Origin of the sequence: Priestia sp. BR_2, assembly GCF_041954005.1 — a bacterium.
In the GTDB taxonomy this organism is placed as follows: Bacteria; Bacillota; Bacilli; order Paenibacillales; family Paenibacillaceae; genus Paenibacillus_AQ; species Paenibacillus_AQ lautus_A.
Window position 1 is genome coordinate 346,030 of sequence record NZ_JAVFHM010000188.1, and the last position, 57,671, is coordinate 403,700.

A 57,671-nucleotide genomic window follows, 5' to 3' on the forward strand; every position below is an offset into this window, starting at 1 on the left:
CTTGCCGTCGAAGAGGCATAAACATCGGAATTCCATAGGGATATCACATGTCATCATGTTGAAAAGGCCAACCGAAATGACCGGTTGGCCTTTTCAGTTATAGAGAAATCAGGGATCCAAATCGGGTACAGACTCTTCTAATGACGAGTACTTGCTTTTAGTTTTGATTTCGGGAATAAATAGGGAGAAATTTATGTTCTTTCATGATAAGATACACAAGAATACAAACGACCCTCACCCATTATAATGTTTCCATTCGATGCGATAAGCGCTGTTTGAAGCATAATATTTCAAATAAATCTCTAGAGGAACGTTTATTGACGGCATAGGAGAATCTACATGAGAGACATGACGCAAGGAAGTCCGATCAAGCTGATTATCATGTTTACCATCCCGCTTTTGATCGGTAATATTTTTCAACAATTTTACAACATGGCGGACACCCTTATCGTGGGACGTACCATTGGCGTGAACGCACTTGCAGCCGTTGGCTCGACAGGCAGCATTTTGTTTTTTGTCATCGGCTTTGCACAAGGCTTGACGGCTGGCTTGTCTATCATAACGGCACAGCGTTTTGGAGCTAAGGATATCGCAGGCGTCCGCAAAAGCGTGGGAACGAGTATATGGATCAGTCTGGTGTTCACGGTATTCCTCACCATCGTGAGCGTTATATTTACGAGACCCGTCCTCGTCATGATGAACACCCCTGCCGAAATTTTGGATGATGCGTATTCGTATCTGATCGTCATTAACTGGGGCGTCGGCGCGGCCGTTCTGTTTAATTTGCTGGCTAACCTGCTCCGCGCTCTCGGCGACAGCCGGACGCCGCTTCTCTTCCTGGTCGTTGCAAGCATTCTGAACATCGTGCTCGACCTCTTATTCATTCTCGTATTTAAGATGGGAGTCGCCGGAGCCGGACTTGCCACGGTTGTATCGCAGCTGTTCTCCTGCCTGCTCTGTCTGATCTACATTCATAAGAAGGTCCCGCTCCTTCAATTCAAGAATGCCGACTGGTCCATCGATTGGAAATTTATTCGCCAGCATATGTGGGTAGGTTTTCCGATGGGCTTCCAAGCCTCCATTATCGCCATCGGAGCCATTATTCTGCAGATCACGCTAAACGGTCTCGGGGCATCAGCCGTTGCGGCTTATACCGCTGCACAGAAGATTGATATGCTCGCCACGCAGCCGATGAGTTCCTTCGGGATTACGATGGCGACTTTTGCCGCTCAGAACTTCGGAGCGAATCGCATAGACCGGATCAAACTGGGGGTTAAGCAGTGTATTTGGCTCTCGGGATCATTCAGCATCGCCGTGGGCCTGCTGGTTATATTCGCGGGTCCTGCCGCCGTCAGCCTTTTTGTGGGTCAAGGCCAAGAGGAATTGCTGTCGCTCAGCAGGCTGTATTTCTTATCGAACGGCAGCACCTATCTGCTTCTTTCGCTGCTCTTCATCTACCGCTTCACGCTTCAGGGGCTTGGTCAGAGCTTAATTCCCACTGTGGCGGGCATCATGGAGCTGATCATGCGGGTACTGGCTGCTATCTTCCTGACCGCGCAGATCGGCTTCCTCGGTGCAAGCCTGGCAAATCCGCTGGCTTGGCTGGGCGCCGTCATCCCGCTCGGCATCGCTTACTATCTGAGCATCAAGAGGTTGAGCACGCCGGTAAAACCCGTCTCAGTACCCGTTCAGGCGTAAGGAATGCTGCACAATCGATTTCGGAACGAATCATGACTCCAGGAACAGGGAAGCGCTGTTTCGCTGGAGTCGAGCATTCGTTCTTTTTTTTGTTGCAAAAAACATAATGTGGAAGATTCCCAATTTTGGCGCGGCGAGGTAAGATCACTATAGATTCAGTTTGCAACCGAACAGGACAGAAACGGGAGGGGTCGCATTGTATAAAGTGCTGTTAGTGGATGATGAAGCCGATGTGAGAGAAGGCCTCGTTCAGGAAATCCAATGGGAAGCCTGCGGATTCGAGATCAAGGGGACGGCGGAGAACGGAAGAGAGGCCGTGGAGGCTGCGGAGCGGTTGGAGCCGGATGTCGTTATTACCGATATCAGTATGCCCTTTCAGGATGGGCTGCAGCTGGCCTCATGGCTAAGGGAGCATCAGCCGCTGTGCAAAATCGTGATTTTGACCGGCTATGACGAATTTGATTACGCACGCCAAGCGATTACGCTCAGCGTGGATGAGTATTTGCTCAAGCCGTTCTCTGCCGAAAGCTTCATGGAGTTATTAGGCAAGATCAAGGACAAAATCGATATGGAGGTGGCGGAGCGAGAGGACATGCGCCAATTGAAGGAGCATTACCGGACAAGCCTGCCTTTGCTTCGGGAATCATTCCTGGCTTCGCTGTTAACCCGAAAACTGCCCCGGTCCATCATTGAGGAGAAAACTCGGAATTACGGCCTTCCGCTGAACGGCGCCTGTTATCTCGCCGCGGTGTTGGCTTTATATCCGGCAGCTGAGCATAAGGAGAGTGCTCCATCAAGCTCCCTGCGACATTCCGGCGATATGGACTTGATGCTGCACGCCATGCTGAACATTGCGAAAGAGCTGATGGATCCCCTTTCTTTTGGAAGCGCATTCATATATCAGGATAGCATCGTGTTCTTGATTACGAATGACGGCTGCGAGGACGAGTCATGGTTTGGCGACCTGCAGGTGGCACTGGACCGTTTGCTCAAAAGCATTCTTCACTATCTGAAGCTGCCGGTTACGATCGGCGTGGGTTCCAGGGTCCGGACACTGTCCGATCTTAAGCACTCCTACCAGGATGCGCTGCTGGCGCTGGACTACCGGCTGATTCTCGGCGCCGAGAAAGTCATCTTCATCGATGACGTGGAGAGTCCGAGGCAGGAAGGGGTCCGCCTGGACGAATTGCAGGAGCAAGCGCTGATCCGCAATCTTAAGCTCGGAACCGCGGAGGAATTAAGTGAAGCGATTACGCACATATTCGATGAGCTGATCGGAGCATCCTGCACGATTCAAGAGGTTCAGATCTATCTCCTGGAAGTCGTAACGGCCATACTTCGAACGGCTAAAGAATCCGGGATCGAGCTTGAGGAGATGTTTGGAGCGGGGTATCAGCTGCATGCCGAGATCTTCAAGTTTTCCGGACTACAGGAGGCTAAAGCTTGGCTTCAGGATGTCAGTTTGGCCATCCGCAAGCAAATCTCCAGCTCTAGGCAGCATGCCTATAAAGACATCGTGGAGAAAGCGCTCCAATACACGCGGGAGCATTACGGCGACCCGGATATATCGCTGCAGAAGCTGTGCATGCACCTGCATATCAGCACAGGCTATTTTAGCGGCGTATTCAAAAAAGAGCTCAAAATGACCTATGTGCAGTACTTAATGCAGCTGCGGATGGAAACGGCCAAGGAGCTTTTACGATCCACCGACCTGAAGGCTTTCGAAATCGCGGAGCGCGTCGGGTTTGCCGATCCGAATTATTTCAGCTTCAGCTTCAAGAAGCAGGTCGGCGTTTCGCCTAAGGAATATCGGGCACAAGCGAGGGGGTAGGGCATCGGTGAAAATCACGTATACGAAGCGATACTCGGTCCTACCGTTTGTTCAACGATGGGTTAAGCGATTCCGGGCGCACAGCATTCAATCCATCATCATGTGGTCCTTCTCGGCGTTCATTCTGCTCATTGTGATCGTGGTAGCCGTACTGCTCTTCAATAAATTCTCGCGATCGGCAGAGCAAAGCGTATTCCTGAATGCCCAGCAAATCGTGGACCAGGTTAGCTATAATCTCGAGGATTACGTGGACGGGATGGCGCAGCTGTATCGGGCGATCGAGGAAAATATGCTGGCAGACGGGCAGTGGGACGATGAACAGGTGACAAAACAGCTCGATACGATCATGCGAAGCCGAGATGACATCGTCTCCATCGCTTTGTTTAATGATCAGGGCGACATGCTGCGGAACCATCCGGCCATTCCGGTCAAGCCCAGCGCCAAGGTGACGGAACAGAGCTGGTTTCACTCGGCCATGAGAGTCTCCGACCATCTGAGCTTCTCGCTGCCCCATGTTCAGAATTTATACGACCAAACGTTTGAATGGGTCGTCACGATGAGCAAAGGCATTACGGTCGTTCATGACGGGGAGCCGATGTACGTCATTCTGCTGGTGGATATCAACTTCAAGAAGATCGACGAGCTGAGCAGCCGCATCAGTCTGGGGAAGCGCGGGTATGCGTACATCATTGACGAAGGAGCGGGAAATATCGTGTACCATCCGCAGCAGCAATTAATCTACATGGGGCTTCGGAATGAGAGCGTTGAGCGGGCGCTGACCTCTTCGGAGAGCTACATTGATGAATCGGATGGGGTCAAGCGGCTCAATACGGTCAAATCGGTCGTCAACATTGGCTGGAAAATCGTGGGCGTATCCTATTTGGATGAGATCATGACCACAAGAGAAGAGGTCAACCGTTATTTGGTCCGGGTGGTTGCCATAGTCTTGGTGCTGGCCATCGCGGTATCCCTGATTCTTTCGGCCATGCTCACCCGGCCCATCCGCCGCATGGGCCGAACGATGAAAGCCGTGGAACGGGGCGATTTCGACGTGGAGCTCCCGTTGCAGGGACCGCTTGAAGTAGTGCAGCTGTCCAGCCGTTTCAACCTGATGCTGAATAAGATCAGGCAGCTCATGAAACAGATTGTGAAGGAGCAGGAATCGAAGCGTAAATATGAGCTGGAAGCCTTGCAGGCCCAGATCAACCCTCATTTTTTGTACAATACCCTGAATTCGGTTGTTCGCATGGTAGGAATGAGCAAGAAGGAGGAGGTCATTACGATGATTACTTCCTTGTCGAAGCTGTTTCGCTTGAGCTTGAGCAAAGGGAAGACATCGATAAGCGTCCGGGAAGAGCTGGAGCACGCACGGCATTATTTGACCATACAACAGATGAGATATAAACAGAAATTCGATTTTGCGATCGAAGCGGACGAAGCCGCGCTATCCTGTTACACCCTCAAGCTGGTGCTTCAGCCCTTAATCGAGAATGCCATCGTGCACGGCATCGAGTATATGGTGGATCAGGGGCATATTCGCATAGGGGCAGCCGTAAAAGGCGAATTGTTGGAAATGACGGTTACGGATAACGGGGTTGGGATGACGCCCGAGATGGTTGAAGGAATCTTGGACGCTAAAGAGACGCCTCATAACCCGGCACAATTTATCAATACGGCCGGTTCCGGCGTGGCCGTTCGAAATGTCCATGACCGAATTCGCCTGTATTACGGCAAACGGTACGGGCTGGAATTCGAGAGCGAGCAGGAGGCGGGCACTACCGTTCGCATACGGATTCCGGTCATTCACGATATGGACGAGGAGGAACGCGAGCATGATTAGAACTATTCGGCCGCTGCGGTTACCGATTGGACCTAGGGGCTGTTTCGCTGCACTCGTCGCTGTCCTGATCCTCTTAACATCGTGTTCATCCGATACGGACCCGGATGAGGAGCCCGGGCTTCAACATATTGCCCTTGTGGCTCCCGTACACGCCGAAGAGCAGGGGGATGCGATCCGTTTAGGCGCCGAGGCGGCCGCCAAGGAATACGGATTGGCGCTCGATTATGTTTCCCTGGAGCCTAGCGACGATGAGGATGAGCAGCTGCAGGCCGCTTTGAAGATGTTGGAGAAGGGCGCCTCCGCGATCTTGATCGACCCGGCATCGGAGGCAGTGCTGCAGGAATTAGGCGATAAGGCAGCGGCAGCGGGTACCCCCGTGATTGCATTGAATGATGAACGAATGACCACAGGCATCTTATCCGCGATCGCGATCAATAATGAAGCTGCCGGACGCAAGGCGGGCGAGCAGCTGGCCGACTTGCTTGAAGGTCGGGGTACAGTGGCCATCCTGCGTTCCGACAGGGAGGACCCCGACTTGATCGCCCGCGAAGAGGGAGCCAAACGGGCATGGTCAGATATCGGCGGAATTGAAATAGCGGGTGGCGCGGCTTGCGGCAAACGCGAGGATGCATGCTGGCAGGCCGCCAAACAGCTGCTGGATCAGGGCGCCGTCGACGGAATTCTGGCACTCGATATTCAGGCTTCCTTGGGAGCGGCAAAAGAAGTCGCAAGGCGGAAGGTTCAAGGTGAGATCAAGATTGTCACCTTCGGCAGCGATCTGGAACAGCTTCAGCTTCTTCAGGATGGCGTCCTTCATAAACTCGTGGTACAGAACGGATTCAGCACGGGCTACTTGGGCGTAGAGCAGGCTGTGAAGGTCATGGACGGTTCGAGATATGATAAGCCGATCGTGCTTGAGACCAAGGTGATCGATGCCGACAATATGTTCTGGATGGATAATCAAAAGGTGCTGTTTCCATTTGTGAAGTAATTAAGGAAGTCGCGAAGCCAATCGGTAAATGATGAGAATTTTGCTAGAAATCAGCAGGATTTTGAATTCGAATATCAGGGTCATTCCGGCATAATGGCGGTAGTCAGTGAGATACGGCTTCGGAGTTCCGCAGCCAGCACTGAAATATCGAATGAATCAGGGAGGTCAACCCAAGTGAAGAAAAAATGGCTGTTTGTCCTTATGGCAGGCATGATGCTCGCCACGGCGGCATGCAACAACGGCGGGAGCAGTTCAACCGGCAGCGATAGCACGGGCGGCGACGCCGCAGGCGGCAGCACGCCTCAAGTCGGGGTGGCGATTTACAAGTTCGACGATACCTTTATGACAGGCGTTCGGAATGCGATGTCCGATGCAGCGAATGGCGTAGCCAAACTGGATATCGTGGATAGTCAAAATGCGCAGCCGACCCAGAATGAGAAAATCGATCTGTTTATCTCGAAAAAATACAGCTCCATGATTATCAACCCCGTGGACCGCACGGCAGCGGGCGTCATTATCGACAAGGCGAAAACCGCCAATACGCCGGTGGTTTTCCTGAACCGGGAGCCGATCGCGGAAGACATGAACAAATGGGATAAGGTTTATTACGTAGGGGCGAAGGCGGAGGAATCCGGCACGATCTCCGGACAGCTGATCGTCGATTATTGGAAAGCGAATCCGAAGGCAGACAAGAACGGGGACGGCAAGCTGCAGTATGTGCTGCTGCAGGGGGAGCCGGGCCATCAGGATGCCGAGCTGCGGACCAAATTCTCCGTTCAGGCGATTCAAGACGCCGGCATTGAAGTGGAAGCGCTTGCGGTGGATACCGCTATGTGGGACCGCGTGAAAGGACAGGAGAAGATGCAAACCTTCCTCGCGTCCCATGGCGACAAGATTGAAGCGGTGCTGGCCAACAATGACGATATGGCGCTCGGAGCGATTGAGGCTTTGAAAGCGGCAGGTTATTTCAGCGGCGACAAGTACATGCCGGTCGTGGGCGTCGATGCGACGGCTCCCGCCGTCCAGGCGCTGGAAGATGGCACCCTTCTCGGAACCGTGCTTAACGACGCCAAGAGCCAGGGCAAAGCTTCCGTTGCCATAGCGGCCGCGCTTTCCAAAGGGGAAACGCCGAACAAGGAGAATACCGGCTTTGATATTACCGACGGTAAATACGTGTGGATCGCCTACAAAAAAATAACGAAGGACAATATCGCCGACGCGAAATAATGGCATGGTTATAAGAAGGGGCAGCGGCTCATCGTAGCGTTGTCCCTTTATATTGGACCCTTTTGGCCCGGAAAAGCGAAGGAGGTATTCAAAGTGGCGGAATCGTATGTGCTGGAGATGCGGAATATATCGAAGGCGTTTCCAGGCGTTCAGGCATTAAGCGACGTAACGTTCAAGGTAAGACCCGGAACCGTGCATGCGCTCATGGGCGAGAACGGAGCCGGCAAATCAACGCTGATGAAATGTTTGTTCGGCATCTACAAGCCTGATGAAGGCGACATTTACTTAAACGGCGACAAGGTCGCCATCAACAGCTCCAAGGATGCATTAAATCACGGAATATCCATGATTCATCAGGAGCTTCATCCCGTGCCGCACCGCAATGTGATGGAGAATATATGGCTGGGAAGATTTCCGATGACGGGCTTCTGGCCCTTGAAATTCGTGAACGAGAAACAGATGGCAGCGGACACGCTCCGGCTGTTCCGCGAGCTTGATATCGATATTGATCCCAGAGCAAGGACAGGAGCGCTTTCTGTGTCCAAGATCCAATCGCTTGAGATTGTCAAAGCGGTCTCCTATCACTCCAAAGTGATCGTAATGGACGAACCGACCTCATCTCTGACCGGGAACGAGGTGGAGCATCTGTTCAGCATCATGAACAGGCTGCGGTCGCAGGGCGTGTCCATCGTCTACATCTCGCACAAAATGGAAGAAATTCTGCGCATATCCGATGATGTCACGATCATGCGGGACGGGAAGTACGTGGGAACCTGGCAGGCAGGAGAATTGACGACCGATTTGATCATTACCCGTATGGTGGGACGGGATTTGACGGAGCGCTATCCTGAACGGACGAACATTCCGGGCGAAACCCGGATGCAGGTCCGCCAATTAAGCTCCACTAATCCGAACTCGTTTCAGAATGTATCCTTCGAGCTGAGAAAGGGCGAGATTCTGGGCATTGGCGGCCTTGTCGGCGCTCAGCGCACGGAATTGGTTGAGGCTCTCTTCGGGCTTCGTCCGGTGGCCTCCGGAACCATATCGATTAACGGGAAACCAGTGAAGATCAAGTCGCCTTCCGATGCGAAGAAAAACAACATGGCACTGCTGACGGAGGAGCGTAGAGTCACCGGCATATTCCCGGTACTCTCGGTCTACGAGAATACGGTCATTGCCAATCTTCGAAGGTATCAGAATTGGGCGTTCCTGCTGAATGAACGCAGAGGCATCGAGGATGCGCGAACGAACGTGGAGAAGCTGAGAACCAAGACGCCGTCGGTCAATACCCAGATTCGAAATCTGTCGGGCGGGAACCAGCAGAAGGTGCTGCTGGCGAGATGGCTGCTTACGGAGCCCGAGATCCTGCTGCTGGATGAGCCGACCCGCGGGATCGATGTGGGCGCCAAGTTCGAGATTTATTCCATCATTACGCAGCTGGCGACGCAAGGGAAGAGCATCATTATGATTTCCTCCGAGATGCCCGAGCTGCTCGGAATGTCCGACCGGATCATGGTGATGAGCGAAGGGCGGATGACGGGAATTCTGGAAGGGCAGGAAGCAAGCGAAGAGGAAATCATGCGGCTGGCCGCACAGCAGCGGTCGGCCGATCCGGGAGGGGAAGTCGATGAATACGCAAGCCATCGTCAAGGTTAAAGATTATTTGGCGCAGCGCGCCATATTCGTAGTATTGATACTGCTCGTCATCGGGATTGCCGTCGCAGATCCCAACTTTCTGGCCTTTTCCACATTGCGGGATATCCTGCAGCAATCCTCGACCAGATTGATCATCGCGCTGGGAGCGGCATTCATTCTGATCACTGGCGGGGTAGACCTTTCCGCAGGTCGCGTCGTAGGCTTAACCGCGGTCGTATCGGCTTCGATGCTGCAAACGGAGGTTTATGCGAACCGCTTTTTCCCGGATTTGCCCCAGGTATCGGTTCTATTGCCGATCCTGATCGGTATCGTAGCGGGGCTTGTCGTCGGTCTAATCAATGGCTTCATTGTTGCCAAGCTGCATGTGCCGCCGTTCATAGCGACGCTCGGTACGATGGTCGGGATCTACGGCGTCAATTCCATCTATTTTGATATGGAGCCGAACCAGTCCCAGCCGATCGGCGGCTTACGACCGGATTTTACCGTGTGGGGCAGCGGCTACATCGACTTCGGCGGCGGTTACTCACTCCCTTACATCGTCATCATCGCTATCTTTGTTGCGTTCATCTGCTGGGTCATCTTCAACAAGACCCGGCTCGGCAAAAACATGTATGCCATTGGCGGCAACGTGCAAGCTGCGCATGTATCGGGGATCAATGTCGCTCGCAATCTCATCGCGATCTACGCTATTTCCGGTGCACTGTACGGCATCGCCGGCGTGCTGGAGGCTGCAAGAACCGGTGGTGCGACCAACAACTATGGCAACATGTATGAACTTGATGCGATAGCGGCATGCGTGGTCGGAGGCGTATCCACGGCTGGCGGCATCGGCACGGTGCCCGGCGTGATGGCCGGGGTTCTGATCTTCGGCGTTATCAATTACGGGTTAACCTTTATCGGCGTCAGTCCCTATTGGCAATTGATCATCAAAGGGCTTATTATCGTAGCAGCGGTAGCATTTGACATTCGCAAATACATGGCAAAAAAATAAGAGGGAATGCAGCCGCAGGAGTATATCCTGCGGCTTTTGCCATAGATTATAGAATTTATTAGTTTTCAGGGAGCCGAACAATTCAATAACCGCAAGAAAAACATCCTCTAACCGCGGTCTGTCTTCCGAGAAAGTACGTCGATCGGCGTTTTTCTTTAGATATCAGAAAGTATAAACTTCGAAGCACGGGCCTTCCTGATATCGCAAGAAAAACATCCTCTAACCGCGGTCTGTCTTCTGAGAAAGTACGTCGATCGGCGTTTTTCTTATAATCATCAACTACAGGAGGTGCTGTCATGGCCGAGAATAGAACGACATTGAATGCAGCCGTGCTGGGCTGCGGCCCCATTTCGCAGTACGGACATTTCGAAGCTTGCCGGAGGGCGCGCAATGCACGCCTTTATGCGATATGCGACGTCGCGGAGGATTTGCTGAACCGCATGGCCGAAATCCATCAGCCGGTACGAACCTACAAGGATTATGACAAGATGCTGGCAGATCCCGAGGTGGAAGCTGTCATCATTGGCATCGCGGATCAATTTCACGTGAAAGCCGCCCTTAAAGCCATCGAAGCAGGAAAACATGTTCTCGTGGAGAAGCCGCTTGGCGTCACCGTAGAAGAGTGTGAGGAAATGCAGCGGAGAGCAAGGGATTCCGGTTGTGTTGTCCAAATCGGAAACATGAAACGCTTTGATCCCGGCATCGCTTATGCTAAACGGTTTATTGAGCAAGAGATGGGGGAGATGCTCGCCCTGAAAGCATGGTACTGCGATTCCACCTACCGGTATACGGTCACCGAAAACGTGCAGCCGTTGGTGCGGCTTAGTCCTAATGCCCTGAGGCCGGAAGGTAATCCGAAGCTCGATAAGCTGCGTTATTACATGCTGACGCATGGCAGCCATCTGGTGGATACGGCCCGCTTTTTAGGGGGGGACCTGGTGAGCGTGACGGCATGGAATACGCAGAAATTCGGCGCATATAACTGGTTCGTCACGGTTCAGTTTGCATCGGGCGCTGTAGGGCATCTTGATCTTACGGTCGCCGTCCGGATGGACTGGCATGAAGGCTTTCAAATTTACGGTGAACACGGAAGCGTTGTTGGCAAGACCTACAATCCGTGGCTCTTCAAGTCAAGCGACGTCGAGGTGTTCTCCTCGCGCGACGGTTGTTATCACAGGCCGCTAGGCGAAGATGCGCATTTCTTCAAGCTGCAGGTTGAAGGCTTCGCGGATACGATTCTGGAGCAGGCGCCCATGCGAGGAGCCAACCTGGATGACGGAGTAGCAGCCATGCGCGCGATGGCGGCGATCGCCAGATCCGTTGAGAGCGGCAAGACGGTAAAGCTGGCTGAAGTATCGGGAGGCGTATGAGTGATGAAATTGGGCATATTCTCCAAGACGTTTGAGAGGCCGACACTGGAAGAAAACTTGGACGCTGTCATAGCAACCGGATTGGAGGTCATCCAGTTCAATCTTACCTGCGCCGCTCTTCCGTCGCTGCCGGAGGCCGTCGATCTGGGGACCGCGGCACATATACAAGCTGCGTGCGAGAATCGGCATCTTCATATGGCGGCCGTATCCGGGACCTTTAATATGATCCACCCCGATCAGGAGAAACGGCAGCATGACATTCTTCGGTTTCGCCATTTGGCAGCGATGTGCCATTTCATGGGGACGTCGGTCATTACCCTGTGCACAGGGACGAGGGATCCAATCGATATGTGGAGAAGACATCCGGACAACGATTCGCCGGAAGCATGGGATGATCTGCTGATCACCATGCAGGCACTGGTGAATATAGCAGAGGAATTCGGGCTCGAGCTGGCCGTTGAACCGGAGCCGGCCAATGTGATCAGCGATGCCGTTAAAGCCAGACAGCTGCTGGATACGATGCGTACTCCGCGGTTGAAGGTGGTACTGGACGCAGCGAATTTGTTCAACCCGAACGACGGAAAGGCTTTGACAGAGGTAGTAGATCAAGCGCTGTCACTGCTCGGTGAACATGTCATTATGGCTCATGCCAAGGATTATTCGACTGTAGATGGATTCCGGTACAGGGCTGCCGGATCCGGAGAACTGGATTATGAAGCATACATTCAGCTCCTGCGCGCTTATCGTTTTAACGGGCCGCTGATTCTTCATGGCTTGCATGAAAGCCAGGTGCCGCAAAGCGTCTCTTATCTGAAGTCTCTTATAAATGCCACGTGATAAAACGAAATGCATTAGTATACCATGAAGCCCAACAATCTCATGGGCTTCATGGACCATCTTGTTCATCCTCATGGAATCTTCACAAGTTTCAGTTACAATGGAGACTTATGTTACAGTTGACTTGTACTGATGAAGGATTCTATAAGGAGATACCGGAATGAAAACCATATTAATCGTGGATGATGAACCGAATATTCGAGAAGTTCTTGTATCTTATTTGAACAAAGAACGTTACTTGACGATGGAAGCGGCGAACGGTGCCGAGGCATTCGATTGCCTGCGAGGACAAGCCGTGGACCTTGTCCTATTGGACCTCATGCTGCCGGATATGGACGGTGAACGGATATGCAAGGAAATTCGAACGTTTAGCTCGGTCCCGATCGTGATGTTAACGGCTAAGGTGGCTCAGAGCAGCCGGATCGGCGGATTTGCGATCGGAGCCGATGATTACATCGTGAAGCCGTTCGACCCTCGGGAAGTCGTGGCAAGGGTCAAGGCTGTTTTGAGGCGGGGGGATGACAGCAAGCTGCTCGCGGACGTCATTGTATATGATGAAGGCGCATTGGTCATCCATTCCATGAAGCATGAGGTCACCAGCCATGGACAAATCGTGAATTTGACGCCGAGCGAATATAAACTGCTGCTGCTGTTGGCCAAATACCCGCAGCGGAACTTCTCTCGCGAGGAACTGGTTGACCGGGTATTAGGCTACGATTTTATCGGAGACATCCGCATCATCGATCAGCATATAAAGAATCTGCGTCAAAAGATTGAATCCGACCCAAAGCAGCCGAAATATATCCTCACCGTTTACGGATTCGGCTATCGCTTCGGAGGTGACGGGGCTTGAAGCATCGCCTAGACCTGAGGCTCGCCGCCATCATTATCAGCATCACGGCAGGGATCCTGATCGTGTTTACCGTGATCAACATCGTGACGAACCATTACCATATCGCGATGTACCAGCAGCAGTCCAGCGGACACAGCGGAATGGATGAGCTGAACTACCATTTGGAGCAGGCGCAGATGCAATCGATTATCTTAACCTGCCTGTTATCGATTGCCATAGCCTCCATAATAGGAATCTATGTAGCAAGAAGGATATCGGCTCCCCTCGTCCAGATGAAGCGGGCGGCAGAAATGATGACGCAAGGAGATTGGGATGTCCGCGTGGCAGCCGGAGGGTACGATGAAATTGCGGGGCTTGGTGCTTCGCTGAATGAGCTTGCAGTACAGCTGCAGAAACAGGAGCAGCTTCGCAGGAACATGACGCAGGATATCGCGCATGAGCTCCGAACGCCGCTAACCACCTTAAAGAGTCACACCCGTGCACTCGAGGACGGAGTATGGGAGCCGACTGCAGACCGTTTCCGCACCTGCTTGGATGAAATCGACCGTTTGATTCAGCTCGTCACGGAGCTGGAGGAGCTGCACGATATGGAATCCCCGGAGTTTCAGCTGTCCCGGTCCGAGCAGGATCTGAGCCATATTATGGAGAGAGCCGTCACGTTGGCGAAGGCGATGTATCATGAAAAAGAAGTGAGTTTGCAATATGCCGGCAGTTCTTCGATCGCAGTCGAGGTGGATCCAGACCGGATGCATCAGATTCTGATCAATGTGTTAAGCAATGCCTTGCACTACACCCCGTCCGGCGGTACGGTGCAAGCCGATCTCGTGGACGAAGGGGCCGATGCCCTGATTCGGATTCGGGATTCGGGACAGGGCATCTCCCAATCCGATCTGCCGTATATATTCGAAAGGCTGTATCGGGGCGATAAGTCGAGGAATCGGTTAAGCGGCGGAAGCGGAATGGGGCTGGCCATCGTCAAGCAGCTGGTTTCCGCTCATGGCGGTCACGTGTGGGCCGAAAGTGGAGATACGCATGTTGGCGGCAGCTGCTTCTATATTCGGATTCCGAAAAAGTATAAATAAACGCGACAAAAAAACCGGATCAGAAGATCCGGTTTTTCCATCCCATTAGCTTGGCTGCGCTCTCAACATAATAATAATCGCCATAGATGAGCGAGACGTTTATATTTTGTCCGGCAGGCAGATGCCCTGTGGCTTCTTTCAGTATGCCTTCATAATCCGGGTCATCCCATTCGGCGTAACGGTTCGTCAAAGAGTCGATGATACGCAAGGCGCTGCTGCGGTACAGAGCGCTTTCGGCTTGCGGGACGAGGTCCGCGATTTCAAGCAGCCCGGATGCGGCGCAGGATGCCGCGGATGTATCCCTTGGCACCGGTGCCATTGGGGATGTTTCCGTCCCGTCATGATCGGGGGATTCCATATCCTTGCGCTCCGCCCGAAAATCCCAAAGCGGAATGGAATCTTCCTCAAGGGAAGCCACGAAGAAATGAGCGACTCGCTTGGCAGCGTCGAGATACCGAATATCGCCGGTATACCGATAGGTGTTCGCCATCCCGTGCAAAGCCCAGGCTGCTCCCCGGCTCCAGGCCGATTCCGGTCCAAAGCCTTGCCCGCCGAGCGATTCCATATATTCTCCCGTCAACGGGTCAAACCGGCAGATGTGCCGAACCGAGCCGTCGGGTCTAATGAAATGTTCAGCAACCGTATTGGCCTGCTCTCTGGCGATATGAGCGAATCTCGGATCGCCGCTCTCCTCGGAAGCCCAGAACAAGAGGGAGAGATTCATGGTGGAATCGATGATGGACCAGCCTTCGTTTCCGTGGTTCCACGAGGTAGGCTTCACCTGATTCCAAGCGCGAATGAATCTGCCGACGGGGTTATACCTTCCTGCGAGCAGGGTAGCCGCCAACAATCCTCTCCGCCTGGCATCCGGATCGCCGGTCAGTTTATATTTGATGACGGCCGTCGGCAGAAATTGAAAGCCTACATCGTGATGAAAGTTACTGTCTTCGATCAGCGCCTCTTCAAGCCGAATATCCCATTCCCAAGCCCTTTCCTTATACTGCGGCTTGTTGGTCATATCATACATCATCCAAAGCATCCCCGGCCAAAAACCGGAGGTCCACCAATCGATCCGGGTGGAATCATAGATCCCGTTCTTTGTGGCATGGGGAACTTTGCCTTGGAGCTGACCCGTCATGCGCGTTACTTTCTTTTCGAGTTTTCCCCATAACGACGCATAGGTCGTTACCTCTTCCTTCACTTGTCCGTTCATCGCTTACCTCCCATAACTGATGGCATCGAGCGGCCCGTGTTGGCATCTGCTTTGAACCATTGTTCCACAGAACGCTTCGAATTTCTAGACCAGCCGTTTAAAAACTGTTGAAATCACAAGCCGAGCTTAAAAAAACACAAGCCGCCGATCCACCTAAAAAAAACACAAAGGAACCGATCTTCCTCCATTGCTGCCCGGTCATGAAAACTTATAGGATAAGGATATTCATCACATCCATTTCCTAAGGAGGCGATCAGCCGATGCCGCAAATTACGATTAAAATGTACGAAGGACGCACGGATGAGCAGAAGAACGAAATCGTTGACGTTTTTACAAAGGAGCTGTCGCGGATCATTGACCGGGAGCCTGAATTTATCAGCATCCGGTTTGACGAAATTCCGATAGATGACAACGCACCGGCCCATTTGAGAAACAAGAGGTGATGACAGATGGCCGAGCCAAACAAAGCAGCGGTAAGCCCGATTCTGGACGGAAGGCTTGATAAACGGAGAAAGCTGCTCGGATTCATGTGGAAATACAGGGCGCTGTACTTCATATCGCTGCCGGGACTGCTGTTCTTCGCATTGTTCAAATATGTTCCGTTAATGGGCTCCGTGATCGCATTCCAGAACTACAATTTGTTTGCGGGCGTAACGGGAAGTCCCTGGGTGGGCCTTGAACACTTTGGGCGAATGTTCCAGCACTATGATTTTCTGAAAATTCTGCGCAATACGCTTCTGCTGGGGACATATGACATTCTGTTTGCTTTTACGGCCCCCATCGTCCTGGCTTTATTGCTGAACGAGGTTCGCCAGGTCGTTTACAAGAAAATTGTCCAGACGATATTCTATGCGCCGCATTTTCTGTCATGGGTTATTGTAAGCGGTATCTTTGTGGGCATCCTGTCCCCATCATCGGGGATCGTGAACGTGGTGCTCGGGTGGTTCGGCATCGAACCGATCTATTTCCTAGGCGAAGATTCCTACATTCGAACGGTATTGGTGGGCTCCGGATTATGGAGAGATGTCGGCTGGGGAACCATCATCTATCTGGCGGCGCTCGCAGGCATCAATCCGGATCTCTACGAAGCCTCCGAAATCGACGGAGCGGGGAGATGGCGCCAGACCCTAAGCATTACCCTGCCAGCGCTGCTTCCCGTGATAACGATCCTGTTCCTGCTCAAGATCGGGGATTTCATGGATTACGGGTTTGAACGCGTATTCGTGTTTCAGAACCCGCTTAACATCCAGTCCAGCGAAATTTTGGACACATATATTTACAAAGCCGGCTTGCAGCAGCTTCAGTACAGTTATGCCACCGCCATCGGGGTGTTCAAGTCCGTTGTCGGCTTGTTCCTGATCACCATTGCAAACACCATCAGCAAGAAAGCGACCGGCGAGTCGCTGTATTAGAGGGGAGTGACCACCAACGTGAAATATGACAGTGCAGGCAGAAAAATGTTTCTTGTATTGAACTATATCATCCTTACTTTTCTTGCACTCACCATGCTGCTCCCTTTTCTCAATGTCATTGCCCAGTCGTTCAGCAGCCCGGGCGCTATCGATCGCGGAGAAGTGATGTTCTGGCCGGTGGAATTTACCTTTGCATACTACAAGCATGTATTCAACGATGTTTCCATCTGGAGGGCGTTCGGGATCAGCGTCTATATTACGATATTCGGAACCTTCATCAATCTGGCAGCAACCGCTTCGCTGGCGTACCCGCTCTCCAGGCCCGAATACGTCGGCAGGAAAACCATCATGATTATCATCTTATTGACCATGATTTTTACGGCGCCGCTCATCCCGCAATTCATTCTGATGCGCGAACTGAATCTCGTCAACACGCTGTGGTCCTTGATGCTGCCATCGGCGATCAGCGCATTCAACCTGTTTGTGCTTCGCACGTTTTTCACCCAAATTCCGGGCGAACTGATCGATTCGTCCCGAATCGACGGATGCAGCGAGGTCCGTACTTTATGGAGCATCGTGCTTCCGTTATCCAAGCCGGCGCTGGCGACGGTAGGGATTTTCTATTCCGTAACGAATTGGAACAAATATATGGATGCCCTTTACTATATCAATGACCGCAGCAAGTATCCGCTCCAGGTAAAATTGAGGGAACTTTTGGTGAACGAGGGCCTGACCGATACGGGCAACATGGCGTTCGAAGCAAGCTCCCAGTCCGTGCAGGGCATTCAGATGGCGGTTATTCTGGTAGCCACGCTGCCCATCATTCTCTTGTATCCGTTTCTGCAGCGCTTCTTCATTCACGGGATGATGATCGGGTCGATCAAAGAATAGCCCTAAAAAAACGACAAACCGAGCCAAAGACATTCCTTGTTCCCGCCCAGACGGCTCTCTATACTGATAATAAGTTTGAAAGCGCTATTATAAGCGACTATATTAGCTTGAAAAGAGGGGTATTCATGAGAAAAAGCTGGACACGTGCGCTTACGTCAGGTCTTGTGCTGGCCATGCTCGTCGGCTGTGCGGGCAATAATGGCGGAGGCGGAGGAGCCAACGCCGGGGGCGACGGCCAAGGCGGGAATGAAGCGGGAGCCACGAAATTTTCCATTTCGATGCGGACGCTTAACGTTTCCTACGTTGAGAAGAATCCGGATATCAACAAGGATAAGTACGTGCTGGAGCTAGAGAAAATGACGAATACGGACCTCGATATCCGCCTCATTCCGCATAACGAATATCAGGATAAAATGGTGCAGATGTTCGCAACGAACGATATACCGGATGTGGTGCAGGGCACTGGCGGAATCAGCGGTCCCGAGCTGGCGGGTGCCGTGGAGAACGGAGTCTTTCTTCCGCTCAACGACCTGCTGCAGGAGCACGGACAGGACCTGCTCAAGTTTATCCCCGAGGAAGCCTGGAAGCGGATGACGGATTCCAAGACGGGCAATATTTACGGGATTCCCGAAATCCTGTCCAATCCGTCCAGACGGGCCACGTGGATTCGGACCGACCTGCTGGAAAAGGTAGGCAAGGAGATCCCGACGACGGTGGAAGAGACGATGGAGGTTCTGCGCGCGTTCAAGGAAGCCGGTGTGGAGCAGCCTTATGCGGGACGTCAGAATTTCAAATATGCCGATACCTTCTTCGGCGCCTATGACGTGCTGGGTTACCTGAACCAATTCAAGGTATTCCCGGACGGGCAAGTAAAGCCCACCTTTTTTGACGAAGAAAATATGAAGCAGGCCATTCAGATCTATAAGACGATGCATGAGGAAGGATTGATCAGCAAGGAATTCGCGACCATTGAAAGCGCGGATTTCAAATCCATCGTCACGAGCGGCAAAGCCGGCATGTGGTCTATGAATGCCAACGAGCTTCCGATCTGGGGAACCCAGCTGAAGGAGAATGTGCCGGACGCGAAAGTGGCGCTGATTCCTTCGCCTGTAGGACCTGACGGTAAAGGGGGATATGCCCATTATAATCCGGTCACGCGTTCCTTCTTCATCAACGCGAAGGCGAAGGACAAAGCGGAGGATATCGTGAAGTTCTTCAACTGGATGGTCAGTGAGGACGCGGAATTGTTCTTCAGCTTCGGCATCGAGGGCGAGGATTATCAGGTAACCGACGGAAAGCCGGTCTTCGAGGTGCCGACGGACGCTGCAGGCGCGGATAAGATGCGTTATTTGAACTACTGGCTGTGGCTGGTGCAGGACACAACGTACAACAAACGCGTGTCCGAATTGTCCGATTCCGGCAAAGAGCTGATTGATGCTTTTGATAACATGTTATCGACTGAGGGCCGCCGCGGAATAGAATTCGACCCGAGACTGGAGGCGATGGTGAAATATCCGGAGCTGAATCCGAAGTCGGATGAACTGCCTCCGCTGATTCTGGAGCATGTGCTTCGCATGGTATACGGCAGGGAGCCGATCGATAACTACGGCAAGGTGCTCGAGGAGTATCTGTCCAAGGGCGGTAAAGAGATTATTGAGGAAGCCACAAAACGATACAACGAAAAAGAAAACGCTTTCGAATAGGCGGGGCATGTTTTAGTATAGTGTTGAAGAATGACTCCTCTGCTTGTCCAAGCAGAGGAGTATCTTGCTAAAGCTAAACTACTCTCGCTGGTTTGAAAGGGGAATGGGTGATGTACCGCATTCTGGTCGTTGATGATGAACCTATGATAAGGATGGGCTTGGCGAAACTGATCACGCAGACGGATCCGGCCATGATTCAAGCGGAAACGGCCGGAAACGGCATGGAAGCATTGGAAGCGATCCAGACGGCACGACCGGACTTCATATTTACGGATATCAAGATGCCCAAGATGGACGGCCTGGAGTTAAGCAAGCAGTTATATGAAGCATACGGCGATATCACGGTCGTTGTCATCTCCGGTTACGGCGATTTCGAATACGCCCAGAAATGCATGTCGTATGGGGTTAAGGAATATCTGCTCAAGCCCGTGACCAAATCGGTGGTACATAACACCATGAACAAATTGATGGCGGATCGAAAATCCATGCAGGAGAAGCAGCGGTTCTATTTTCCGCTTTCCAAGCTGGAGGATTGGCTGGAGCAGCTCGAGTTGGCCGTATGGCATTTGCAAATGAACGATATCCAGATGAAGCTGCAGGAAATCGAGGATTATTGCAATGAGCGCCGGTTCGAATCGATCCAGCTTCAGGAGCTGCTGGATGAGCTGTACGCGAAATTGATCAAGCAGTTAAACGGCAGGGACGTATATTCGTTCGAACGCATGACGGGAATATCGGGGCCTGCGCCCGGAGGGAACCATCATTATTTTGAGAGATTTCGTCTGGCCGTGAATCAGACGGTGAAACTCATACGCGAGAAGAGAAAAGGAAATGCGAAGGAGCCCGTAGAGGAAGCGAAAGCCTATATCGAGCGCAACTTGTCCCGCGATCTCTCGCTGGATGAGGTGGCCGACATGCTTGGACTCAATCCGTCCTATTTCAGCCAGCTGTTCAAGCAGATGACGGACGAGACCTTTGTCCATTACCGGATCAAGAAACGAATGGAGAAGGCGAAGAAGCTCCTTGCCATTCCGCATTATAAAATTACGGACATTTCGTTCGAAGTGGGGTATGCGGATCATCCCCATTTTACCAAAACCTTTAAGAAGGTCACCGGGTACACCCCTTCCGAATACCGGGAGATGCTGGGGATCGAATGATGCGGAAGAGCCTGTCCCGTCAAATCTTCCTGTACTTCTTCATCGTCGTGATGTTCTCGCTTACCACGGTCGGCGTATTCTTCTATATGAAATCATCCGAAGCGATCGACGAGCAGGTCGAGAAGTATATGACTACCGTCATCACGAACGCCGCAAGGCAAACGGATAATCAGCTGAAAATGTTCGAGCGGATCAGCAATACGATTTTGCTGCAGGATTCGGTGAAGCGATTTTTGGATATGGACCCCAGCGACAGCTACGAGCATTACCGGTTCACCCATCTCATCCGAAAGGATGTCTTTCAGAAGATTTTCATTCAATACCCCACGCAGACCCATATGATGTACATTCTGGGGTTCCATGGCCGGTCGATTTTCGATCAGAACCAGAATTTCTCCGCCATGTCGATCGATCCGTCGGACCGACTTCGTGAATTGACGGAGAAGACGCCGGGGAACGGGGAGATCGTCATCTTGAAGACCAGCCTGCTGGAACAGGATCGCGACAACGTCATTACGGTTGCCCGCAAAATCCGTGGAATGAATTCCTACGACGTCAAAGGCGTGCTTGCAGTAGAATTCAATGAAGATCAGCTGTCGGGTTTATGGAATGGCGTCGACCTCGGGGAACAGGGTTTCTTTTTCATCCTGGATCGTGAAGGCGAGGTCGTTTATGCACCAGAGCACGTGGATATGGAGGGCATCACGACCACGGACCTGCCGAAGCGCATTATCGCCAAGGGCGATCATCGCTTCATTGAACCGGTATTAGGCGAGAAAGCGATGATCATCTCGCGCCAGTCCGAATATTCGGGCTGGAGCCTCGTCATTATGATGCCGCTGGATGAGCTCCGGGCGCCGATTTCGGGCATCCGCTCCACCACCATTATCGTAGGCTTTGTCACCTTGTTCATTGCGCTCGTTCTGGCATACAGATTCGGGAAATCGATCGTGAATCCGATCCGTAATTTGAAGAACGGGATGAGGCAGACGGAGAAGGGGAACTGGACGCACATCACCGACGTGAAACCGCGCGAGGATGAAATCGGGGGTTTGATCCACAGCTACAATCTCATGGTCAGCCGGTTGTCCGACATGATCGAGCAGGTATACGACACGGAGCTCCACAACCAGAAGACGCAGCTGGAGCTGCAGGACATCCAACTGGAGCGCCAGCGTGCCGAGTTTCAGGCGCTTCAATTGCAGATCAATCCGCATTTTTTGTACAACACGCTGGAAACGATCAACTGTTACGCGATCGTTCAGGATTCGGACGAAATTTCGGACATGGTGGAGGCCATGGCTTTCATGCTTCGATATTCCATTCAGACCAATCTGGAGGAAATCACGATTGCCAACGAGCTGAACCATGTGCGGCATTACATGATGATCTTGAAGCATCGGATCGGGCGCGATTTTGAGATCGAGGTGGCAACGCCGCCCGAGCTCCTGTTGGAGAAGATGGTCAGGCTCTCCCTGCAGCCGATTGTGGAGAATATTTTCCAGCATGCCTTTCCGGAAGGAATCGAGGCGTGGCATTACATTCGGATTGATACGAGAGTCGACGGAGACAATTTTCTGGTCATTGTCGAGGACAACGGGGCAGGCATTGCGGACCATAAGCTTCATAAACTGCGCAAAAGGCTCGAGGAAAACCGCCTGGTCGATGATGAAGAGGGGAAACGCGCCCGGCGCGGAGGCGGCATCGGCATCGTGAACGTCCATCGGCGAATACAGATGGTTTACGGCGAAGCGTACGGGATAACGGTTCATAGTTCGCCGAGTCAAGGCACAAGCATCGTCATGACGATGCCGCGAATGGAAAGAATGCGTGAGCAAGAAAACAGGCTGAAACAGCTGCAAACCTAATCAGGAGGGATCAACATGCAAATAAATCTATCGGGTAACGTCGCTTTAGTCACAGGATCTAGCGGAGGAATCGGTCGGGCGGTTGCCATCATGCTGGCGAGAAGCGGAGCCAAGGTAGCGCTGAATTATCTGAACAGCAAGGAGGCTGCCGAAGAGGCCGTTGCCGAGATCCGAGATTTTGGCGGCGAAGCCCGCGCTTTTCGCGCAGACGTTGCGCAAGCAGAACAGGCGGAGGCGCTTGTGGCGGAAGTGGAAAAGGCGTTCGGCGAACCGGTGACGATTCTGGTTAACAATGCGGGACATTTGGTCCAGCGGCTGGCCAATGCGGAAATGACCGAGGAGCTCTACGCCAAGATCATGGACGTCAATATGAAAAGCACGGTATTCGTAAGCAAAGCCGTCATTTCGGGGATGAAAGCGGCCGGTCGAGGGCGCATCGTGAACATGACCTCCGTTGCGGCGCACAACGGCGGCGGACCGGGCGCCAGCATTTATGCAGCGAGCAAGGCTGCCGTCCTGAGTTTTACCAAAGGCTTGGCGAAGGAGCTTGCTTCAAGCGGAATTAATGTGAATGCCGTATCCCCTGGCTTTATCGGGCAAACGGCGTTTCACGCGACCTTTACCCCGGATGATGCGCGCAAAGCTACCATTCAGGGCATTCCGCTTGGGCGAGAGGGCACGCCGGACGATGTCGCCGGCTCCGTGCTGTTTCTCGTCTCGGAGCTGTCTTCTTATATAACGGGTGAGACGATTGAAATCAACGGCGGCATGTTCATGCGATGAGGGATGGGATGAAGGTGAAGGCGAAGCTGAACTCGTATGCGTGGAGCGTGCAAACGATCGATATCCTGAAGGCCGAGCTGGACCAAGTGATCGACCGGAAGCTGGATGTTCCCCTGGAGCCCGGCGGCTGGTGGCACCAATTCGTTTGTCCCGAACATCATACGGAGCTGTTGTTTGATTCTCTGGAAGACGACTCCAGCACCTTTCGCTGTCCGTATGGCTGCGAATGGGGAGGAGAACCGTATCGGGGAGCATGGCTGGTATTCAAGCATCAGGCCATGGCACGGTATGCTCTGCAATCCGCCGCCGTCTATGCGGGCACGGGGGAGAAGGTTTACGCCGATCTTGGAAAACGGCTGATCGTTCGGTATGCAGAGCAATTTCCGCTGTATCCTGTCCACCCGGATGCGCAGCCATGGATGCTGAAAGGGAGGGCATTCCATCAGGCTTTAACCGAAGCCATCTGGGCAACGACGCTTCTTCGTGGATATCTGCTTCTGCGGGATGAGGGCGTATGGTTTGATGAGGCGGACCTTCGGAAGATTGACCGGTTCCTGTACATGCTGGAGAGCAGCATGACGGAATATCATCATATTTTGTCCCGGGAACGCGGAAATCCTGAGAACAACTATACCGCTTGGCTGATCGCCGCTTTGTTCTGTATCTATGCGGTGCAAGGCGAAACGAAGAAGCTGAAGCAGCTGGTTGAGCAGGAAGGCGGGCTGCGCCATCATCTCACCATTGCCGTCAAGCCCGATCAGCTTGAATTTGAAGGCAGTATTTACTATCACGTATTCGTGCTTCGTGCTTACCTGATTGCTGCGGAAATGGGGAGCAGGGTTGGTGAAGAGCTTTTTTCCCTGAGAGGGGAGCAAGGCCAATGCATGCAGGGCATGTTATCGGTCCTGGTTCGATTGTCAGACCCAAACGGCTTCCTGCCTGCACTTCACGACGGTCCTTATCGCAGGGCACCATTCGCGCGAGAAATTGCGGAAGTTGCGGAGATCGGCTTATCCGTGTATGGGGATAAGAGCTATCGACGATTGCTTGGCCATGCATATCGGGAACTGAACGGAGAAGCCGGCAGAATCGGCATGCTGGAGGCACTGCTGTACGGCACGGGATCTTGGGATGGCCGAAACGAAACGGCCGCTCCAGGCATGAGGAACTCCCGTATGTTGAAATCGGGCGAGATATGGGAAACGGGGGATATTATCGAAGTACAGGTCACCCGTGAGGTCCCAAGACCGGGAGAAGCTATGCAAGCAGATCGTGATCTGACAGCTCATGAAGCGGGGGGGATCGCAGGCGGTACCTTAAACCATGCGGACGGCGAATCGCCTAATCCCGTTTTTCTTCCTCACAGCGGGTTCGCCCTGTTAAGGACGAACGATCCCCAAGGCCTTCAAGCGCTGATTGATTTTGGCCCCCATGGCGGATCGCATGGTCACTTTGATAAATTGAATCTGATGATTCATGCCGGGGATCAGCCTCTTTCGCCAGATCGTGGAACTGTACCTTATGGATCGGTTCTGAAAAAGGAATGGTACCCCCATACTGCCTGCCATAACACCGTCTCCGTAGGCGGCCGCTCGCAGAATCCGGCCGAAGGCAAATGCATGCGGTATGAATCCGCTCCAAACCGTTCCTATATTTGGGTTCGGGCCGATGAGGCCTACGATCATGGCGTTCTGGACCGGCATTTGATCATGGCGGAAGATTGGCTGCTGGATTGGTTCGAAGTGGAATTGGATGAACCGGCCGCCGTGGATTGGTGGTTTCATTACGTCGGCACAGGGCAGCTTCGCCAAGCTTCGGATGAGGTTCAGTACAGCGGGTCGGCGGAACCGGGAAACGAGGACGGACGCGCATACGTAAAAGAGCGCTCCTCTAACGTATGGTCCAGAGACGGTATGCAGGTTGACCTTCATATCGCTAACGAGTCAGGAGCGCTTGCGGTAGCATCCTTTGCCACCTTTGAAGGAACGGTATGCTCACGAGTGGAATCACCTGGGCTTGCTGACGATCCCAGCCGTCCCATGGAAGGAATACGGCTTCACCGATTGGATTCGAAAGCCCGCTTCATCGTCGTTTATCGTGCCGGAGATGAGCCGATATCCTTGCGATGGACGCATGCTGCGGACGGGGATTGGCTCCATCTGTCGGATGGGAGGACGACAAGAAGCTTTACAATGACCAACAACGGGTTGAAGGAGAGGGTGCTCGATGAAAACCTTGTTTGAACCGAAAAGCGGATTATTGTCCGTGCCGTATCAACCGGACGAAGGGAGTAAGCTTCTCGAGAATCCTCCCCGTTTCACCTGGATGCCGGGACAGCTTGAGGACGACCGTTATATGCTGCAGATCTCGACTTCACCCTCGTATGAAACGGGGGCCACGACGACGATATCGCCGATTCCCTATAACTTATACACTCCGGATCGACCGCTGGAGCCGGGTACTTATTATTGGCGCTATGCCTTGCTGACCGGTGAGCAAGTCGAGGATACCGCGGACTTGGAGCATAACCGTTCTTCTTGGAGCCAATCCCGAATGTTTCATGTCCCGGCGGGGCTGCCCGAGACTCCCCTGCCCGGCAGAGCGGAAAGGTACGAACGCACGCATACCGGTCATCCGCGATTATGGTTGGACGAAAAGGGGATTGAGGCGTTCCGGGAAGGTCTCCGCAAGGATGAAGATTACTGCGGCTGGCAGGCCTTTTACGAGAGATCGGTCCTTCCATGGGTGAATAAGCCGCTAATCCCGGAACCGGAGCGTTATCCGGGCAACAAGCGCGTCGCGAAGCTGTGGCGACAAATGTACATGGATTGCCAGGAAACGCTCTATGCCGTCCGGCATTTAAGCGTGGCAGGAGTTATATTGCAGGATGATGCTTTGATAGCCAAAGCGAAAACGTGGCTGCTCCACGCGGCCCGTTGGGATACGGAGGGAACAACGTCCCGCGATTACAACGATGAAGCCGCATTCCGCATGGTCGGGGCGCTTTCCTGGGGGTACGACTGGCTTCACGATTACCTCGGCGCTGAGGAGATTGATCTCGTCAGGGGCGCCTTGCTGCGCCGTACCGAGCAGGTGGCCTTCCATGTGATGGAGCGCTCGAAGATCCATCACGTCCCTTACGACAGCCATGCGGTTCGTTCGTTATCCTCGGTTCTGGTCCCAGCCTGCATCGCCTTGCTTCATGAAGAAGCGAGCGCGCGGACATGGCTGGATTACACGCTGGAATACTACGCCTGCCTCTACTCCCCATGGGGCGGAGAGGACGGGGGCTGGGCGGAAGGGCCGCTCTATTGGACAACCGGCATGGCATTCGTGATCGATGCGCTCAATCTCATCCGCAATTACGTAGCGATCGATTTTTATAAACGTCCGTTTTTCGGGCGCACCGGCGATTTTCCGCTATATTGCAGCAGTCCGGATACGATTCGGGCCAGCTTCGGAGACCAGTCCTACCTCGGAGAACCGGTCAGCCTGAAGACGGCCTTCAATATTCGCCAGTTTGCAGGCATTACGGGAAACGGGCTGTATCAATGGTATTTCGAACAAGTGGCCAAATCGGATACGGATGCCGACTCCAAATTTTATAATTACGGCTGGTGGGATTTCCGGTTTGACGATATGCTGTATCGGCATGACTTTCCTCAGGTGGAAGCCGTTCCTCCATCGGATACCGTTCCCTTTGCCTTATCGGACGCTTCGGAACCCAATGAAGGGGCCATTCAATCCGTCAAATGGTTCCGCGATATTGACTGGGTGGCAATGCATCACCGGATGGATGATCCGGATGAACACATCATGCTGCTTGCGAAGAGCAGCCGATACGGCTCGATGAGCCACAGTCACGGTGACCAGAACGGCTTCCTGCTGCACGCATACGGCGAGCCGCTGGCTATCGAGAGCGGGTACTATATCGCCTTCGGCAGCACGATGCATATGAACTGGCGTAGGCAGACGCGCTCCACGAACAATATTCTTATCGATGGCCATGGTCAGTATGCGGGAAAAGACAAGGTTCTCTGCATCGAGGCCAGCGGCAGGGTGGAGCAAGTCGACGCTGCAGCAGGCTTGGGGTACGCCCGCATGAACGCAACGCAGGCCTATCGGGAGAATGTCCCCTACCTGGAGCGTTATGTGCGCGAAATCTATTTCTTCGACGAATCTTATGTTGTGATCGTGGATACGGTGGACCTTGCCAAGCCAGCCAGCATCGAGTGGCTGTTCCATGCCTTGAACCGGATGAAGCTGTCGGGGCAGACCTTCCGAGTGATGGGCAGCAAAGCGGAGATGGAGGGACGATTCGTGTACTGCTCCTCAGGCGATCTATCGCTGAATCAGCATAATCAATTCACCGGCGTCGATCCCGAAGAGATCGAAGGGCTGGATAATCAGTGGCATCTGCATGCGGAGACGAAGTCAGCTTCAAGCCATCGCATCGCGACTCTCCTGGTGCCGATGAAGGTGGATGAGAGTAAATACGTCTCGTATTTTCTGGACGATCAGGACCATGGGGTTCATATCTATTTCACGAACGAAGACGGGAATACCAGGAAAGTGGAGGTGCCCAAGGCGTATTAAGTGGGGCTTCGCCGATGCGATAACGAATGCCAAAAGACTCAACATACAGCAGCCTTTGCTGGAGTTGAGTCTTTTATTATATAGGATGCATGGTGCCAATTTATCATCGAGCAGGGAGCAGCTTGAAATAACAGCTAAGCAATCAGGATCAACTTGCAGCTTTATACCATCCTTGCCTGGGAAGGCGTCATGCCCTTGTACTGTTTATACAGCTTGGTAAAATAATTCGGGTTGCTGCAGCCGACGATGCCGGCAATTTCCGTGATGGTCAACGTCCGTTCGCGAAGCAGCCGTTCCGCTTCATTCATCCGGGTCAGGTTGACGTAATCCACGAAGGTGCGGCCCGTTAAACGCTTGAACATTTTGCAAAAATGAAACGGATTCAAACCGACTTCCGCAGCGGCGGCCTCCACCGGCAATTTCTCGCCGATGTTGTTCTCGATATGCTGTATCAGCTTTTTATAACGCTCCCGATTCGCAAAATAAGGCTCGTTCGTTTTCTCCGCGAGCTGTGCGGGCATGAACGTGCGCGCCAGCAGCACGAACAGGGTGTACAGCTTCGACTTGGCAATGAGCTCAAAAGCCGGACGGCGGACGGCAAGCTCTTCAATGACTTCATCCAGCAGCGGATAGCAATCTGCGCCAGCCGGGTCACTCTCCGCAGGCTTGACGGGAAAACGCAGCCGGCCTTCCATATATGGAGCGACATAACGCGCGTGAACCGGATCATGAAGAGAATCGTTGAACAGGGATGCATTCACCACGACGCAATCAAACCGCACATCGCCATCCTCGAGGGCATAACCCACATGCAGACTGCCGCCCGGGATGATGATGAACTCTCCAGCCTTAACGTCATATGCGGTGGTATCAATATGGAAGACGGCGCGCCCTTGGCGCATGCATAGGATCTCAAAGTGCTCATGCCAGTGGAGATAGAGGATGCAATCCTTCGTTTTGGCACCGGGACAGAAGTTATGAAATACCTGTACGGGATACGCCTTATCGCCAAGCCTGGTATTCTCATGAAGCTCTCTAGGATAGGACATACGAATTCACCTCGAACCGCAAGATAAGAGTGGTATTGCACAAGGTTGTATAGAGATATTGTTGTGTCTCGCCATTATAATGAAGTTGCTTCATCTACATTAAGCCAATATCGGAATGATTACAACCACTAGGCGATGATTTGAAAGCGGTTAATCAAACGATGACGTATTCAGGGGGAGTAATGGAAATATGACCACGGCGTTTAAAGTTGTTATCGCGGGATGCGGGAGCATGGCGAATACTTGGGCGGATTATGCCAAAGGGCGGGAGGACGTTGAAATCGTGGGTCTCGTGGACATTCAGGAGACTTTCGCGAAGGCATTTGCCGATCGGCACGGTCTTTCCTGTCCGACGTATGACAATATTAACGATGCACTTGCTTCAAGCGGTGCGAATATCGTATTCGATGTGACCATTCCCGCCAGCCACTATGGGATCAGCACGGCTGCGCTGAAGCACGGGTGCCATGTATTCAGCGAAAAACCGTTAGCGGAATCGATGACGGAATGTCTGGATATCGTGAAGCTGGCAGAGTCTGCTGGCAGAACCCATGCCGTTATGCAAAACCGCCGATTTGATCCGAGAATACGGGCTTTCAAGTCTTTGATCGATAGCGGAGCGATCGGAAAGCCCGGTTTCATAGGGGCGGATTTCTTTCTTGGCGCGCATTTCGGCGGATTCCGGGACCTGATGGACAGTCCCCTGCTGCTTGATATGGCCATTCACACCTTCGATCAGGCCCGCATGATCAGCGGAGCCGATCCGGTATCCGTATATTGTCAGGAGTTCAACCCGCCCGGTTCCTGGTACGCCGGCAATGCGATGGCGATATGCATCTATGAAATGTCGGACGGCTCCGTGTTCAATTACCGCGGGTCCTGGTGTGCCGAAGGCGCTCAAACCTCCTGGGAAGCCGCCTGGCGCGTCACGGGTGAGAGGGGAACGGCAATCTGGGACGGACATGACGAGATCTATGCGGAGGTCGTGGCGGAAGGGGATCAATCGGGAAGCTTCATTCGGAAGTATGAGCGGATCGAAGGCACGCTGCCTGCCATGGCGAAGACCGGACATCATAGCTGCCTGGAAAATATGTTTCACGCACTGGAAGCCGGCATCAAGCCGGAAACGGACTGCAGCGACAACGTATACAGCATGGCGATGGTGCTGGCTGCATTGGAAAGCGCCAAGACCGGACGGAAAATCATGATCTCGGAGTTCATGAACGGAATGGGCGTTTAACCTTGGCTGAGGAGTACTCGAAACGTATCCAGCCTCTGAACTCGAATAGCTTTGCAGTTACGGGTGGGTCGTGAACAAAAGCATAGAAGAAGTCGCGATAATCGCGGCTTTTTTTTATTGTAACAATGGATGTCCTCGTTTCAATGCTGTATCAGCGTCCTTCTTTCGAAGACAGCCCTCTTCCAGGGAGGGACACGGACATGCTACAATATAGCACAAGCATAAGTAAAACGCTTAACCTGGAAGAGAAAGGAATGACTTCTTTGCAGCAAAACTGGTACCGCAAGCTGCTTCTCTCCTATTTTCCCATATTCCTCATCACGATTACGATCCTGGTGTTTCTTTCATTCATCATGTTTAATGAGGCCTCGCGCGAAGAGGCAGCCAAAGCGAACGGAATTTCCACGCGTTTTATTATGGAAGATCTGGATCGTTCCATCAACGCCATCGAGATGAACGTGCTGAACGAAGCGGAAACGAGTGCCCTATACTCAAGCTATTTGTTCAGCAACCCGTCATCCGACCAAAATTTGATGTACTCGCTTGTCAAACGTCTCCGCGGGTTACAATCGGGCAGCGACCTGATCGAATCGGTCTATTTATACCGTCATTCGGATCAGTCGGTGCTGACCACCAGCGGCCAAAGCCCGCTCTCGACTTTTCCGGACCGTTCTTATATCGAGTTTGCCGTGAAAGAGCACGACTACCGGGGGTGGTCCGCCGTTCGATCCATGACGGGACTCGGGGAGAACGAGCCGAAGCAGGTCATCTCCATGTATAAAAATTTGCCGCTTCCCTTCGGAAGCCAAGGGCTGCTCGTCATTAACGTAAGCATGTACCGGGTGGAGCAGATGATCAATCCGATGATAAATGACAGCGTTTCCTTTTTGAATATTTTGGACTCCAGCGGAGATCTCATATTTGAAGCATCCCAAATCGGAGAGGATAAGCGGGCCAAAGAAGGCAAGGTGCTGACGACGCTGCAATCGGATCAGCTGGGATGGACTTTTGAAAGCGGTCTCCGGGTCGGGCAGCTCTATGCTTGGGTGTCGGTCGTATCCTACATCTGGATCGTGATCGGCTTCGTAACCGTGGTGCTTGCCGTTATTTATATCGTCTATGTTACCAGGCGGAATTATCAGCCGATCAAAGCCATGATGAACCGCATCGAGTCCATTCAGCTCAACATGCCCCAGGCCGCCAAGGATGAGCTTTCCATGATCGATAGTGCGCTTGAAAGCCTGATCAGCCGGTCCATGGACTATGACAAAAAGCGGCACGAGAATCTCCAGCTTCAGCGCAGCCAGCTGTTCATGGACCTGATCAGCGGGCAGAAGCCCGAAGAGGAACTGCTGTCCCGGATGGCAGAGCTGATTCCGATGAAGCTGCCGGAACAGCCGGCGGGTTACGTCATCCTGCTCGGTGAAATCAACGATTACAGCGGTTTTCAGGATGTTCATACCGTCCGCGACCAGAACGTGCTGAAGTTTGCCTTGATGAACGTGTTCCAGGAGCTTGCACGCAATGCCGGCTTCAACAGCTGGCTAGAATGGATCGCCGGCAGCCGCGTAGGCATTCTGATCGCGCTTCCGGAGATGAAGGAGGAGACGCGTGCTTCCCTGATCCGCGCAGCTGAGGAATGTCGGAGCTGGGTCGAGGAAAAGCTTCGTTTGTCGGTGAGGTTCGGGCTGGGCAGCACGGTTGCCGGGCTGCATGAAATAGGCGCTTCGCACCAATCAGCCTCCGAGGCGCTCGGCCACAGGCTGGCGATGGGCGATCATGCCGTGCTGGTCGGGGACGAGCTGCCCCGGGGAGATTTAAGCCGCCTGCTTCCTTATCTGAATGAAATCTCGGAGCTGGTCAAGGACTTCCGATTAAATAATGAAGGCTGGAGAACCCGTCTGAAGGACATGTTTGTTTCATTCAAGGCAGAGCGTCTGAAGGACGATACGATCCGTTCTCTGGTAAACAGCATGCTTCAGCTGCTGGCCCGGGAGGTCGGTGTGTTATCCGACGAGCTGAGGAACCAGCTGTCGGAGGGCAGGGAGCACGTACTGGCTGGAGCCGCAACCTTAGAGGAGCTGCAGAGCAGGATCACCGATCAGTTGACGGAAATTTACCGCACCTATGTTGCGCTTAGCGAAACCAAGAGCTACCGTGCCATGATCAGCGAGATGAAGCACTATATAGAAGAGCATTTCGACGATCCGAATTTGTCCCTGAAGCATCTGAGCGACCGTTTTCAGATTTCCGGAAAATATGCAAGCTATCTGTTTAAGATGGAATACGATATGAAATTCGTGGATTTCCTCGTACAGCTGCGCATGAAGCGGGCGGAGGAGCTTCTGGCGCAGACCGACCTCTCGATACAGGAAATTGCGGAGAAGATTGGATACGCCAACTCCATTACCTTCGGGCGGGTGTTCAAACGGACGTCGGGTGTGACGCCGGGCGACTACCGAAAGCTGCGAATGAAGCCTGCGCCGGGGACGGAGCTCGGATCCTAGAAAGCGCTTCGATAACGAAAACGGTTTATGATTATAGTTTATCCAGAAACGGGTGCAGAAGTTTCCGGCCGGAAGCAGCACCCGTTTCGCATTTTCTGGAGAATGTCGGTATGCGTACCGAATGCCACGGGTGATGTGGAAGGGTTCTGCAAACGGAACAAACACCGGATATATCAAGCATTAAAGTCATGATTAGAAAACGGTTTAGATAACGAAAATCGTCATTTCTCTACGTTGAAACCTTGTAACGAAGCGGGTTCTCGCGTTTGGAATTTGGTTTATTGTCATCCGCTTGCCCTTGAGGCATACTGAGAACACCCGAGAGGTTAAGCGCTTACATTACGGGATCCGAAGCAATTCGGATGAATCCGCAGCTTTCTATCATGAATAAGATTGGCGCAAATCGGCAGGGACATAATCCAAATAGAAAAGGGGATGTAATGATGGCAGCAAGCAAGAAAAAATGGGGCAAGCTCGCAAAGCTCACGCTGGTCATGTTGATGGTCGGAACGGTCGTATTATCCGGGTGCTCCTCAGGCTCTGGCAGCGGCACCAATGCTTCGGGCGGGGATTCCGGCTCCAATGACGGCAAGCAGGTTACGCTGAAGGTCGAAATTTTTGACCGCGGCAATACACCGAAGCCTTATACCATCACCGACAGTTATCTTACCCGATATATCCAGGACAACTTTGGAACCCCTAACAACATTAAGATGGAATTCGTACCGGTCCCCCGTTCCGAGGAGATCAAGAAGCTGAACGTTCTCATGGCGAGCGGCGGCAATGTGCCGGATATCGTATTTACGTATGACACGCCGACCTTCAACCGCTACGCGGAGCAGGGCGGGCTGACGGAACTGACGGATTTGATCAACGAGCACGGTCCGAATCTGAAGGAATTCCTCGATGAGGACGCGATGAGTTACGGCCAGTACATGGGCAAACAGTTCGCCGTTCCCGGCAAACGGGCCTTCCTTGGCAAGTATTCTTCCTTTATCCGCGCCGATTGGCTGGAAAAGCTCGGCATGGAGGTGCCTCAAACGACCGATGAGCTGTACGCGGTCTTGAAAGCTTTTAAAGAAAAGGATCCGGGCGAAACCGGCGGCAAGGTGATTCCCTTCGGCATGACGATCGAACCGGCTCAATATGATCCGCTGATCTGGTCCTTTATTCAGCCGACTACGGAAGAGCAGAAGTATACGCTGCTGCAAAAGCTCGGAGCCAACGACTATCCGACCCTGCTTCCGGGCTTTAAGGATGCGCTGCAATTTTTCAACAAGCTTTACAACGAAGGGCTGATCAGCCGTGACTTCAGCTTGGACGAAGACAAGAAGCAGTTGACCCAGGACGTGACCAACGGTCTTACGGGCTTCCTGACGGAGGATTATCCGAACATGTACTACGCCGACGGCACCTATGACACGCTGCTCAAAAACCAGCCGGAAGCCAAGCTTATGCCGATCGATCCATTCACCAACTCCGAAGGCAAGCATGCGAAGCCGGAATACGCTCCAAATGGCATGTACATCATGATTCCGAAAACAAGCCAACATGCTGTAGAAGCGATCAAATACCTGAACTGGATGGCTGACCCGGACAATCTGCTGGCGCTGCAAAACGGCGTGGAAGGCGAGAACTACGAAATGGTGGACGGCATTCCCGTCATGAAGACCGACGCTCCTCAAGAGGTGATTGACCGGCTTTACAACAGCGGCGACATTGCCATTATCGCCAACGGTAATTTTGTAGGCGACGAAACGCAGAACCGGGAGAAACTGACAACCAACTTCCCGGAAAAGTTCCAGGATCTGCATCGCAAGGCCGTGGAAATTTCGGCAACGGATACGTTTAAGCCGGTCAATTTCGACCGTCCGATCGAGGCTGAGGCGAAATACGGCACGAACCTGCAGGCCAAATACGAAGAGATGATCGTGAAAACGGCCATGGCGAAACCGGAAGATTTCGAGAAAACATTTGAAGCGACCATGAAGGATTACATGGTCAGCGGCGGCCAGGCGATTCTTGATGAGCGGACCAAAGTTTATCAGGAAATGCAACCTAAGTAAACCAGCGGGAAAAAGGAAAGGACGGCTTCTTCAAGAGGCCGTTCCTTCGCTCCCGGCGTCATGGACAAGGAGAGGATGATACAGATGAGAGGAACCGTTTACCTGCGCCGGTACTGGCAATTATACGCACTGCTTGTTCTGCCTTTGGTCTATTTCATTATTTTCAAATACGGCCCGATGTGGGGCGTACAGATCGCCTTTAAGGACTTCAACTTCTTCCAAGGAATCTCCGGAAGTGAATGGATTGGACTGGATGCCTTTCGCGAAGTTTTCCAGACCCAGGATTTTTATAAAACCCTCCGCAATACGCTGATGCTCAACCTGCTGGACCTTGTGGTATCATTTCCGGCGCCCTTGATTCTCGCCATCATGCTTCATGAACTTAGAATCCAATGGTTTAAACGTTTGTCCCAAACGATATTGTACATTCCCCATTTCATTTCATGGGTTATCATAGGCGGCATCGTATACCAGGTGTTCGGCACGCAATCCGGGATGATCAACAACATGCTGATGGCGCTCGGTTTTGAATCGGTACCTTTTCTAACCGAAAAAAACACGTGGCTCATTACGTACCTCGCGACGGGGGTGTGGCAGAGCGCCGGTTGGGGAACCATCCTCTATCTGGCTGCCTTGACCGGCATCAACAAGGAGCTGTTTGAAGCGGCGGAGGTGGACGGAGCGGGCAGATTCAAGCGCATCCGGCATATCACGCTGCCGGGCCTGAAAACGACGATTGTGACGCTCCTCATCATCAACCTCGGCAATATGATCTCGATCGGCTTTGACCGTCCGTTTGTCATCGGCAATAAAGCGGTCATGGATTATTCCGACGTGTTGAGTACCTATGTGTACCGGACGGGGCTGGAATCCGGGCAGTATACCCTGGCAACGGTGGTCGGCCTGTTCCAGGCTGTCGTCGGGCTGGTCTTTATCCTCGGCGCCAACTATGCATCCAAAAAACTGACGGACGAGTCCATCATTTAACGTTTTTGCAGAAAGGAGATTCACTCATGAGCGAGCGTGTATCGAACCGCGTTTTTGATTCCGTAAACATGATCCTGCTGGCGGTTTTCGTACTTCTCTGTCTGGCGCCTTTTTTCCATATTATCGCCATTTCATTCAGCTCCAACCGGGCGGTAACGTCCGGCGAGGTGACGTTGTTTCCGGTGGAGTTCAGCCTTCAGGCTTATCAATCCGTATTCTCGGATTCCAGCATGATCCGTTCTCTCGGCTTTACGATTATGCTGACGCTGCTGACGACGGTGCTGTGCATGGTCATGACGATGATTGCCGCTTACCCGTTGACGAAAAAGAAGCTGAAGGGCCGCAAAGTGTTTATGTTTATCATCATTGTGACCATGTTCTTCAGCGGGGGCATTATCCCGGAGTACATTCTCGTGAAGGACTTGAACCTGCTGAATACGATCTGGGCGCTTGTTCTTCCGGGGCTGATCAGTCCGTTTTATCTAATTATCCTGATCTCCTTCTTCAACGGAATTCCGGAAAGCCTGGAGGAAGCGGCCGAGATCGACGGTACGAGCCAAATCGGAACGATGCTTCGAATCATTCTGCCGCTGTCTTTGCCGGTCATTGCGACGCTGAGCCTGTTCTACGCGGTCGGGCGCTGGAACGGATTCCAGGACACGCTGCTCTATATTACGAAGGAAGAGCTTTATCCGCTGCAGCTGAAGCTGTATCAGCTGGTACAGAACAATATGATTACGGATTTGACCCGCAACGAGGGACCGGCAGCCGGTGTCAGAGCAACCACGGAAAGCCTGAAAGCGGCAAGCGTCGTATTTGCCACGGTGCCGATTCTTGTTGTGTACCCGTGGCTGCAGCGTTACTTCGTCAGCGGCGTGATGCTGGGTGCCGTGAAGGGCTAAGGATGATGGATATTAGGGGGATCGTATGATGGTGAACAGGGTTTTTGAAGTCAATGACAGCTGGGTGCGGGAGGGGATGGAGCGCCAGATCTTAGAAGAAACGCATCGCTGGCACGGCGGGGTTCGCACCATGGAGAACGGTTTGCCATCGCCCAACCATAACACAGGGACGCCGACCGCCATGGCGATATGGGCAGCAGCACTCTGCAATCCGGCATCCGCATATTACCGCGATAAGGAGCTGGCACACAGGTTTGCGCTTTCGGCCCGTTATATGCTTGCGGCTCAGCACGGCGACGGTACGATTTCGCCCGGCTGGACGAATTTCCATTCCCCGCCGGATACCGCCTTCGTGGTGGTTGGATATGCGCAAGCCGCACAGCTGATTCTGGCTGACGGTTGGGCAGAGCTGAAGGGAGCGGCTGCGGATATGCTGCTGTTTCTGGAACGCACCTTGCCTGCGCTGATTACCGGAGGCTGCCATACGCCGAACCACCGATGGGTGATCTGCGCGGCGCTGGGCTTCTTGAATGAGCTTTTTGATTCGCGGGATGCCTTGAACAGGGCGGAGGAGTGGCTCGCCGAAGGCATGGACGCCACCTTGGACGGAGAATGGACCGAGCGCAGCAACGGGATCTACAACGTCGTCAGCGATGTCATGCTGATTCACGCGGCCAGGCTGCTGAAGCGTCCGGAGCTGCTGGTACCGGTACGGGCCAATCTGAAGATGATGACTTATTTGGTCCACCCGGACGGGGAAATCGTCACGGAATATTCCGGACGGCAGGATTATGGTCACAGTTTTGATATGTCGGGGTACTTCCTGCCGTCTCTGATGATGGCTTCCCTTGACCGCGATCCGGTATTTCAAGGGATGGCGGAACAGTCGCTGTCTCTGCTGAAACATCCCGGCGGAGCACCGACCAACGCAGCCGTTCGGCTGCTCTTGGATCCGGGTCTCATGCGCGAGCGTGCAGAGACAACGCCCATGCCGGAGCATTACCGCGTCGTGCTGAACGGCGAATTTCCAAGGGAGCGCTACTTGTCCGGATATGCCGGTGCCGGCCATCACGGCGTTATCCGATACAGCCGGATGCACACGGATTTTGGGGCTCCGGTCGCGCGAATCCGTGAGGGCCGCACCAGCGTGACCGTGAGCACGGAGATGTCCTCCTTCTTTTCTCTGCGTCATGGAGCGGCTCGCCTTCTCGGCGTGCAGTTCGCTTCCTATTTCGACCCCGGCTTTGTCAAGATGAGCCGGCTGACGACGCTGGAGCAGGGATACCGGTTATCCGGCGAACAGGAAAAGGGTTATAACGGACCGGTGCCGGAAGCAGCTCTGCCTGATAGTGCAAGGGAAGGCGTCAGCCCTTGGTATCTGCTGCCGCATCACTGCCGTCCGCAGACGCATGTCCAGCGGCACAAGGTGGAGGTGGAAGTGGTGGAAGCGAGCGATGGCTGGAAGCTGGTCATTTCCTCGACGGAGCCGGAGGAGGTCGTGTCGCAAATCTCGCTGATTTTTCCGGCGGCCGGCAGTCTTAGCGGCGGAGAGCTTGCTCCAGCCGGCGGGGATGCCCAGTTCTGGATGGAAGGGAGCATTCGTTACGAGATAGACGGCGATTGGCTGGAAATCAGCGGAGGCGGATTGCAGCACACGGCGGCTGGCGTCCGGGAAGCGGCTTATCCGCTCGGCTTCCGAACGCTGCTGCTGAATGTGGTGACTCCCTTCGTGAAGGAGATTCATATCAAGCTTTCGCCAGCGGCGAGGTTCGACCGAACGGAAAGGGGAGGATCATCATGACAAGCTATATCGAAGCCCGTGAAAGCATACGGTATTGGATGGGCGACGATGATGCCGGGATACTGAAGACGATCGCAGGGCGCTATATCGGGGCGAATCCGGAAATTCCGTTCGCGCTGCGGCCGTTCGCCGAAACGGGTATTCTTCAGACCGAGGAAGGATATTATGACTTCAACTTCGGCGACCGGTTCCGGGAAGCGAAGCAAGGGGAGGCGGCCTACGCCCTTGGTCTGGTGTGGAGCGACGATGAACGTTCGCTGGATGCCGCGATCATGCCGTACAGCCCGGTCCGCTTCTATCTGAACGAGCGGTTGATGTATCGTTCGGGTGCCGAGGACGAGATGAAGCCCGATGCCAAAATCGTCATTCCGCTGGTGCTGAGCCCGGGCTGGAACACATTGTTGATTGAGGTCCGGAGGACCGAAGCCGGATTCGGCTGCCGCTTCGGAGCCGTGGAGGGCAAGGTCCGCATTCTGCAGGTGCTGTCTCCTTTTGCAGACCGGAAGGACACCGCAGGTTGGGCATATGTCGGACCGCTGGCTGCCGGCACGCTCGGCGAAAGCGGCGTCTTTCCGAACGCTCACGGGTCCGAAGTAGACACCGGCATGGATTGGCTTCCGCTCACAGGCTGGAGTGAAGAGGAAGCGGATAAACCGAATTTCGAGAGAATATTCGGCTTGCCGGAGGCCCCGGCTGCGGGGTATGCATGGAGCCGGCTTAAGGTGCCTGCCGGCGTTGACCATGTTGAGTTCAAGGGCAGCACTATGGGCAGGACGGAGATCTGGATCGGCGGTGATTCCGTCATGGACAATGAGGGAGGTCACTTCGGTTGCAAGCTGCCCGCTTCGGCCTGCCGCGGGGATCTTTTGGTACGCAGCTGCCGCGGGCCGTCGGGATGGGGGGTTGAGCTTCATGCCTATACTTCACAGGGAGAGCTGGAGTTTGAGCTTCCCGTCCCGGTACAAGGCGCCCCGTCTCCGTGGATGTATGCCGGGCCGCTGGCCGCAGGGGAGGAGCAAACGCCGGAGGAGGTGTGCTCGGTCAATAGACTGTTTCCGCGCGCGGACGGCCGCGGTTTGACCGGCTGGTCCCTGGATGCGCCGGGCTACCGGGTCAGGCCGTTCTATGAGAACGCCATGCTGAGCAACAAATGGACCTCCGGGTCCGCCACCAATTTCGGGCGCTGGGACTATCCGCTCGGTGTGACGATGTATGGACTTCTTCAAGCATCGCGAGCGCTGGGGCGGCCCGATATCGCGGAATATGCCCGGGCGCATATCGACATCTGCACCCAATGGTACGAATACGCCGTCTGGGACCGGGATACCTACGGATTTCCGTCCGTGAACCATCAGCTGGTGCTGATCAAGATGCTGGACAACTGTGGTTCGTTCGGCTCGGCGATGCTGGAAGACGATAAGGAAAGCGGCAATCCGGAAGTTGTAAAAGTCGCGGAGGACATTGCGGATTTTATGGTGAACCGACTGGAACGCCGGGAGGACGGCGCTTTCTATCGTCTGTGCGTTTCGGAGTATTCCGCAGATACGATGTGGGCGGATGATCTGTACATGAGCACGCCGTTCTTGTCACGCTACGCCGGGATGACAGGCGATTCCTCCTATCTGGACGAAGCGGCCAGGCAGTTCTTGAGGTACCGGGAGTATCTGTTCATGCCGGAGGAAGGCGTGATGAGCCACGTATTCGATTTCAAATACGGGAAAGCGACCCGAATTCCTTGGGGGCGCGGAAACGGATGGAGCCTGTTCTCCTTATCGGAACTGCTGGAACGTCTGCCGGAGGATCATAAGGACCGGCCTGCGCTGCTTGAGTTTTTCCGTAAATTGTGCGCCGGAATTGCTTCTTATCAGGGGGAGTCAGGACTCTGGAGGCAGGTTATTACCGATTCGGAAGCTTATGAGGAAGCTTCCTGCTCGGCCATGTTCGCCTATGCCTTTGCCAGAGGCGTCCGGTTCGGCTGGCTGGAGGAGCCTGCACCTTTTGCCGATGCAGCCATTCGAACATGGCAGGGGTTGACCGAGCAGGCCATCGACCGTCACGGTAGCGTGCACGGAGTGTGCAGCGGATCCCGTTATTCATTCACCGGGGACTATTATAAGCATGATCTGCTCACGGTGGTCAATGACAACCACGGGATCGGGATCATGATGCTGGCGTGCGCGGAGATCATGAAATTGAAAGGCATGCTGAACGGCAAGTAAGGCATACACTTTCATTAAAGCGCTTAACCGTTAACTGGTTAGGCGTTTCGGTACGATGAGTTAAGCGCTTAATTCGTAAATGGCTTTCTTCACAGGATATATTGACGATGAAAAGGAGATGAACCGGTTGACAACGATTCGATTAACGATGGCACAGGCGCTGCTGAAATTTTTGGATGCACAGTATGTTTCCGTCGATGGGGTGGAGACGAAGTTCGTGCGCGGGGTAATGGGAATCTTCGGCCACGGCAACGTGACCGGCCTTGGCGAGGCTTTGGAACGAAGCGCCGGGGATCTGGTTTATATGCAGGGCAAAAACGAACAGGGCATGGTGCACGCCGCAACGGCGTACGCCAAACAAAAGAACCGGCGGCAAATCTGGGCCTGCACTTCCTCCATCGGACCCGGCTCGCTGAATATGGTCACCGCGGCGGCAACGGCAACCGTGAACCGTATTCCGGTTCTGCTGCTGCCTGGGGACAACTTTGCCTGCCGCCAGCCTGATCCGGTACTTCAGCAGATCGAAGCCTCGTCGGACTACACCGTATCGGCCGCCGATGCATTCAAGCCGGTGAGCCGGTACTGGGACCGGATCTCCCGGCCGGAGCAGCTGATTGCGGCGGTCCGGCAGGCGATCCGCGTTTTGACGGATCCCGCGGAGACGGGAGCGGTCACGCTGGCGCTGCCGCAGGACGTGCAGGCTGAGGCTTACGATTACCCCGAATCGCTGTTCGAGAAAACCGTGCACGCGATCGACCGCCGACCGCCTGCGGCAGATGGACTGATGCGGGCGGCGGCGCGGTTTGCAGCAAGCAAGCGGCCGCTCATCATCGCCGGAGGCGGCGTGCACTACAGCGAGGCAACCGGGGATTTGGCAGCCTTTGCGGAAGCCTTCGGCATCCCGGTCGCAGAAACGCAGGCCGGTAAAAGCGCGCTTCCCTGGAATCACCCCCTGAACCTGGGGGCGATGGGCGTAACCGGCTCGCTGGCGGCGAACCGCGCAGCGGCAAAGGCCGATCTGATTATCGGCATCGGCACCCGCTATTCGGACTTTACGACGTCCTCCAAATGGGCGTTTCAACGGGAGGACGTATCGTTCCTGAACCTGAACGTCAACAGCGCGGACGGAGCCAAGCTCGGCGGCGAAGCGCTGATCGCCGATGCGAAGGAAGGGCTGCAGGCACTGAAGGAGATCCTGTCTCAAAAAGGCTATCAAGCCGGGTACGAAAAAGGCGAGCTTGCTGAGCTGAAAGCCGAGTGGGACAGTGAGGTAGACCGTCTGTACGCTGCGGAGCATCCCGACGGCTTGTCGCAGACGAGGGCGCTCGGCGTCATCAACGAGGTCATCTCCCCGTCATCGGTCATCGTCTGTGCGGCTGGCAGTCTTCCGGGAGATCTGCACCGGTTATGGAGACCGGCCGAACCGAAAACGTACCACATGGAATATGGTTTCTCCTGCATGGGATATGAGGTAAGCGGCGCCTTGGGCGTGGTCCTGGCGGAACCGGACCGCGAGGTCTATGCGCTGGTGGGGGACGGCAGTTATTTGATGATGCACTCGGAGCTGGTCACCAGCTTGCAGGAAGGTCGCAAGATAACGATACTGCTGTTCGACAACCACGGCTTCCAATGCATTCACAATTTGCAGCGGAGCAACGGCAGCGACGGCTTCGGCAACGAGTTCCGCCGCCGCGAGGAAGGCACGGGACGACTCACCGGCGATTATCTTCCGATTGATTTTGCCGCCCACGCACGCGCGCTAGGGGCTAAAGCCTACAAGGGCCGCACGCCGGCAGAACTGCATGCAGCGCTGCTTCAGGCACGGAAGGAAACGGTGACAACGCTGATCGAAATTCCGGTCGTTCCGGGAACGAACACCGACGGTTATGAGTCCTGGTGGCGCGTGGAGGTGCCGGAGGTATCTTCCTCTAACAAGGTAACCGATGCGCAGCGCCAGATGGCGGCTCGAAGCAAGGAAGCCAGGCCCTACTAAGCGGCAGCGCTGAAAGGCCTTTAACTTTATAGCCTAAGGATGTGGTTGATGACCGTCATCCAACGCGAAACATCTGCGCAGGAGAAAGCAAGCGCGGTGCGGACAAGAAAGGCTGTCAAGGTAGCCCTATAGACGGAAGGCCATGAAGGTGTTCGGGGCAAGAAAGCCGACTGCTAAGGGCACTTGAGCAAGGAAGCATGCCCCTACCTCACAAAGCAAAGGAGTGCTGGATATGAGCAACAGGCTGTTTAAGCTTGGGATCCATCCCATCAACTGGGTCGGCGAGGATGTAAAAGAGCATGGAGACGGCACGTCGTTTGAGACGATTGTGGACGATATTGCGGCTTTGGGGCTGAAAGGCACGGAGATGGGCCGTAAATTCCCGAAGGATCCTGCGGTTCTGAAGCGGGAGCTGGATGCCCGCGGTATCCAGCTGGTTTCCCAGTGGAAATCGGTGCTGTTCTCCGATCCCGATTACCGGAAGCAGGAGCTGGAGGACTACCGCCGGCATGCGGAGTTTCTGGCGGGGTTCGGCAGCAAAGTCATCAGCACGGCGGAGGTAGGCGGCTCGCTGCATTTCGATCCCCGCCGGACGCCGAATGAGAGCATCGTGCTCCGGTTGGATGACGCCGGATGGGAAAGCCTGGCGGAAGGGCTGAATCAGGCAGGGGAGATTGCGGCGAGTTACGGCATGAAGCTGGCTTATCATCATCATGGCGGTACGGTTGTGGAGCAGCCTTACGATGTCGACCGGCTGCTGGCCATGACCGACGCTTCGCTGGTGTCTCTCCTGTACGATACCGGTCATGCCTATTACGGGGGGAACGACCCGCTGGAGCTGCTCTGTAAGCATTATGACCGGATCGCGTATATCCACCTGAAGGATATCCGGCCTGATGTGCTGGAACAGGCGAGACTGGACAACTGCGATTTCGTAAGCTGCATCCGCAGGGGCGTGTTTACGGTTCCCGGCGATGGATGCATCGATTTCGCGCCGATAATCGGAGAGCTCGTTGAACGCGGCTATGACGGCTGGGCGATGCTGGAGGGTGAGCAGGATCCGGTGCTGCATCCGGCCAAGAAGTACGCTCAACGGGCGATTGAATACTTGGACAGCTTGGACGGACTGAAGAAGATACAGGGTTGAAGTCCACCTCTCGAGGGTCGAGCTTGGCTCAAGGCGACATGACTCCCGTTTGGGGAGGAATCGTAACTTACTCATCCCCCAGTAACGAACTCAAATGTGCGCGGCTTGAGCGGGGAGTGTTTACCGTTTGGAAATTTTTAACTGAAAGTATTACGAGCTGTAAGCGATACGGTCCATAGAAGAGCGGAGCCATGGAGTCAGAATCATATGGTTGCTCGGCCAGGGCCGATCCGAACGAGGAGGTTTATCCATGAGTGAAATCACGTTCAATAACGAAAAACCGATGGATTTCGTGGCCGTGGGCAGACTGTGCATCGACCTGAACGCCAATGAGATTAACCGGCCGATGGAAGAGACGAGCACGTTTACCAAATATGTGGGCGGATCCCCCGCCAATATCTGTATCGGGATGGCCCGCCTGGGCCTGAATACAGGCTTCATCGGCAAGGTGGCGGACGATCAGATGGGGCGTTTTATTACCAAGTATCTGGAGGATAACGGGATTGCGACGAACGGCGTCTCCACCGACCACACGGGGGCCGTAACGGGTCTGGCTTTTACCGAGATCAGGAGCCCGACCGATTGCAGCATTCTGATGTATCGGGACAACGCCGCGGACTTGCTGCTGGAGACGGGGGAAGTGAGCGAGGAGCTGATCGCATCCGCCAAAATGGTACTCATCTCCGGGACCGCGCTCGCGGCCAGCCCCTCCCGGGAAGCCGTGTTTCTGGCTCTGGACTATGCCAAGCGCCACGGCGCCGTGATCGCGTTCGACCTCGATTACCGTCCGTACACCTGGAAATCCCCGCAGGAGACGGCAACCTATTACAATTTAGCGGCGGAAAAATGCGACATTGTCCTCGGCACGCGCGAAGAGTTCGATATGATGGAGCAGTTCGGCGGGAACCCGGAACGAAGCGACCGCGTCACGGCTGCCAAGTGGTTTGATTACAGGGCCAAAATCGTCATTATCAAGCACGGCAAGGAGGGGTCCATCGCTTATACCCCCGGCGGTGCCAGCCATACGGCCCAAAGCTTTCCGGCGAAGGTCATCAAGACGTTCGGAGCGGGGGATTCGTATGCCGCCGGCCTCCTGTACGGCCTGATGCAGGGCTGGGCCATCGAACGCTGCATGGAGTTCGGAAGTGCTGCAGCGAGCATCGTCATCTCCAGCCACAGCTGCTCCGATGCGATGCCGACAAGCGCCGCGGTTCTCGATTATATCGAGCGCTGCAAGCGAGGCGAAATTACCGCCAATTCTTGAAGGAGCATTCATTATATATCCTGACTGATTCATCGAAAGGGGCCAACGCGCATGACGCAAATCCTGAACAATTATATCGGCGGAGAATTCGTGCCATCCCGATCGGAACGCAGCGATCCGGTCTACAACCCGGCGACGGAAGAAATCCTTGCTTACGTTCCGCTTTCCACCAAGGAGGATGTGGACCAGGCGGTGCAGGCCGCCGCCAAAGCCGGACGCGACTGGGCCAAGACCGCCGTGCCGCGACGCGCGCGGATTTTGTTCAAGTATCAGCAGCTGCTCGTGGAGCACTGGGAGGAGCTGGCACGCCTGATTACGGCGGAGAACGGCAAAAGCTATGCCGAAGCCTACGGCGAAGTCCAGCGCGGCATCGAATGCGTCGAGTTTGCCGCAGGCGCGCCGACGCTGATGATGGGCAAACAGCTTCCGGACATCGCCACCCATTTAGAATCCGGCATGTACCGGTATCCGGTCGGCGTTGTGGCCGGCATCACGCCGTTCAATTTTCCGATGATGGTGCCATGCTGGATGTTTCCGCTCGCCATCGCTTGCGGCAACGCGTTCGTGCTGAAGCCTTCGGAACGTACGCCGCTCCTGGCTCAGCGCCTGGCAGAGCTGTTCTCGGAAGCGGGCCTGCCGGACGGCGTCCTGAACCTCGTTCACGGCGCCCATGATGTAGTCAACGCTTTGCTGGAGCATCCCGGCATCGCCGCCGTGTCCTTCGTCGGCTCCCAACCGGTGGCGGAGCATGTGTACAAAACCGCTTCTTCCCATGGCAAGCGCGTGCAGGCCTTGGCCGGAGCAAAAAACCACAGCATCGTGATGCCGACAGCCGATTTGGACGCCGCCGTCACCCAGATCGTCAGCGCTGCCTTCGGCTCTGCCGGTGAGCGCTGCATGGCCTGCTCCGTGGTGGTGGCCGTAGGGGACGTAGCGGAGCCGCTGATCGCGAAGCTGAAGCAGGCGGCCGATGAAATCTCCATCGGCAACGGAGCGGACGAAGGCGTCTTCCTGGGGCCGGTGATCCGGCAAGCCCACAAGGAGCGCACGCTCTTTTATATCGAAGCGGGCGAGCGGGAAGGAGCGAAGCTGATTCGTGACGGCCGCGCGGACGAGGCCGTGAACGGGGCCGGATATTTCGTCGGACCGACGATTTTCGATGAAGTGACAAGCGAAATGAAGATTTGGAAGGACGAAATTTTCGCCCCGGTGTTGTCCATCATGCGGGCGGAAACACTGGATGCGGCCATCGACATATCGAACCGCTCCGATTTCGCCAACGGGGCTTGTCTGTTCACGCAGGACGGCAGCGATGTGCGCCTGTTCCGCGAACATATCGATGCCGGCATGCTGGGCGTAAACCTCGGCGTTCCTGCGCCGATGGCTTTCTTTCCGTTCTCCGGCTGGAAAAACTCCTTCTATGGAGACCTGCATGCCAACGGCACGGACGGCGTGGAATTCTATACCCGCAAAAAAATGGTGACGGCGCGCTGGTAGCCCTGAAGCAGAGGAGACGTTCATATGAAAACCATTCATATCGGAATCATCGGTGCCGGACGAATCGGCAAAATCCATGCGGATAACCTGCTGCGCATCCCCGGCGCGAAAATATCGGCCATCGGCGACCTGTTCGCCGGCGATGAGCTGCGTGCCTGGGCGGCGTCGCGGGGCATCCCCGTCGTCACAAACAACAGCATCGAAATCTTGGAAAGCCCGGATATCGATGCCGTGTTGATCTGCTCCTCGACGGATACGCATGTCCCGTTCATTAAGCAGGCTGCCGCAAACGGCAAGCATATTTTCTGCGAGAAGCCGGTCAGTTTGAGCGTGGACCAGACCCTCGAAGCGCTGGCGGCCGTAAAAGCGGCAGGCGTTAGCCTGCAGATCGGCTTCAACCGCAGGTTCGACCACAACTTCAGACGCGTTCGGGAGATTGTATCCGAGGGAAGGATCGGGGAACCGCATCTGATCAAGATAACCTCGCGCGATCCGAACCCGCCGCATCCGGAATATATTAAAGGTTCCGGCGGCCTGTTTATGGATATGGTGATTCATGATTTTGACATCGCCCGTTACCTATCGGGCAGCGAGGTGGTCGAGGTGTTTGCCCAAGGCGCGGTGCTGGTGGACCCCGCCATCGGCGAGCAGGGCGATATTGACACAGCCGTGACGATGCTTCGGTTTGAAAACGGCGCGCTCGGCGTCATCGACAACAGCCGCCAAGCCGTCTACGGGTATGATCAGCGGGTGGAGGTATTCGGCTCCGGCGGCAGCGTGACCGCTGACAACGATTATCCGAGCACCACGGTGGTCAGCGGCCCGGAAGGCGTCACCCGTGACAAGCCGTTGTATTTCTTTCTGGAACGGTACACGGAAGCGTACATGAACGAGGCGAAGCAGTTTATCGAAAGCCTTCAGAACGGCACGCCAGTGCCGGTTAGCGGTCACGACGGCCTGCAGGCGGAGCTGATTGCGCTGGCGGCTAAACGCTCGCTGGAACAGGGCCGTCCGGTGAAGCTGGCCGAGCTGACCGCCGGTACTTCAGTGGGTTAATAGCTTCGTGATTAGCAGATCTGATCCACGACAAAGGAGGAGAAAGACCATGCCGAACTTCATTGTACCCGCAACGACTCCGGACCGGGACGGATGCGTGCTGTCGATTACGCCGCAGACGGCAGGATGGGAGTACGTAGGCTTCCAGGTTTTCCGTTTGAGCGAAGGCCAGACGCTGAGCCGGGCCACGGGAGATCAGGAGGCGGCCCTTGTTCTGCTGTCCGGGCGGGCCGACGTGAAGGCCGCGGGAGAAAGCTGGGACAACATTGGCAAACGCATGAGCGTGTTCGAAAAGACGCCCCCCTATACCGTTTATGTGCCTTCGCAACAGCAATATGAGGTCAAGGCTCTTACTGAAACGGAGCTGGCGGTGTGCCTTGCCCCGGGGCAAGGGAATCATCGGGCACGTCTGATTGAGCCGCAGGATGTGGGCGTCGAGAACCGGGGCAGCGGCAGCATGTCGCGCCTGGTGCACAATATTCTGCCGGAGCAAAAGCCGGCCGACAGTTTGCTGGTGGTCGAGGTATTCACGGACGGAGGCAACTGGTCCAGTTACCCGCCCCACAAGCATGACCGCGACGAGCTGCCGGAGGAGTCGCTGCTGGAGGAAACCTACTATTTCCGGATTGAGCCGGAGCAGGGGTTTGCCGTGCAGCGGGTCTACACGGATGACCGGTCGCTGAACGAAACGATGGCGGTCAAAGACGGCGAGGCCGTGATGGTGCCTGAAGGCTACCATCCGGTTTCCGCCCCTCCGGGTTATGACGTATATTACCTGAACGTCATGGCAGGTCCGAAGCGAATATGGAAATTCCGCAACGACCCGGATCATGACTGGCTGATGAGATAAAGTCAGATAAGATCCAGGCAAGGGTTCTTGATTGAATGTCTGCAGGCGGCATTAACGATAAATCGGCCTTGCGCTAAAAGAGAGGAAGGCGCATAATAAATTGAAATTCCAAAATTAAACAAATGGAGCACAAGGGATGATAAGAGCGACTATTTATGACGTTGCGCGCGAAGCCGGCGTCTCCATTGCCACCGTTTCTCATGTCATCAACGGCAAAGGCAAGATCAGCCGCGAACGGCGTGAGGAAATTCTGGATATCATGAAGCGCCTGAACTATCGGCCGAACGCGATTGCTTCCGCCCTCGCCGGCAAAAGAACCTTTACTCTTGGATTGCTCGTTCCCGATATCTCCAACCCGTTTTTTGCCGAGATGGCTCGCTCCGTCGAGGATCAAGGACATCAGCTCGGTTACAGCGTGATCATCTGCAGCACGGACAACCAAGAAGAGAAAGTAAAGCGCTACGTTAATCTGTTGAGGCAGAAGCAAGTGGATGGCGTGATTATCGGGACGGGTATATCCCATGGCGAGCTGCTTAAGCCGCTTCAAGAGCATTCGCTGGCGATAGCGCTTATTGCCCGGGACAATCCTGCGCTTGATGCCAGCAGCGTCCGGGTACATGACCTGGAGGGAGGACGGCTGGCTGCGGAGCATCTGCTACAATTGGGTCATCGCAGACTCGCAGTGCTTGCTGAGAATGAACGGGTGACAAGCAGCAGCGAGCGGGTAAGGGGATTTGTTGAAGCTGCCGCTTCACACGGTTTGGAGCTGTCCCCCGGCTGTATTACGGCCTGTGACCATAAGATCGAGGATGGTTACCGACGAGCTAAAGCCATGCTGGAGCTAGCGGTAAGACCCACGGCACTGTTCTGCTGCAACGACCTGCTGGCGGTCGGTGCCCTTCGGGCGGCCCGCGAACTCGGACTGCGCGTACCGGAGGAATGTTCGGTCGTCAGCTTTGACGATACGATTCTGGCCAGCGTAACCGATCCGCCGCTGACCGTTATTGCCCAGCCGATCGAGCAGATGGGCCGCATGGCGGTTGATCTTGTCGTAAGGGGGCTGTCCGGCAAGGGTGATCCTGCCCGTCGAATCGTGCTCCCCCCGGAGCTGATCGTCCGCCAATCGACGACCCTGCCGCCGGCTTAAGATGTTTCGATCCTGACGGTAATCTAAACCTCCTGTCCATTTGCTACAGCAATGGGGGCGTTTGATCACGGTTTATTGAGGAGGATCGGCAAATTGGTTCAGATGCAAAATTGATCGGCTTCAAGAATAGGCCGTCTCCAAGGGGAGTTTCAAGCTCCCTGTGGAGACGGCCTTTGGCTTTTCTATTGAATTGCGCAAGTTAACGACTATGTTGCTTGAGTTCGCAGTCATTAAACTAAGGTCAGCATTTTTTTACCGAAATTTGCATCTTCCAGCAATGGGCGGCCGATGGCTATCATATCTGCCATCCCATCTGCTAGAATGAAATTGGCGAACGCCTGGGTGCGTATATTGCCGACCGCGATTACCGGAATGTTTACATATTGTTTGATCACCGCCGCATAAGGTGTTTGGTAGCCTTCCGGCGTGGCTAAAGGCGCAGCAGGAACGAGACCGCCTGAAGATACATGCACGGCATCCAGTTCGGACTGAAGGTACGTCAAGGCCAGCGCAACCTCTGCCGGCGTCAGGCCGCCATCGGCAAAGTCGGATGCAGAAACCCGCAATTGCACCGGGTAGGCGTTTCCTACTTCGGTACGGATGCCCGCCAGAACTTCCTGGATGAAGCGGACTCTGTTTTCAAGGCTCCCACCATATGCGTCCGTTCGCCGATTCGACAGCGGAGAGAGGAATTGGTGGAGGAGATGACCATGGGCGGCATGAAGCTCGATTCCATCAAAGCCGGCCTGGAGGCTTCGGCGGGCAGCCATCCGGAACTGGTCGATGACCGCGTTAATGTCCGCTTGGGACATCGTTTCGGGAAGTCCATATTGATCATCGTAGGCAATCGCACTAGGAGCCAGACTTTTTTCGGTGACGGTAGGCCATGCTTTTCTGCCAGCGTGGGTCAATTGGATGAAGATCGGCGTTCCTTTCGCATGGACCGCATCGACAATTCTGCGTAGGGAAGCTGCATGCAGTTCGGTATATATTCCAATATCGTCCGGGAACAACCGGCCGTTTGCCGACACGACGGTAGATTCGATAATGATCATACTGACATGTTCCGCCCGTTCACTGTAAAATTTCACATGATAATCGGTTGCATGAGAATCCGGCGTTCCTTGATTTTGCTGCATAGGAGCCATGATCATTCGGTTCTTCAATTGTAAGGTTCCGATTCGTATGGAATCGTGCAGGCTGATCGTCATTGTATTTACCTCCTAGAATGTGGCTTGTTAACCTAGTTCCATTGTATAAATCAGAGCCGTATAGTTACAGATGATAATCAAGGAATTCCTACCGTAATACTTTGAAATCATAGCTGTTTCGTACATTCGACTTGGAAATTGTAGTTGGGAAGGCAGGGAGTGTGTAATCATGGATCAAATTGATCTTCAAATCTTGGAGCTGTTAAAGCATAATGCAAGAATCTCCTTCTCCGAATTGGGGAGAAAGGTCAACATGACGCAGCCTGCGGTATCCGAGCGTGTGAAGCGTTTGGAGGAGAAAGGCGTAATTACAGAGTATCGTACGGTTCTTTCAGCTGAAAAAATGGGGAAGGGCGTAACGGCCTTCATCCTGATCCAGGCCAGTCATTGCGGCCGTCTGACGACATTCGCCAAACAATCGCAGGAGGTCGTCGAGATATACCAAGTCAGCGGTCAATACAATTTTCTGATGAAAATCGAAACAGGTTCGATGAAGTCTCTCGAAACCTTTATCTATCAGTGCAGCGAGTATGGGCATACAACGACGATGACGGTCCTATCCATGCCTTTAGACCAACATGAATAAGAATCCGGTTGTAAGAAAAGCGGGTTCATGATCGATTAACCGCTGAGGAACCTGTGAAGGAAAGGAGAAAGCGTATTTTAAATGGTGTTCTATGGCAGATCGACGTTGAAAAACCATGAATCCTTTCACTTGCTTAAGAAAGGGCTCATGGTTTTTCTACTTCCTTATCAAGGTTATCAACGCCGATTTCATGTAGGGTCCGTCCGCTTGATCTGCGTCCTAACGCTTCGCGGCCTCCAGTTGATCATAAGAATCAGCTGATCCCTCATATAAGGGACGGAATAGTGGAAATTGTTCTCGATCCAGTGGAATACCAGACCGATTAAGGCGTTCATATTATAAATGATGAGAAGTTCATGATTGAGCTCTTCGCCCGGATAGTCCAAATCCTCCAAGGCGATTTGCTTAAGGGCGGTGAACATTTTATCCCGGACCAGCGGCAGCACATCGCTTTTGAACAGGGACGTGTACACGCCGGCATTTTGATGGATATGGTCGAATATTTTGACCGCGTTGGCGGGCAGCTCATCGATATGAAAAACGTCGACATCCCCGTATGGAGCTCTAAATGAAGCGATTAGCTCCTCCATGAGCGGAGTCAGGATATCATCCAGCAGAGCCTCTTTGTTGTCATAGTGGGTATAGAAGGTACCTCGATTATAGTTGGCCGATTCGACGATTTCCGTGATGGAAATGCTGGAGAAGCTTTTTTGCGAGAGCAGCGACAGCAGCGACTGCTTTAAAGCCTCTTTGCTGCGGACGATGCGCCGGTCGCTCCTTTTTCTGTTCGTTTGCATAGGCAAGAGTCCTTTCGGTGAAAATATAACGAATTTAATTATTTCAAATATAAACAGATCCCCGTATTTTGTTCGTTAACGCACACTTTTGCGTTTTTTAATGATTGTGACCTATATCATACTTTGATTATACTAGATTTGACATATGTCTGGTATTGAACAGCTGTTGATATATTGTGCCTGATATTAAAATTTGATCAACGAATAATGGGGGTATGAAGCATGAGATTATCTGGTAAAGTTGCGATTGTAACCGGGGCTGCTTCCGGAATGGGAAAAGCGACGGCAGAATTGTTTGCTGCAGAAGGCGCAAAAGTCGTGGTGTCCGACCTTCGGCTTGAGGCGGCGCAAGCCGTAGTGGACGGAATCGCAGCGAATGGCGGCACGGCCTTGGCTGTGGCCGCGAATGTTGCCAAGGAAGAAGAAGTGCAGCAGTTGGTGGACGCCACCGTTAAAGAATACGGAACGCTTGATATCTTGATCAACAATGCCGGCATCATGGACAATTTCGTGCCGGCAGCGGACGTGACGGATGAGCTGTGGGACCGCGTATTCGCCATCAACGCAACGGGGCCGATGAGAACCATTCGTAAAGCATTGCCGATCTTCTTGGAGAAGAAAAGCGGAGTCATTGTGAACATTGCTTCTGCCGGAGGCCTGATGGGGTCCAGGGCAGGCGCTTCGTATACGGCGGCCAAACATGCCGTGGTCGGCTTGACCAAAAATGTCGGCTTCCAGTATGCGACGCAGGGCATCCGCTGTAATGCGGTTGCTCCGGGCGGCGTCAGCACCAATATCGGCACCACCATCAACGCGCCGAATTCGTTCGGCATGGAACGAGCCATGGCCGGCATGAACCTGAACCCGCGGGCGGGCGAACCGGAAGAGATCGCGAAGGTGGTATTGTTCCTCGCTTCGGACGAAGCCAGCTTTGTCAACGGCACCGTCGTCACAGCCGATGCCGGCTGGACTGCTTATTAATACGAAACGGCTGGTTAAATAGGCTTCCTAAAGGACACTCTTTAGGGGGCCTTTTTATGATCCAGGCAAAAGGCTGAAACTTTACCGCCTCATTAATAAACCATTGGTATTCTACATAACCTAAACCCGTCTATTGAAAGGCAGTGAATGTTACATAGATGAATCCCCTCAGAAAAGGAGCGAATGCAGGGTGGAAATATTTTTAATGGTCCTTATTTTTCTGGTTTTGATCGGGATCTCCAATATGATCCATCGATTTCTGCCGTTCATTCCGGTCCCGCTGATCCAGATCGCCCTCGGAATCGGGGTGGCCTATGTCCAAGGTTTTCATCATGTGCCGCTGAATCCCGAATTGTTCATGGTTCTGTTCATCGCGCCGCTCTTGTTCAATGATGGAAAGCTGACCCCGCGCGACGAGTTATGGAAGCTGAGATCGTACATCCTGCTGCTGGCGCTGGGTCTCGTATTTGCTACGGTCTTCATCGCGGGGCCTTTCATTCACTGGCTCATTCCGGCAATCCCGTTATCGGCGGCCTTCGCCTTGGCAGCGATACTGTCGCCTACGGACGCGGTAGCGGTAGGCTCCTTGTCGGGTAGAGTGAAGCTGCCGGGTAAAATCATGCATTTGCTTGAAGGCGAAGCGCTGATGAATGATGCATCCGGTCTGGTTGCATTCAACTTTGCAATTGCAGCAACGGTGACGGGTTATTTCTCCCTGACGAAGGCTATCGGCAGTTTTTTGGTTATCGCGGTCGGAGGAATCATCATCGGTGCATTGCTGGGTTTTCTTGTGATCTGGTTCAGAATGCTGCTGCGCCGGCTCGGTATGGAGGATGTCACGCTTCATATGCTGATCATCATCCTGACGCCGTTTATCATTTACCTCATAGCCGAGGAGTTTCATGTATCCGGGATTCTGGCCGTCGTTGCGGCGGGCGTCACCCACGCAGTGGAGAGGGATCGCATGCGCTCGGCGTCCATCAAGCTCAGAGTGGTATCGGACAGCACCTGGTCCGTCATTCTTTTTACGCTAAACGGATTAGTGTTCATTCTGCTAGGGCATGAAATTCCGGGCGTCGTGAATCAAATATGGAGTGACCCTGCCTATAATAACGGACAAGTCGTCGGTTACATATTTCTGATAACGGCTGTGCTGATATTGCTGCGATTCGCATGGGTATGGGTATCAACGAACCGTCAGTTCAAATCTTCCCTGCTGACGGCCCTCTCGGGCGTTAGGGGAGCATTGACGCTGGCCGCGGCCTTCTCCATTCCGCTGACCCTTGCGGACAACCGTCCTTTTCCGGAGCGAAGCTTGATGCTGTTTATCTGTGCGGGCGTCATTCTCTTAACCCTGGTGATCGCGAGTGTCCTGCTCCCGCTGTTGACCCGGGAAAAAAATGCCGATACGGCGACGATGATCGATCCTGGAAAAGAAGCACGGATTCAAATGCTCCAGGCGGGTCTTCGCACCGTACGGGAAGAAATGACCGACGAGAACAAGGAAGAGGCAGTCCAGCTCATCTATGCGTATACCAAGCGGCTTCAGCAATCTCATATCACGGATAAGAGCGACATGAAGGAGTTCTGGGAAGCCACGATCGCAGTTAGAAAAATCGGCCTGGCGGCGGAGCGAAGCGTTGCCGAAGCATGGCTTAAGGAACATAAAGCCTCAACGCGAGCAGCCGAGCTGTTCCTATCCTCGCTTGACAGAGTCGAAATGCTGCTTGCCAGCCGATACAAAATCAAGCTGTTAATGAGAACATTATGGCAGAATTTGAAGCGCTTGCTGACAAACAACGAGCCCAAAGAAGTGCCGATGTCTCCGGATCATCCGGATTGGGACCAGTATAAGGCGTTGAAGCTCGAGGCCATTCGTGCGGCGATCGTCGCGATTCAAGCGGTGAAGCCGGCGGAGAAGAAGGAAATCTTGCAAGCGGTAATCGCGGATTATCGTGCAATGGAGCATTTTCTCCAGAACGATCGCGTTTGGAGCCGAATAAAACAGAAGCTGAGCAGTGAACGCATGGAACTGGAACTTAAAGCGATTCAATCCGAGCGTAACGAGATTCAGAGCATGTTCGAGCAAGGCGATATAGACCGGACGCAGGCAAGCCAGCTTAGAATGGACGTGAATTACCGGGAGGCGAATTTGTTTGAGTCGCAAGCGCTGGTCGAGGACGAGGGCCATTAAGCAGCGGCCCTTATGTTCTTGAAGGAGTGTCAGGATTACGTTACAATAATGAAAAGCTGGATGGGAACATCTGCTTCTGCCGGTGAGTACCCATTCAAGGGCTTTTTATTCTAAAAAGGGGGTAGGAACATGAGCATAAATAAAGAAGCGGCCTCCAAAAAATCGACAATGGCCTGCCCGTCCACCTATAAAACCTTCAGTATTGCCGTGCAAGCGCTTGTGACCCTTGAGCGTCACTCCGGCAAGTGTTCTAGCGGCGATATCGCATCGTATCTCCACTCGGAGTCGACGTTGATTCGGCGCGTGCTGAAAACTCTTGCCCAAGCGGATCTGATTGAATCGCGTGAAGGAAGGGACGGGGGATACCGTCTGAGGAAGAATGCCCACGATATTTCGCTGGCTGAAGTATACTCGATTCTTCAGGTTCACAGCTCGATTAGCGACAGCATGCTGGACGCGGCAGCAGGGCATTGTTTTGCCGAGGAAATCAAGGAGTCCTTTGCCGGCATCTTGTCCGAGATTGAGGAGAGCACCTTGAAAATACTGGAGTCGCGCACGATCGCGGACATCGCTCAATGAACCCTTCTAAATTGGGTTGACAAAGAATTTAGGTGTGCTTTATACTGTGCATTAAACAACACAGTTAAGCCGCGATATAAACTGTGCAGAATATTGCACAATATAAATTTGGAGGGATAACCATGTCTGCAACAACGACAACAAAACCCGATTTTCAAACGGTGATTCAGGAACGCCACTCGGTTCGTCAATACGACCCATCGGTGAAGATTCCAAGAGAAGAGATGGAAGCGATCTTGAAGGATGCTACACTTGCGCCTTCTTCAAGCAACCTGCAGCCATGGCGTTTTCTTGTGATCGATGATGCGGACCTCTTGAAGAAGCTGCATCCGATCGCCAACAATCAGGAGCATGTTCTTCAAGCATCGGCCGTCATCGCTGTATTGGGCGATCTGAAATGGTATGAGAAGGGCGAGAAAATTTATTCCATGTCTGAAGAAGCCGGTTATATGACCGAAGAGGTGAAGCAGCGCTTCATTCATACGGCCGAAAATATGTATGCGAACCTGGCTCCGTCCATTAAGGAAAGTATCGTGGACGTGGATGCCGGACTGATCTCCATGCAGCTGATGCTGAGCGCTCGCGCCAGAGGATACGATACCGTTCCGATGGGCGGATATAACAAGGATCGGTTTGTGGAGGAGTTCCATATTCCTTCCCATTACCGCAGCGTGATGCTGATCGCCATCGGGAAAGCAGCCGCTCCAGGCCGTCCGACGGTAAGATTGCCGCTAGAAGACGTTGCGTTCTGGAATGAAATCTAAACAGGCATCAAAAAGAACGGAGGTCATTAACAGATCTCCGTTCTTTTTGGTTGTAGTCGTTGAAACTCTTCTAGTCTAGAAATTTGCCCGATTATGCTTGGAATTACACATCGAGATTCTCGTTGGAAGGCCTTACAGCCCCATGCAGGAATAAATCAACGATGTCAACAGCCATATCACGGGAGCTGGCATAACCGCTTCGGGTGTCTTCACGATTGCCCAGCATCAGCATGGCCGAGAAAGCCTGTGCCATTAGCAAGGCGTTGCCTTCCCGAAGTTCGCCGGATTGCATGGCTTGATGAATCTGTTCGGCAAGGACTTCATGAATCCGCTGTTCCGCCTCACGGATAGCGGCCATTTGCTCCTTAGACAAAAAAGGCTCCGCTTCCCGCATCATGGTCTCCATTTCGGCATGAGGCTTGGCAATCTTCGCTTCGGCTACCCGGATCAATCCAGCCTCTAGGGTATCTGCTTCCTGCAAAAAGCGATGTGTAGAAGCATAAGCTTTATCTAGAATCGTGGTTACCGCTATTTTAAACAGCTCGGGTTTACTTGTGAAATGATAATAGATGGAAGCCTTGGTCACTTGGCAAGCCTTCGCGATCTGCTGCAACGATACGGACTCGTAGCCATTCTCCATGAACAATTTGGAGGCGGTCCAGAGGATCGTTTCCTGGATGGGAATCTGATCGGCAGCTGCTTTGGGACGTCCGGGATTTCGGGGGTTACGTATTTTTGTCATGATGACCTCCTGTGTATAGTGTAAGACATGAGGGGCGCATTTTCAAAATAAATATTGAATATTAACCGACCGGTATATATAATTAATTTG

45 protein-coding genes (1 of these 45 running past the window's edge) are annotated in these 57,671 nt (G+C 53.7%); 40 read left to right on the top strand and 5 right to left on the bottom strand.

All coding sequences use genetic code 11. From position 1 onward, the window contains the following. The 12 genes from purT to RB298_RS11980 form a co-directional block, all read left to right on the top strand. Window positions 1-21, top strand: the end of a protein-coding gene (gene purT, locus RB298_RS11925) for a phosphoribosylglycinamide formyltransferase 2 (RefSeq protein ID WP_096774198.1). It extends 1,140 nt beyond the left edge of the window; 21 of the gene's 1,161 nt are visible here — the last part of the coding sequence; its start codon lies off the left edge, out of view; it ends in the stop codon at window positions 19-21. A 318-nt stretch (window positions 22-339) separates the two neighbouring features. Next, window positions 340-1,698 carry an MATE family efflux transporter gene (locus RB298_RS11930; RefSeq protein ID WP_213578996.1) on the top strand — a complete coding sequence of 453 codons (1,359 nt, stop codon included), beginning with the start codon at window positions 340-342 and terminating at the stop codon, window positions 1,696-1,698. Window positions 1,699-1,894: 196 nt separating this feature from the next. Next, complete coding sequence (locus tag RB298_RS11935) at window positions 1,895-3,529, top strand: response regulator (RefSeq protein ID WP_486047149.1); 1,635 nt, start codon at window positions 1,895-1,897, stop codon at window positions 3,527-3,529. A 7-nt stretch (window positions 3,530-3,536) separates the two neighbouring features. Further along, window positions 3,537-5,369, top strand: coding sequence for a cache domain-containing sensor histidine kinase (locus tag RB298_RS11940; RefSeq protein WP_096774196.1), 1,833 nt, complete (start codon window positions 3,537-3,539; stop codon window positions 5,367-5,369). Next, window positions 5,362-6,360: a substrate-binding domain-containing protein gene (locus RB298_RS11945; RefSeq protein WP_486047150.1), complete on the top strand. Its 999-nt coding sequence runs from the start codon at window positions 5,362-5,364 to the stop codon at window positions 6,358-6,360. The genes RB298_RS11940 and RB298_RS11945 overlap by 8 nt, the downstream gene beginning before the upstream one ends. Before the next feature lie 201 nt (window positions 6,361-6,561). Next, window positions 6,562-7,587 (top strand): galactose ABC transporter substrate-binding protein, encoded by a 1,026-nt coding sequence (locus RB298_RS11950; RefSeq protein ID WP_452516172.1) that lies wholly within the window; start codon window positions 6,562-6,564, stop codon window positions 7,585-7,587. Window positions 7,588-7,704: 117 nt separating this feature from the next. Further along, the gene (locus tag RB298_RS11955) at window positions 7,705-9,243 is read left to right on the top strand and encodes a sugar ABC transporter ATP-binding protein (RefSeq protein WP_096774593.1); all 1,539 of its coding nucleotides are present in this window, start codon (window positions 7,705-7,707) and stop codon (window positions 9,241-9,243) included. Continuing rightward, window positions 9,215-10,234: a galactose/methyl galactoside ABC transporter permease MglC gene (mglC, locus tag RB298_RS11960; protein WP_096774194.1), complete on the top strand. Its 1,020-nt coding sequence runs from the start codon at window positions 9,215-9,217 to the stop codon at window positions 10,232-10,234. The genes RB298_RS11955 and mglC overlap by 29 nt, the downstream gene beginning before the upstream one ends. 296 nt (window positions 10,235-10,530) lie before the next feature. Then, window positions 10,531-11,604 carry a Gfo/Idh/MocA family oxidoreductase gene (locus RB298_RS11965; RefSeq protein WP_486047151.1) on the top strand — a complete coding sequence of 358 codons (1,074 nt, stop codon included), beginning with the start codon at window positions 10,531-10,533 and terminating at the stop codon, window positions 11,602-11,604. A gap of 3 nt (window positions 11,605-11,607) precedes the next feature. Continuing rightward, window positions 11,608-12,441 carry a sugar phosphate isomerase/epimerase family protein gene (locus RB298_RS11970; protein ID WP_486047252.1) on the top strand — a complete coding sequence of 278 codons (834 nt, stop codon included), beginning with the start codon at window positions 11,608-11,610 and terminating at the stop codon, window positions 12,439-12,441. Between the two features lie 160 nt (window positions 12,442-12,601). Then, window positions 12,602-13,294, top strand: a complete 693-nt coding sequence (locus RB298_RS11975) for a response regulator (RefSeq protein WP_486047152.1) — start codon at window positions 12,602-12,604, stop codon at window positions 13,292-13,294. Further along, complete coding sequence (locus RB298_RS11980; RefSeq protein ID WP_486047153.1) at window positions 13,291-14,376, top strand: sensor histidine kinase; 1,086 nt, start codon at window positions 13,291-13,293, stop codon at window positions 14,374-14,376. The genes RB298_RS11975 and RB298_RS11980 overlap by 4 nt, the downstream gene beginning before the upstream one ends. A 19-nt stretch (window positions 14,377-14,395) precedes the next feature. Here the strand turns inward: RB298_RS11980 and RB298_RS11985 are convergent, their stop codons facing one another. Beyond that, complete coding sequence (locus RB298_RS11985) at window positions 14,396-15,589, bottom strand: glycoside hydrolase family 88 protein (RefSeq protein ID WP_486047154.1); 1,194 nt, start codon at window positions 15,587-15,589, stop codon at window positions 14,396-14,398. A gap of 260 nt (window positions 15,590-15,849) precedes the next feature. Here RB298_RS11985 and RB298_RS11990 point away from each other — a divergent pair, with 260 nt between their 5' ends. The 9 genes from RB298_RS11990 to RB298_RS12030 all read left to right on the top strand — a co-directional run bounded on the left by RB298_RS11990 (window position 15,850) and on the right by RB298_RS12030 (window position 28,002). Beyond that, window positions 15,850-16,032, top strand: a complete 183-nt coding sequence (locus RB298_RS11990; RefSeq protein WP_009590941.1) for a tautomerase family protein — start codon at window positions 15,850-15,852, stop codon at window positions 16,030-16,032. Between the two features lie 6 nt (window positions 16,033-16,038). Continuing rightward, a complete protein-coding gene (locus RB298_RS11995; RefSeq protein ID WP_096774190.1) occupies window positions 16,039-17,001 on the top strand; it encodes an ABC transporter permease in 963 nt (320 codons plus the stop codon). Between the two features lie 18 nt (window positions 17,002-17,019). Beyond that, window positions 17,020-17,892: a carbohydrate ABC transporter permease gene (locus RB298_RS12000; RefSeq protein ID WP_036660892.1), complete on the top strand. Its 873-nt coding sequence runs from the start codon at window positions 17,020-17,022 to the stop codon at window positions 17,890-17,892. A gap of 125 nt (window positions 17,893-18,017) precedes the next feature. Continuing rightward, window positions 18,018-19,595 (top strand): extracellular solute-binding protein, encoded by a 1,578-nt coding sequence (locus RB298_RS12005; protein WP_015735900.1) that lies wholly within the window; start codon window positions 18,018-18,020, stop codon window positions 19,593-19,595. A gap of 110 nt (window positions 19,596-19,705) precedes the next feature. Further along, the gene (locus RB298_RS12010; protein ID WP_009590938.1) at window positions 19,706-20,755 is read left to right on the top strand and encodes a response regulator transcription factor; all 1,050 of its coding nucleotides are present in this window, start codon (window positions 19,706-19,708) and stop codon (window positions 20,753-20,755) included. Continuing rightward, window positions 20,752-22,623 (top strand): cache domain-containing sensor histidine kinase, encoded by a 1,872-nt coding sequence (locus tag RB298_RS12015; RefSeq protein WP_486047155.1) that lies wholly within the window; start codon window positions 20,752-20,754, stop codon window positions 22,621-22,623. Before RB298_RS12010 ends, RB298_RS12015 begins: the two co-directional genes overlap by 4 nt. A gap of 15 nt (window positions 22,624-22,638) precedes the next feature. Continuing rightward, window positions 22,639-23,406, top strand: coding sequence for an SDR family NAD(P)-dependent oxidoreductase (locus RB298_RS12020; RefSeq protein WP_486047156.1), 768 nt, complete (start codon window positions 22,639-22,641; stop codon window positions 23,404-23,406). Window positions 23,407-23,414: 8 nt separating this feature from the next. Further along, window positions 23,415-25,649, top strand: a complete 2,235-nt coding sequence (locus RB298_RS12025; protein WP_486047157.1) for a heparinase II/III domain-containing protein — start codon at window positions 23,415-23,417, stop codon at window positions 25,647-25,649. Beyond that, a complete protein-coding gene (locus RB298_RS12030) occupies window positions 25,633-28,002 on the top strand; it encodes a DUF4962 domain-containing protein (protein ID WP_486047158.1) in 2,370 nt (789 codons plus the stop codon). Before RB298_RS12025 ends, RB298_RS12030 begins: the two co-directional genes overlap by 17 nt. Before the next feature lie 161 nt (window positions 28,003-28,163). Here RB298_RS12030 and RB298_RS12035 read toward each other — a convergent pair whose 3' ends face one another. After that, entirely contained in the window at window positions 28,164-29,051 is an 888-nt protein-coding gene (locus RB298_RS12035; RefSeq protein ID WP_486047159.1) for a helix-turn-helix transcriptional regulator, read from the bottom strand. Between the two features lie 190 nt (window positions 29,052-29,241). On the opposite strand from RB298_RS12035, the gene RB298_RS12040 reads away from it, so the two are divergent. The 14 genes from RB298_RS12040 to RB298_RS12105 all read left to right on the top strand — a co-directional run bounded on the left by RB298_RS12040 (window position 29,242) and on the right by RB298_RS12105 (window position 49,727). Continuing rightward, window positions 29,242-30,291 carry a Gfo/Idh/MocA family protein gene (locus RB298_RS12040; protein WP_486047160.1) on the top strand — a complete coding sequence of 350 codons (1,050 nt, stop codon included), beginning with the start codon at window positions 29,242-29,244 and terminating at the stop codon, window positions 30,289-30,291. Window positions 30,292-30,491: 200 nt separating this feature from the next. Next, window positions 30,492-32,798, top strand: coding sequence for a helix-turn-helix domain-containing protein (locus RB298_RS12045; protein WP_486047161.1), 2,307 nt, complete (start codon window positions 30,492-30,494; stop codon window positions 32,796-32,798). A gap of 440 nt (window positions 32,799-33,238) precedes the next feature. Then, entirely contained in the window at window positions 33,239-34,864 is a 1,626-nt protein-coding gene (locus RB298_RS12050) for an extracellular solute-binding protein (RefSeq protein ID WP_486047162.1), read from the top strand. Between the two features lie 84 nt (window positions 34,865-34,948). Then, a complete protein-coding gene (locus RB298_RS12055; RefSeq protein ID WP_486047163.1) occupies window positions 34,949-35,851 on the top strand; it encodes an ABC transporter permease in 903 nt (300 codons plus the stop codon). A gap of 26 nt (window positions 35,852-35,877) precedes the next feature. Then, window positions 35,878-36,753, top strand: coding sequence for a carbohydrate ABC transporter permease (locus RB298_RS12060; RefSeq protein WP_213578983.1), 876 nt, complete (start codon window positions 35,878-35,880; stop codon window positions 36,751-36,753). A 25-nt stretch (window positions 36,754-36,778) separates the two neighbouring features. Then, window positions 36,779-38,554 (top strand): hypothetical protein, encoded by a 1,776-nt coding sequence (locus RB298_RS12065; RefSeq protein ID WP_486047164.1) that lies wholly within the window; start codon window positions 36,779-36,781, stop codon window positions 38,552-38,554. Further along, on the top strand, window positions 38,551-40,773 hold the full coding sequence (locus RB298_RS12070; protein WP_486047165.1) for a glycoside hydrolase family 88/105 protein: 2,223 nt from the start codon (window positions 38,551-38,553) through the stop codon (window positions 40,771-40,773). Before RB298_RS12065 ends, RB298_RS12070 begins: the two co-directional genes overlap by 4 nt. Window positions 40,774-40,900: 127 nt before the next feature. Then, on the top strand, window positions 40,901-42,766 hold the full coding sequence (gene iolD, locus RB298_RS12075; protein WP_486047166.1) for a 3D-(3,5/4)-trihydroxycyclohexane-1,2-dione acylhydrolase (decyclizing): 1,866 nt from the start codon (window positions 40,901-40,903) through the stop codon (window positions 42,764-42,766). A gap of 232 nt (window positions 42,767-42,998) precedes the next feature. After that, window positions 42,999-43,913, top strand: a complete 915-nt coding sequence (gene iolE / locus RB298_RS12080) for a myo-inosose-2 dehydratase (protein WP_486047167.1) — start codon at window positions 42,999-43,001, stop codon at window positions 43,911-43,913. A 250-nt stretch (window positions 43,914-44,163) separates the two neighbouring features. Then, entirely contained in the window at window positions 44,164-45,177 is a 1,014-nt protein-coding gene (iolC, locus tag RB298_RS12085) for a 5-dehydro-2-deoxygluconokinase (RefSeq protein WP_486047168.1), read from the top strand. Window positions 45,178-45,228: 51 nt separating this feature from the next. Continuing rightward, window positions 45,229-46,674, top strand: a complete 1,446-nt coding sequence (locus tag RB298_RS12090; protein ID WP_486047169.1) for a CoA-acylating methylmalonate-semialdehyde dehydrogenase — start codon at window positions 45,229-45,231, stop codon at window positions 46,672-46,674. Between the two features lie 24 nt (window positions 46,675-46,698). Next, window positions 46,699-47,730, top strand: coding sequence for an inositol 2-dehydrogenase (gene iolG / locus RB298_RS12095; RefSeq protein WP_486047170.1), 1,032 nt, complete (start codon window positions 46,699-46,701; stop codon window positions 47,728-47,730). 49 nt (window positions 47,731-47,779) lie between these two features. After that, window positions 47,780-48,580, top strand: coding sequence for a 5-deoxy-glucuronate isomerase (gene iolB, locus RB298_RS12100; protein ID WP_375120118.1), 801 nt, complete (start codon window positions 47,780-47,782; stop codon window positions 48,578-48,580). A gap of 136 nt (window positions 48,581-48,716) precedes the next feature. Next, complete coding sequence (locus RB298_RS12105; protein ID WP_486047171.1) at window positions 48,717-49,727, top strand: LacI family DNA-binding transcriptional regulator; 1,011 nt, start codon at window positions 48,717-48,719, stop codon at window positions 49,725-49,727. 230 nt (window positions 49,728-49,957) lie between these two features. Here RB298_RS12105 and RB298_RS12110 read toward each other — a convergent pair whose 3' ends face one another. Continuing rightward, the gene (locus tag RB298_RS12110) at window positions 49,958-50,938 is read right to left on the bottom strand and encodes an oxidoreductase (RefSeq protein ID WP_096774173.1); all 981 of its coding nucleotides are present in this window, start codon (window positions 50,936-50,938) and stop codon (window positions 49,958-49,960) included. A gap of 169 nt (window positions 50,939-51,107) precedes the next feature. On the opposite strand from RB298_RS12110, the gene RB298_RS12115 reads away from it, so the two are divergent. After that, window positions 51,108-51,524, top strand: coding sequence for an Lrp/AsnC family transcriptional regulator (locus RB298_RS12115; protein ID WP_486047172.1), 417 nt, complete (start codon window positions 51,108-51,110; stop codon window positions 51,522-51,524). Window positions 51,525-51,712: 188 nt separating this feature from the next. Here the strand turns inward: RB298_RS12115 and RB298_RS12120 are convergent, their stop codons facing one another. Continuing rightward, window positions 51,713-52,321, bottom strand: a complete 609-nt coding sequence (locus RB298_RS12120; RefSeq protein ID WP_015735877.1) for a TetR/AcrR family transcriptional regulator — start codon at window positions 52,319-52,321, stop codon at window positions 51,713-51,715. Window positions 52,322-52,543: 222 nt separating this feature from the next. On the opposite strand from RB298_RS12120, the gene RB298_RS12125 reads away from it, so the two are divergent. The 4 genes from RB298_RS12125 (at window position 52,544) to RB298_RS12140 (ending at window position 56,839) form a co-directional block, all read left to right on the top strand. Beyond that, complete coding sequence (locus RB298_RS12125; protein ID WP_096774172.1) at window positions 52,544-53,302, top strand: SDR family oxidoreductase; 759 nt, start codon at window positions 52,544-52,546, stop codon at window positions 53,300-53,302. A 190-nt stretch (window positions 53,303-53,492) separates the two neighbouring features. Further along, entirely contained in the window at window positions 53,493-55,496 is a 2,004-nt protein-coding gene (locus RB298_RS12130; protein ID WP_486047173.1) for a Na+/H+ antiporter, read from the top strand. A gap of 129 nt (window positions 55,497-55,625) precedes the next feature. Then, on the top strand, window positions 55,626-56,075 hold the full coding sequence (locus tag RB298_RS12135; RefSeq protein ID WP_096774170.1) for an RrF2 family transcriptional regulator: 450 nt from the start codon (window positions 55,626-55,628) through the stop codon (window positions 56,073-56,075). A 122-nt stretch (window positions 56,076-56,197) separates the two neighbouring features. Continuing rightward, window positions 56,198-56,839, top strand: a complete 642-nt coding sequence (locus RB298_RS12140; RefSeq protein ID WP_090908614.1) for a nitroreductase family protein — start codon at window positions 56,198-56,200, stop codon at window positions 56,837-56,839. Window positions 56,840-56,942: 103 nt separating this feature from the next. Here the strand turns inward: RB298_RS12140 and RB298_RS12145 are convergent, their stop codons facing one another. Then, window positions 56,943-57,581 (bottom strand): TetR/AcrR family transcriptional regulator, encoded by a 639-nt coding sequence (locus RB298_RS12145; protein WP_192571537.1) that lies wholly within the window; start codon window positions 57,579-57,581, stop codon window positions 56,943-56,945. Between the last annotated feature and the right edge of the window lie 90 nt (window positions 57,582-57,671).

Coding starts and splice junctions, on each gene's coding strand:
- RB298_RS11930 (WP_213578996.1), top strand. CDS start 340: ATGAGAGACATGACGCAAGGAAGTCCGATCAAGCTGATTATCATGTTT.
- RB298_RS11945 (WP_486047150.1), top strand. CDS start 5,362: ATGATTAGAACTATTCGGCCGCTGCGGTTACCGATTGGACCTAGGGGC.
- RB298_RS11950 (WP_452516172.1), top strand. CDS start 6,562: ATGGCAGGCATGATGCTCGCCACGGCGGCATGCAACAACGGCGGGAGC.
- RB298_RS11955 (WP_096774593.1), top strand. CDS start 7,705: ATGCGGAATATATCGAAGGCGTTTCCAGGCGTTCAGGCATTAAGCGAC.
- mglC (WP_096774194.1), top strand. CDS start 9,215: ATGAATACGCAAGCCATCGTCAAGGTTAAAGATTATTTGGCGCAGCGC.
- RB298_RS11965 (WP_486047151.1), top strand. CDS start 10,531: ATGGCCGAGAATAGAACGACATTGAATGCAGCCGTGCTGGGCTGCGGC.
- RB298_RS11970 (WP_486047252.1), top strand. CDS start 11,608: ATGAAATTGGGCATATTCTCCAAGACGTTTGAGAGGCCGACACTGGAA.
- RB298_RS11975 (WP_486047152.1), top strand. CDS start 12,602: ATGAAAACCATATTAATCGTGGATGATGAACCGAATATTCGAGAAGTT.
- RB298_RS11985 (WP_486047154.1), bottom strand. CDS start 15,589: ATGAACGGACAAGTGAAGGAAGAGGTAACGACCTATGCGTCGTTATGG.
- RB298_RS11990 (WP_009590941.1), top strand. CDS start 15,850: ATGCCGCAAATTACGATTAAAATGTACGAAGGACGCACGGATGAGCAG.
- RB298_RS11995 (WP_096774190.1), top strand. CDS start 16,039: ATGGCCGAGCCAAACAAAGCAGCGGTAAGCCCGATTCTGGACGGAAGG.
- RB298_RS12005 (WP_015735900.1), top strand. CDS start 18,018: ATGAGAAAAAGCTGGACACGTGCGCTTACGTCAGGTCTTGTGCTGGCC.
- RB298_RS12010 (WP_009590938.1), top strand. CDS start 19,706: ATGTACCGCATTCTGGTCGTTGATGATGAACCTATGATAAGGATGGGC.
- RB298_RS12015 (WP_486047155.1), top strand. CDS start 20,752: ATGATGCGGAAGAGCCTGTCCCGTCAAATCTTCCTGTACTTCTTCATC.
- RB298_RS12020 (WP_486047156.1), top strand. CDS start 22,639: ATGCAAATAAATCTATCGGGTAACGTCGCTTTAGTCACAGGATCTAGC.
- RB298_RS12025 (WP_486047157.1), top strand. CDS start 23,415: ATGAAGGTGAAGGCGAAGCTGAACTCGTATGCGTGGAGCGTGCAAACG.
- RB298_RS12030 (WP_486047158.1), top strand. CDS start 25,633: ATGAAAACCTTGTTTGAACCGAAAAGCGGATTATTGTCCGTGCCGTAT.
- RB298_RS12035 (WP_486047159.1), bottom strand. CDS start 29,051: ATGTCCTATCCTAGAGAGCTTCATGAGAATACCAGGCTTGGCGATAAG.
- RB298_RS12040 (WP_486047160.1), top strand. CDS start 29,242: ATGACCACGGCGTTTAAAGTTGTTATCGCGGGATGCGGGAGCATGGCG.
- RB298_RS12045 (WP_486047161.1), top strand. CDS start 30,492: ATGCTACAATATAGCACAAGCATAAGTAAAACGCTTAACCTGGAAGAG.
- RB298_RS12050 (WP_486047162.1), top strand. CDS start 33,239: ATGATGGCAGCAAGCAAGAAAAAATGGGGCAAGCTCGCAAAGCTCACG.
- RB298_RS12055 (WP_486047163.1), top strand. CDS start 34,949: ATGAGAGGAACCGTTTACCTGCGCCGGTACTGGCAATTATACGCACTG.
- RB298_RS12060 (WP_213578983.1), top strand. CDS start 35,878: ATGAGCGAGCGTGTATCGAACCGCGTTTTTGATTCCGTAAACATGATC.
- RB298_RS12065 (WP_486047164.1), top strand. CDS start 36,779: ATGATGGTGAACAGGGTTTTTGAAGTCAATGACAGCTGGGTGCGGGAG.
- RB298_RS12070 (WP_486047165.1), top strand. CDS start 38,551: ATGACAAGCTATATCGAAGCCCGTGAAAGCATACGGTATTGGATGGGC.
- iolE (WP_486047167.1), top strand. CDS start 42,999: ATGAGCAACAGGCTGTTTAAGCTTGGGATCCATCCCATCAACTGGGTC.
- iolC (WP_486047168.1), top strand. CDS start 44,164: ATGAGTGAAATCACGTTCAATAACGAAAAACCGATGGATTTCGTGGCC.
- RB298_RS12090 (WP_486047169.1), top strand. CDS start 45,229: ATGACGCAAATCCTGAACAATTATATCGGCGGAGAATTCGTGCCATCC.
- iolG (WP_486047170.1), top strand. CDS start 46,699: ATGAAAACCATTCATATCGGAATCATCGGTGCCGGACGAATCGGCAAA.
- iolB (WP_375120118.1), top strand. CDS start 47,780: ATGCCGAACTTCATTGTACCCGCAACGACTCCGGACCGGGACGGATGC.
- RB298_RS12105 (WP_486047171.1), top strand. CDS start 48,717: ATGATAAGAGCGACTATTTATGACGTTGCGCGCGAAGCCGGCGTCTCC.
- RB298_RS12110 (WP_096774173.1), bottom strand. CDS start 50,938: ATGACGATCAGCCTGCACGATTCCATACGAATCGGAACCTTACAATTG.
- RB298_RS12115 (WP_486047172.1), top strand. CDS start 51,108: ATGGATCAAATTGATCTTCAAATCTTGGAGCTGTTAAAGCATAATGCA.
- RB298_RS12120 (WP_015735877.1), bottom strand. CDS start 52,321: ATGCAAACGAACAGAAAAAGGAGCGACCGGCGCATCGTCCGCAGCAAA.
- RB298_RS12125 (WP_096774172.1), top strand. CDS start 52,544: ATGAGATTATCTGGTAAAGTTGCGATTGTAACCGGGGCTGCTTCCGGA.
- RB298_RS12135 (WP_096774170.1), top strand. CDS start 55,626: ATGAGCATAAATAAAGAAGCGGCCTCCAAAAAATCGACAATGGCCTGC.
- RB298_RS12140 (WP_090908614.1), top strand. CDS start 56,198: ATGTCTGCAACAACGACAACAAAACCCGATTTTCAAACGGTGATTCAG.
- RB298_RS12145 (WP_192571537.1), bottom strand. CDS start 57,581: ATGACAAAAATACGTAACCCCCGAAATCCCGGACGTCCCAAAGCAGCT.